This is a genomic window from Pseudomonas sp. NPDC088429, assembly GCF_044753305.1.
In the GTDB taxonomy this organism is placed as follows: domain Bacteria; phylum Pseudomonadota; class Gammaproteobacteria; order Pseudomonadales; family Pseudomonadaceae; genus Aquipseudomonas; species Aquipseudomonas rustica.
Genome location: NZ_JBIVMX010000023.1, coordinates 25,970 through 78,619, shown reverse-complemented (window position 1 = coordinate 78,619; position 52,650 = coordinate 25,970). Strand labels below are relative to the sequence as shown.

49 protein-coding genes and 1 pseudogene are annotated in these 52,650 nt (G+C 59.6%); 20 read left to right on the top strand and 30 right to left on the bottom strand.

Features of this window, described 5'->3' with window-relative positions:
* Positions 1-161 precede the first annotated feature (161 nt).
* Both ACIP66_RS14340 and ACIP66_RS14335 read right to left on the bottom strand, forming a co-directional pair.
* On the bottom strand, positions 162-764 hold the full coding sequence (locus ACIP66_RS14340) for a LysE/ArgO family amino acid transporter (RefSeq protein WP_158953292.1): 603 nt from the start codon (positions 762-764) through the stop codon (positions 162-164).
* A 5-nt stretch (positions 765-769) separates the two neighbouring features.
* Positions 770-1,171 (bottom strand): ACT domain-containing protein, encoded by a 402-nt coding sequence (locus tag ACIP66_RS14335; RefSeq protein ID WP_400648817.1) that lies wholly within the window; start codon positions 1,169-1,171, stop codon positions 770-772.
* Positions 1,172-1,267: 96 nt separating this feature from the next.
* Between ACIP66_RS14335 and ACIP66_RS14330 the strand changes: the two genes are divergently transcribed.
* From ACIP66_RS14330 to ACIP66_RS14315, 4 genes are all read left to right on the top strand, one after another.
* The gene (locus tag ACIP66_RS14330; protein ID WP_053123347.1) at positions 1,268-2,167 is read left to right on the top strand and encodes a LysR family transcriptional regulator ArgP; all 900 of its coding nucleotides are present in this window, start codon (positions 1,268-1,270) and stop codon (positions 2,165-2,167) included.
* A 97-nt stretch (positions 2,168-2,264) separates the two neighbouring features.
* Positions 2,265-3,257, top strand: coding sequence for an NAD(P)-dependent oxidoreductase (locus ACIP66_RS14325; RefSeq protein ID WP_053123345.1), 993 nt, complete (start codon positions 2,265-2,267; stop codon positions 3,255-3,257).
* Positions 3,258-3,373: 116 nt separating this feature from the next.
* A complete protein-coding gene (locus ACIP66_RS14320; RefSeq protein WP_400648815.1) occupies positions 3,374-4,228 on the top strand; it encodes an ATPase in 855 nt (284 codons plus the stop codon).
* 170 nt (positions 4,229-4,398) lie between these two features.
* Positions 4,399-5,247, top strand: coding sequence for a cache domain-containing protein (locus ACIP66_RS14315; protein ID WP_400648813.1), 849 nt, complete (start codon positions 4,399-4,401; stop codon positions 5,245-5,247).
* 84 nt (positions 5,248-5,331) lie between these two features.
* Here ACIP66_RS14315 and ACIP66_RS14310 read toward each other — a convergent pair whose 3' ends face one another.
* Positions 5,332-6,849: an MDR family MFS transporter gene (locus ACIP66_RS14310; RefSeq protein ID WP_400648812.1), complete on the bottom strand. Its 1,518-nt coding sequence runs from the start codon at positions 6,847-6,849 to the stop codon at positions 5,332-5,334.
* Between the two features lie 79 nt (positions 6,850-6,928).
* The gene (gene pobA, locus ACIP66_RS14305; RefSeq protein ID WP_400648810.1) at positions 6,929-8,122 is read right to left on the bottom strand and encodes a 4-hydroxybenzoate 3-monooxygenase; all 1,194 of its coding nucleotides are present in this window, start codon (positions 8,120-8,122) and stop codon (positions 6,929-6,931) included.
* A gap of 178 nt (positions 8,123-8,300) precedes the next feature.
* On the opposite strand from pobA, the gene ACIP66_RS14300 reads away from it, so the two are divergent.
* Complete coding sequence (locus ACIP66_RS14300; protein ID WP_400648809.1) at positions 8,301-9,185, top strand: helix-turn-helix domain-containing protein; 885 nt, start codon at positions 8,301-8,303, stop codon at positions 9,183-9,185.
* Positions 9,186-9,298: 113 nt separating this feature from the next.
* On the opposite strand, the gene ACIP66_RS14295 is transcribed toward ACIP66_RS14300, so the two are convergent.
* Positions 9,299-9,475, bottom strand: coding sequence for a hypothetical protein (locus ACIP66_RS14295; RefSeq protein WP_212543925.1), 177 nt, complete (start codon positions 9,473-9,475; stop codon positions 9,299-9,301).
* Between the two features lie 130 nt (positions 9,476-9,605).
* Positions 9,606-10,511, bottom strand: coding sequence for a LysR family transcriptional regulator (locus ACIP66_RS14290; protein ID WP_212543924.1), 906 nt, complete (start codon positions 10,509-10,511; stop codon positions 9,606-9,608).
* Positions 10,512-10,625: 114 nt separating this feature from the next.
* On the opposite strand from ACIP66_RS14290, the gene ACIP66_RS14285 reads away from it, so the two are divergent.
* Together ACIP66_RS14285 and ACIP66_RS14280 are read left to right on the top strand one after the other, a co-directional pair.
* A complete protein-coding gene (locus ACIP66_RS14285; RefSeq protein ID WP_400648808.1) occupies positions 10,626-11,504 on the top strand; it encodes an MBL fold metallo-hydrolase in 879 nt (292 codons plus the stop codon).
* Positions 11,505-11,729: 225 nt separating this feature from the next.
* Complete coding sequence (locus tag ACIP66_RS14280; RefSeq protein ID WP_400648807.1) at positions 11,730-12,344, top strand: NAD(P)-dependent oxidoreductase; 615 nt, start codon at positions 11,730-11,732, stop codon at positions 12,342-12,344.
* A 114-nt stretch (positions 12,345-12,458) separates the two neighbouring features.
* Here the strand turns inward: ACIP66_RS14280 and ACIP66_RS14275 are convergent, their stop codons facing one another.
* Entirely contained in the window at positions 12,459-13,340 is an 882-nt protein-coding gene (locus tag ACIP66_RS14275; RefSeq protein WP_400648806.1) for a LysR substrate-binding domain-containing protein, read from the bottom strand.
* 229 nt (positions 13,341-13,569) lie between these two features.
* On the opposite strand from ACIP66_RS14275, the gene ACIP66_RS14270 reads away from it, so the two are divergent.
* Positions 13,570-15,207 (top strand): 5-guanidino-2-oxopentanoate decarboxylase, encoded by a 1,638-nt coding sequence (locus ACIP66_RS14270; protein WP_400648805.1) that lies wholly within the window; start codon positions 13,570-13,572, stop codon positions 15,205-15,207.
* Positions 15,207-16,655: an aldehyde dehydrogenase family protein gene (locus tag ACIP66_RS14265; RefSeq protein ID WP_400648822.1), complete on the top strand. Its 1,449-nt coding sequence runs from the start codon at positions 15,207-15,209 to the stop codon at positions 16,653-16,655. Before ACIP66_RS14270 ends, ACIP66_RS14265 begins: the two co-directional genes overlap by 1 nt.
* Positions 16,656-16,784: 129 nt before the next feature.
* On the opposite strand, the gene ACIP66_RS14260 is transcribed toward ACIP66_RS14265, so the two are convergent.
* Positions 16,785-17,714 carry an AraC family transcriptional regulator gene (locus ACIP66_RS14260; protein ID WP_212543919.1) on the bottom strand — a complete coding sequence of 310 codons (930 nt, stop codon included), beginning with the start codon at positions 17,712-17,714 and terminating at the stop codon, positions 16,785-16,787.
* A gap of 370 nt (positions 17,715-18,084) precedes the next feature.
* Between ACIP66_RS14260 and ACIP66_RS14255 the strand changes: the two genes are divergently transcribed.
* Positions 18,085-18,438, top strand: coding sequence for an antibiotic biosynthesis monooxygenase family protein (locus ACIP66_RS14255; protein ID WP_159812559.1), 354 nt, complete (start codon positions 18,085-18,087; stop codon positions 18,436-18,438).
* Between the two features lie 43 nt (positions 18,439-18,481).
* Entirely contained in the window at positions 18,482-18,724 is a 243-nt protein-coding gene (locus ACIP66_RS14250; RefSeq protein ID WP_400648804.1) for a hypothetical protein, read from the top strand.
* 4 nt (positions 18,725-18,728) lie between these two features.
* Here the strand turns inward: ACIP66_RS14250 and ACIP66_RS14245 are convergent, their stop codons facing one another.
* The 6 genes from ACIP66_RS14245 to ACIP66_RS14220 all read right to left on the bottom strand — a co-directional run bounded on the left by ACIP66_RS14245 (position 18,729) and on the right by ACIP66_RS14220 (position 26,955).
* On the bottom strand, positions 18,729-19,358 hold the full coding sequence (locus ACIP66_RS14245; protein ID WP_400648803.1) for a flavin reductase family protein: 630 nt from the start codon (positions 19,356-19,358) through the stop codon (positions 18,729-18,731).
* A 229-nt stretch (positions 19,359-19,587) separates the two neighbouring features.
* Positions 19,588-19,842 carry a hypothetical protein gene (locus ACIP66_RS14240; protein WP_212548849.1) on the bottom strand — a complete coding sequence of 85 codons (255 nt, stop codon included), beginning with the start codon at positions 19,840-19,842 and terminating at the stop codon, positions 19,588-19,590.
* Between the two features lie 384 nt (positions 19,843-20,226).
* Entirely contained in the window at positions 20,227-21,546 is a 1,320-nt protein-coding gene (locus tag ACIP66_RS14235; RefSeq protein WP_159812555.1) for an MFS transporter, read from the bottom strand.
* 302 nt (positions 21,547-21,848) lie between these two features.
* Positions 21,849-23,171 carry a sigma-54 dependent transcriptional regulator gene (locus ACIP66_RS14230; RefSeq protein ID WP_159812554.1) on the bottom strand — a complete coding sequence of 441 codons (1,323 nt, stop codon included), beginning with the start codon at positions 23,169-23,171 and terminating at the stop codon, positions 21,849-21,851.
* Positions 23,171-24,931, bottom strand: a complete 1,761-nt coding sequence (locus ACIP66_RS14225; RefSeq protein WP_400648821.1) for an ATP-binding protein — start codon at positions 24,929-24,931, stop codon at positions 23,171-23,173. Before ACIP66_RS14225 ends, ACIP66_RS14230 begins: the two co-directional genes overlap by 1 nt.
* 500 nt (positions 24,932-25,431) lie before the next feature.
* Positions 25,432-26,955 carry a fumarate hydratase gene (locus tag ACIP66_RS14220; RefSeq protein ID WP_008080438.1) on the bottom strand — a complete coding sequence of 508 codons (1,524 nt, stop codon included), beginning with the start codon at positions 26,953-26,955 and terminating at the stop codon, positions 25,432-25,434.
* Positions 26,956-27,508: 553 nt separating this feature from the next.
* Here ACIP66_RS14220 and ACIP66_RS14215 point away from each other — a divergent pair.
* The 3 genes from ACIP66_RS14215 to ACIP66_RS14205 all read left to right on the top strand — a co-directional run bounded on the left by ACIP66_RS14215 (position 27,509) and on the right by ACIP66_RS14205 (position 30,606).
* Positions 27,509-28,615: a diguanylate cyclase domain-containing protein gene (locus ACIP66_RS14215; protein ID WP_400648802.1), complete on the top strand. Its 1,107-nt coding sequence runs from the start codon at positions 27,509-27,511 to the stop codon at positions 28,613-28,615.
* On the top strand, positions 28,608-29,543 hold the full coding sequence (locus ACIP66_RS14210; RefSeq protein WP_400648801.1) for an iron-sulfur-binding ferredoxin reductase: 936 nt from the start codon (positions 28,608-28,610) through the stop codon (positions 29,541-29,543). Before ACIP66_RS14215 ends, ACIP66_RS14210 begins: the two co-directional genes overlap by 8 nt.
* 313 nt (positions 29,544-29,856) lie before the next feature.
* Positions 29,857-30,606 carry an enoyl-CoA hydratase-related protein gene (locus ACIP66_RS14205; protein ID WP_212543909.1) on the top strand — a complete coding sequence of 250 codons (750 nt, stop codon included), beginning with the start codon at positions 29,857-29,859 and terminating at the stop codon, positions 30,604-30,606.
* A 121-nt stretch (positions 30,607-30,727) separates the two neighbouring features.
* Here ACIP66_RS14205 and pyk read toward each other — a convergent pair whose 3' ends face one another.
* Positions 30,728-32,179, bottom strand: a complete 1,452-nt coding sequence (gene pyk, locus ACIP66_RS14200) for a pyruvate kinase (protein ID WP_008080434.1) — start codon at positions 32,177-32,179, stop codon at positions 30,728-30,730.
* Positions 32,180-32,376: 197 nt separating this feature from the next.
* Between pyk and ACIP66_RS14195 the strand changes: the two genes are divergently transcribed.
* Both ACIP66_RS14195 and ACIP66_RS14190 read left to right on the top strand, forming a co-directional pair.
* Positions 32,377-32,763: a tol-pal system YbgF family protein gene (locus ACIP66_RS14195; protein WP_053123257.1), complete on the top strand. Its 387-nt coding sequence runs from the start codon at positions 32,377-32,379 to the stop codon at positions 32,761-32,763.
* Positions 32,764-32,993: 230 nt separating this feature from the next.
* A complete protein-coding gene (locus tag ACIP66_RS14190; protein ID WP_053123255.1) occupies positions 32,994-33,353 on the top strand; it encodes a PilZ domain-containing protein in 360 nt (119 codons plus the stop codon).
* Between the two features lie 70 nt (positions 33,354-33,423).
* On the opposite strand, the gene ACIP66_RS14185 is transcribed toward ACIP66_RS14190, so the two are convergent.
* The 8 genes from ACIP66_RS14185 to ACIP66_RS14150 form a co-directional block, all read right to left on the bottom strand.
* Positions 33,424-33,801: a DUF6124 family protein gene (locus ACIP66_RS14185; protein WP_053123253.1), complete on the bottom strand. Its 378-nt coding sequence runs from the start codon at positions 33,799-33,801 to the stop codon at positions 33,424-33,426.
* A gap of 496 nt (positions 33,802-34,297) precedes the next feature.
* A complete protein-coding gene (locus ACIP66_RS14180; protein WP_053123251.1) occupies positions 34,298-34,507 on the bottom strand; it encodes a hypothetical protein in 210 nt (69 codons plus the stop codon).
* A gap of 143 nt (positions 34,508-34,650) precedes the next feature.
* A complete protein-coding gene (locus ACIP66_RS14175; protein WP_400648799.1) occupies positions 34,651-35,982 on the bottom strand; it encodes a DUF58 domain-containing protein in 1,332 nt (443 codons plus the stop codon).
* A 109-nt stretch (positions 35,983-36,091) separates the two neighbouring features.
* Entirely contained in the window at positions 36,092-37,093 is a 1,002-nt protein-coding gene (locus ACIP66_RS14170; protein ID WP_053123333.1) for a MoxR family ATPase, read from the bottom strand.
* Complete coding sequence (locus tag ACIP66_RS14165; protein WP_400648797.1) at positions 37,090-38,253, bottom strand: DUF4350 domain-containing protein; 1,164 nt, start codon at positions 38,251-38,253, stop codon at positions 37,090-37,092. The genes ACIP66_RS14170 and ACIP66_RS14165 overlap by 4 nt, the downstream gene beginning before the upstream one ends.
* Positions 38,250-39,797, bottom strand: a complete 1,548-nt coding sequence (locus tag ACIP66_RS14160; RefSeq protein WP_400648796.1) for a DUF4129 domain-containing protein — start codon at positions 39,795-39,797, stop codon at positions 38,250-38,252. Before ACIP66_RS14160 ends, ACIP66_RS14165 begins: the two co-directional genes overlap by 4 nt.
* A complete protein-coding gene (locus ACIP66_RS14155; protein ID WP_400648795.1) occupies positions 39,784-40,761 on the bottom strand; it encodes a stage II sporulation protein M in 978 nt (325 codons plus the stop codon). The genes ACIP66_RS14160 and ACIP66_RS14155 overlap by 14 nt, the downstream gene beginning before the upstream one ends.
* The gene (locus tag ACIP66_RS14150; protein ID WP_212543904.1) at positions 40,758-41,483 is read right to left on the bottom strand and encodes an RDD family protein; all 726 of its coding nucleotides are present in this window, start codon (positions 41,481-41,483) and stop codon (positions 40,758-40,760) included. The genes ACIP66_RS14155 and ACIP66_RS14150 overlap by 4 nt, the downstream gene beginning before the upstream one ends.
* Before the next feature lie 180 nt (positions 41,484-41,663).
* Between ACIP66_RS14150 and sbcB the strand changes: the two genes are divergently transcribed.
* On the top strand, positions 41,664-43,094 hold the full coding sequence (gene sbcB / locus ACIP66_RS14145) for an exodeoxyribonuclease I (RefSeq protein ID WP_400648794.1): 1,431 nt from the start codon (positions 41,664-41,666) through the stop codon (positions 43,092-43,094).
* Between the two features lie 96 nt (positions 43,095-43,190).
* Here the strand turns inward: sbcB and mvaT are convergent, their stop codons facing one another.
* Entirely contained in the window at positions 43,191-43,568 is a 378-nt protein-coding gene (mvaT, locus tag ACIP66_RS14140; RefSeq protein ID WP_007933316.1) for a histone-like nucleoid-structuring protein MvaT, read from the bottom strand.
* A 337-nt stretch (positions 43,569-43,905) separates the two neighbouring features.
* Between mvaT and purU the strand changes: the two genes are divergently transcribed.
* Complete coding sequence (gene purU / locus ACIP66_RS14135) at positions 43,906-44,754, top strand: formyltetrahydrofolate deformylase (RefSeq protein WP_007912774.1); 849 nt, start codon at positions 43,906-43,908, stop codon at positions 44,752-44,754.
* 85 nt (positions 44,755-44,839) lie between these two features.
* Positions 44,840-45,013 carry a hypothetical protein gene (locus tag ACIP66_RS14130; RefSeq protein ID WP_400648792.1) on the top strand — a complete coding sequence of 58 codons (174 nt, stop codon included), beginning with the start codon at positions 44,840-44,842 and terminating at the stop codon, positions 45,011-45,013.
* 39 nt (positions 45,014-45,052) lie between these two features.
* On the opposite strand, the gene ACIP66_RS14125 is transcribed toward ACIP66_RS14130, so the two are convergent.
* The 5 genes and pseudogenes from ACIP66_RS14125 to ACIP66_RS14105 all read right to left on the bottom strand — a co-directional run.
* The gene (locus tag ACIP66_RS14125) at positions 45,053-46,048 is read right to left on the bottom strand and encodes a YbhN family protein (RefSeq protein WP_400648790.1); all 996 of its coding nucleotides are present in this window, start codon (positions 46,046-46,048) and stop codon (positions 45,053-45,055) included.
* Positions 46,045-46,821, bottom strand: coding sequence for a DUF2334 domain-containing protein (locus ACIP66_RS14120; RefSeq protein ID WP_400648789.1), 777 nt, complete (start codon positions 46,819-46,821; stop codon positions 46,045-46,047). Before ACIP66_RS14120 ends, ACIP66_RS14125 begins: the two co-directional genes overlap by 4 nt.
* Positions 46,814-47,905, bottom strand: a complete 1,092-nt coding sequence (locus tag ACIP66_RS14115) for a glycosyltransferase family 4 protein (protein WP_400648820.1) — start codon at positions 47,903-47,905, stop codon at positions 46,814-46,816. Before ACIP66_RS14115 ends, ACIP66_RS14120 begins: the two co-directional genes overlap by 8 nt.
* A 377-nt stretch (positions 47,906-48,282) precedes the next feature.
* On the bottom strand, positions 48,283-49,047 hold the full coding sequence (locus tag ACIP66_RS14110; RefSeq protein WP_371262383.1) for a methyl-accepting chemotaxis protein: 765 nt from the start codon (positions 49,045-49,047) through the stop codon (positions 48,283-48,285).
* A gap of 93 nt (positions 49,048-49,140) precedes the next feature.
* Positions 49,141-50,172, bottom strand: a pseudogene (locus tag ACIP66_RS14105) (cache domain-containing protein); the annotation flags it as partial.
* 186 nt (positions 50,173-50,358) lie between these two features.
* Between ACIP66_RS14105 and ACIP66_RS14100 the strand changes: the two are divergent.
* Positions 50,359-51,846 carry a helicase HerA-like domain-containing protein gene (locus ACIP66_RS14100; RefSeq protein ID WP_159812540.1) on the top strand — a complete coding sequence of 496 codons (1,488 nt, stop codon included), beginning with the start codon at positions 50,359-50,361 and terminating at the stop codon, positions 51,844-51,846.
* 90 nt (positions 51,847-51,936) lie between these two features.
* Here the strand turns inward: ACIP66_RS14100 and ACIP66_RS14095 are convergent, their stop codons facing one another.
* Positions 51,937-52,392: a DUF721 domain-containing protein gene (locus ACIP66_RS14095; protein ID WP_053123114.1), complete on the bottom strand. Its 456-nt coding sequence runs from the start codon at positions 52,390-52,392 to the stop codon at positions 51,937-51,939.
* Between the last annotated feature and the right edge of the window lie 258 nt (positions 52,393-52,650).

The window sequence follows — 52,650 nt, the reverse complement described above, 5'->3', positions numbered from 1 at the left end:
CAGGTCTGTTGCGGTGAGCGCAAGGCCGATCACGGGCGGCCAGAAATGCACCGGCGAGTTTTTACTCTTTGCGGCGCAGGGGTTGGATCATAGCACCGGGGTTGCGCCATAACCACGCAACAACTGTGTGGGATAGAGGTTCCAGAGCCTTTTGGAATAAATCAGCTGGCGATAATTAATTGCCCGGCCACGGTGAACATCATCAGCGCCACCACCAGATCGAGAATTCGCCACGTGCTCGGCCGTGCCAACCACGGTGCCAGCCATGCCGCGCCGAGCGCCAAGGTGAAAAACCACAACAGCGAAGCACTCGCAGCACCGACCACATAAGCGCCTGGCACCGATTGCTGCGCCCCCAGCGAACCGATCAATAAAACCGTATCCAGATAAACGTGCGGGTTGAGCAACGTCACCGCCAACGCGCTGAGCATCACCGCACGCAGCGAACGCACGGTCTGATTCTCGCCTTGATTCATGCTCTGTTTCGAGCACGCCCGGCGCAGCGCCTGGCTGCCGTACCAGATCAAAAACGTCGCGCCGCCCCAACGGGCAATCGCCAGCAGCGTCGGGTTCTGCGCCAGAATCGTCGCCAGCCCGAACACGCCGGCGGCGACCAGCAGCGCATCGCACACCACGCACAATGCGGCCACTGGCAAGTGATGCTCGCGCCGCAGGCTCTGCGCCAATACAAACGCGTTTTGCGTGCCGATCGCCATGATCAGCCCGAACGCCACCAGCAGGCCGTTCACATAGCTTTGCCACATAACAATTACTCCGCGTTGGCCGCCAGATCGCGCAGGACCTGCATCGCGCGTTCGGCGTCGGCCTGACCGACAAACAAATGATCGTGGTAGTAGCCGGCGATCACGTTGCAACTGATCCCGGCCTTGCCCAATGCCGTGGCGAACGCGGCGGTGAGTCCGACGGCTTCCAGCGCTGAATGCACGTTGAGGGTGATCCACGCGGCGACGTAGTCGAAGCTGAAACCAGCCTGTTCAGCGTGGGAACGTTCGAGAATCACCGTCAGACCTTCCTGCTCGCGGAAGCTGCCGATGGTCTCCAGACCTTCCGGCAATTGGCTGTCGCGCAGGGTGCAGAACACGTATTCGCCGGCGTTGAGTTGCGGGCTCATGCTGCGCAACAAGGTTGTGAGAGAGGTTTCGCCAGCCATTGCAGTGTTCCTTGATAAAGAGTGCTTGCTGGCTATTCTCCGGGCGAAACCTGTATAAGAAAAACCAATAGTGCTGATCGCTCATTAGGAAAACTGATGTTCGACTACAAATTGCTGTCTGCTCTGGCCGCTGTGGTTGAGCAAGCCGGATTCGAGCGCGCCGCGCAGATTCTCGGGTTGTCGCAATCGGCGATCTCGCAACGAATCAAACTGCTGGAGGCGCGGGTCGGCCAACCCGTGCTGGTGCGCGGCACGCCGCCGTCGCCCACGGAAATCGGCCGGCGTTTGCTCAACCATGTGCAGCAAGTGCGTTTGCTTGAGCGCGACCTGCAAACCCTCGTCCCAGCCTTGGACGAAGAGGGCTTGCCGGAGCGCCTGCGCATTGCGCTGAACGCCGACAGCCTCGCCACTTGGTGGGCGCAGGCAGTCGGCGATTTCTGCGCCGAGCAACATTTATTGCTGGATCTGATCGTCGAAGACCAGACCGTCGGCCTCAAACGCATGCGTGCCGGTGAAGTGGCCGCGTGCTTGTGCGCCAGCGAACGACCGGTGGCGGGTGCGCGTAGCGTGTTGCTCGGCGCGATGCGTTATCGCGCGCTGGCCAGCCCGGCGTTTATCGAGCGGCATTTCCCCGATGGCGTGCGCGCCGAGCAACTGCCGCGCACCCCGGCGCTGGTGTTCGGCCCGGATGATTTTCTTCAGCATCGCTATTTGGCGTCGCTGGGTGTCGACGGCGGATTCGAGCACCATTTGTGTCCGTCTTCGGAAGGTTTTATCCGTCTGACCGAAGCCGGTTTGGGTTGGGGACTGGTGCCGGAACTGCAAGTGCGCGAGCAACTGCAACGCGGCGAATTGCGCGAACTGTTGCCAGATAAACCGATCGACGTGCCGTTGTACTGGCATCATTGGCGCAATGGCGGTCAGTTGCTCGGCTTGCTGACCGAGCAATTGGTGCGCGCTTCAGCACAATGGCTAGTGCCTTGGAAACAGCTGTAAGCGTCAAGCTGCAAGCGGCAAGTTGTGGGCTTGCGCACCGTTTTTACTTGTAGCTCGAAGCTTGATGCTCGCAGCTGCTTTTCTGTTGGAGTTGTGCATGAAAATTCTGGTCACCGGCGCAAGCGGCTTCATTGGCGGACGCTTTGCGCGTTTCGCTCTGGAGCAGGGCCTGGACGTACGGGTCAACGGGCGCCGGGCCGAAAGCGTCGAGCATCTGGTACGCCGTGGCGCCGAGTTTGTGCCCGGCGATCTGAGCGATGCCGAGCTGGCGCGCGAACTCTGCAGCGATGTCGAAGCCGTGGTGCACTGCGCCGGGGCCGTCGGGCTGTGGGGGCGCTATCAGGACTTTCATCAGGGCAACGTGCAGGTCACAGAAAACATCGTCGAAGCCTGCCTGAAGCAGCGCGTCCGGCGTCTGGTGCACCTGTCGTCGCCGTCGATCTATTTCGACGGCCGCGACCACCTCAACCTGACCGAAGAGCAAGTGCCCAAGCGCTTCAAACATCATTACGCCGCGACCAAGTATCTGGCCGAACAAAAGGTTTTCGGCGCCCAGGAATTCGGTCTGGAAACCATCGCCCTGCGCCCGCGTTTCGTCACCGGCGCCGGCGACATGAGCATCTTCCCGCGCCTGCTGAATATGCAGCGCAAGGGCCGTCTGGCGATCATCGGCAACGGTCTGAATAAAGTCGATTTCACTAGTGTGCAGAACCTCAACGAAGCGATGCTCAGCAGTCTGCTCGCCGCCGGTTCGGCGCTGGGCAAGGCCTACAACATCAGCAACGGTGCGCCGGTGCCGTTGTGGGATGTGGTCAATTACGTGATGCGCAAAATGGAAGTCCCACAGGTCACCAAGTACCGTTCCTACGGGCTGGCCTACAGCGTCGCGGCGCTGAATGAAGGCGCGTGCAAACTCTGGCCGGGGCGTCCGGAGCCGACGCTGTCGCGGTTGGGCATGCAGGTGATGAAGAAAAATTTCACCCTCGACATCAGCCGCGCGCGGCATTATCTGGACTACGATCCGCAAGTCAGCCTGTGGACGGCGCTCGATGAGTTCTGCGGCTGGTGGAAAGCGCAGGACATTCGTTGAGTTCACTTGGTCGGCCAGCACTGAACCGCGCCCTCGGTCGAGGGTCAATGCCTGCGGCTGAGCGGGTTATACTTCGCAGCATTTAGCCATCACCGCGTTTTACAAAGGTTGCCTCAATGTCCATGCGTAATGATGCCCACGACGATTTCGATGATGTGCCGAGCCTGCGCGCCGACACCTTCGACGACGATGACATTCCGACCACCGCCCGCACCACCGTGCATTCGCGCACAGCGCCAGTGGTCAAGGTCAAAGCCGCCAGCACCGGGCCGCTCTGGGCTCTGGTCGGCGCGTTGTTTTTTGCTTTCATCGGCCTGGCCTGGTGGAGCTTTCAGCAGATTTCCTTGATGGAGCAGCAACTGGTCGCGACTCAGGAAAGCTTCGCGCGGATCAGTGAAGAAGCGGCGGGGCGCTTGCAGGATATTTCCGGCAAAGTCGTCGCCAGCCAGAGCAACGTCACCAGCGACAGCGAAGCCTTGAAGTTGCAGATCAAGCAGTTGGAAGAAAAACTGCTCGATCAGAACAAACAGCAGCAAGGCGTCGCGGGGCAGGCCAGTGATCTGGACAAGCGTCTGGCGCAGATGACCGCGCAGACCACCGAGCAGCAGACCGCCAATACCCAGTTGCAGGCGCAGGTCAAAGCCTTGAGCGCAGAACTGGCGACGCTGAAAAGCACCCCGGCGGACACCAGCAAGGTCGATACGCAGTTGAAGGCCTTCGATGCGCAGTTCAAGAGCCTCGGCGCTGATATTGCGGCGTTGAAGAAGCAAGGCAATCCGAGCGCGGCGATCGAGCGTCTGGAGCAGGACATCGTTGTGCTCAAAAGCGAGCAGGACAATCGCCCGGCAGCGCCACAGGGCGGCGGTAATACCGCCGAGTTCGACGCGTTCCGCGGGCAGATGACCCGCACCATCAACACCTTGCAGGCGCAGATCCAGAACTTGCAGCAGCAGATCAATTCCCGGCCATAACTCAGATCACTTAATGCGGGGGAGCCTTTGTGGTGAGGGGATGAATCCCCTCACCACAGAAATCTCCTTTGTCACAGGAAGATGCGGCAATCTCTCGATTCATCTTCAACCTCCGTCTAACGCCAACCCGTCTACGCTCTTGAAACACCAACAAGAACGAGGGATGCGTCATGGGGTTTGTGCAAAAATTCGCCTGGCTCTGTTTGCTGGTATTGGCCGGGTTCGGTCAGGCCAGCGCCGCGACCGCCGCAAAAGATGACAGCCAGGCGGCCATCGCCCTGCTGGAAAAAGCGCTCGCTTACTACCACGACAACGGCGACAAGGCTTTCGCGGCCTTCAGTCGTCAGGGCGAGTTTGTCGACAAGGATCGCTACGTGTTTGTGGTCGACACCAAAGGCGTGATGCTCGCCAGCGGTGGGCCGTCGTCAGCGCTGATTGGCCGCGATGTCAGCGAAGTGCTCGGGCCGGATTTGCAGAAAGCCTTCAAGCAGGCGTTGCTGGTGCCGGAAGGCAATGGCATTCAGCAAGCCGAATACCGCTGGCAGAATTGGTCTGACGGCAAGGTCGAGCGCAAACACGTGTTCTATCAGCGCATCGGTCAGCGGATTCTGGCGGTCGGTTATTACCTGCCACGCGCCTCCGCAGAGCAAGCCAAAGCCCTGCTGGATAAAGCTGCGACGGATCTGAGCAAAGACGAGAAGGGCACGCTGACGGCGATCAATTCGCTCAAGGGCGGGTATTTGCAGGATGACCTGTATGTGTTTGTGGTTGACCTGAATACCCAGCGCTATGTTGCCCACGGCACCAATCTGCGGCTGATCAATACCGACTTCGGCAAGGTCAAGGATCCGGAGGGCAAACCGGTGGGCGAGCCGATTCTGGCGCTGATCGGCAAGCAAGATGAAGGCGAGTATGAGTATCGCTGGAAAAACCCGGTGACCGGCAAGATCGAAGATAAGCATGCCTACCTGAAAAAGGTCGGGCATTTCCTCGTCGCGGTCGGTTACTACAGCCCTTGAAGATCAAAAGATCGCAGCCTGCGGCAGCTCCTACATGAGGCGCGTCACCTTGTACGAGCTGCCGAAGGCTGCGATCTTTTGCTGTTATTTTGCGCCGTGCTCACGCCCGCGCAGCAGGTTATTCGGCATGGCAATCGCCGCCGCCAACCCAAGCAACGACACCGCCGCACTCACCCACAACAAATGCCGGAACGTCACCAGCAACTCCGCGCGCAAGGCATTCTGCGCATCCCCCGGTGCCGCGTTAAGGCCGTCCAGCAAGACATTCCCGGAGTGCCCCTCACTCATCAGCGAACTGCTCGCCAAATGCGCAAAACTGGAATCCTGCAACAACGCCAGCAGCAGCGCCGACATCAACGCCACTCCTACCGCGCCGCCCAGCGAGCGGAACAGGTTGGTGGTGCTGGTGGCCACGCCGATGTCGCGCTGTTCCACCGAATTCTGCGTACCGACCAGCGAGGTCGGGAACTGCATGCCACTGGCAATCCCGCAGAGCAACATGAATAACCCACTGATCAATGTGGCTTCAGGCGGACTGACCGCCATGCCCAGCACGGCAATCGGCATCAGAATCGCGCCGGTCAGAATTTGCGGTTTGTAGCGCCCGGTCACCGATGTGCGGCGACCGGCGAAGTACGCACCGATCGGCAGACCCATCGCCAGCGGCAGCAAGTGCAACGCCGCACTGTCCGCGCCGGCGCCGGTGACGCTTTGAAAGCGCAACGGCATCAGCACGATCAAGGAAATCGCCTGGAAACTGGTGAAGAAAATCGTGCACCAGCACAGCAGCGCATTACGGTTGGCGAACAGGTGCATCGGCAGCAACGGCTCCCGCGCCCGACGTTCGTGCCAGACGAAAATCGCCAGCACCACTACCGCGCAGGCAAACAACCCGAGCACTTCAGCGCTGCGCCACGCATGACCCTGACCCACCTGAGTGATGCCCAACAGCAGCGCGGTCAGGCCAATGATCATCAGCACGGTGCCGACATAATCGATGATCGGTTTGCGTTGCGGAATCGGCAGCCCGCGCAAGTTGCGGTGCGCGACCCAGTAAGCGCCAAGCCCCAACGGCAGGTTGATCAGAAACACCCAACGCCACGACAGGTATTCGGTCATGTAGCCGCCAAGCACCGGCCCGGCAACGCTGGCTACCGCGTACATGCTGCTGAAATAACCCTGATAACGCCCGCGTTCACGCGGCGGCACGATGTCGCCGATGATCGCCTGACTCACCGAAATCATCCCGCCGGCGCCGATGCCCTGAAGGATCCGCGCCAGCACCAGTTGCTCCATGCTTTGCGCCATGCCGCAGAACAGCGAGGCCAGGGTGAACAGGCCCATGCCGAACAGCATCAGCTTGCGTCGCCCGTACAGATCGCCGAGCTTGCCGTAGATCGGCACCGCCACAGTCATCGCCACCATGTACCCGGAAATCACCCAGGCCAGCAGGCTGACGTCTTTGAATTGGGCGGAGATGGCCGGCATCGACACGGCGACGATGGTCTGATCCAGCGCACCGAGAAAGATCGCCATCATCAGCGCCACCAGCACGCTGCGAATGGCCGGTTTGGGCGTTTCGGGGTGATTGAGATTGGTCACGGGCAAAACCTGCGGGCAGTGAGAGTCCCGCAGTTCGTCAGGCGAGCGGGGATGCTCGCCAGTGTAAGTCGGTAGCAGGCTATTCGATAGCCTCATAAGGAAGTCCGGCGTAATTTTCTGCAATAGTTTTTCGGCCCGCTTCTGAACTGACAAAGTAGTCCAGTTCCGAGGCACTGATGCGCTGACTGAACGCATCGTGATCATCAAAACGGTGCAGCATCGAAGTCATCCACCAGGAAAACCGCTCGGCTTTCCACACGCGGCGCAGGCAAATCTCCGAGTATTTCTCCAGCAGGTCGATACGCCCCTCGCGGTAAACCTTCATCAGAATATTGAACAGCGTGCTGACATCGCTTGCCGCCAGATTCAGACCTTTGGCGCCGGTGGGCGGGACGATGTGCGCGGCGTCGCCGACCAGAAACATCCGCCCGTACTGCATCGGTTCGACGACAAAACTGCGCAGCGGCGCGATGCTTTTTTCGATCGAAGGGCCGGTGACCAGTTTCTCGGCCAGTGCAACTGGCAGGCGGTTTTTCAGTTCATCCCAGAAGCGCTGGTCGCTCCAGTCCGCGACGTTTTCTTCCGCCGGCACCTGCAAGTAGTACCGCGTGCGCGTCGCCGAACGCATGCTGCACAAGGCGAAACCGCGTTCGTGGCGGGCGTAGACCAACTCGTCATGCACCGGCGGCGTGTCGGCGAGAATGCCCAGCCAGCCAAACGGATAAACCCGTTCGAACACCTTCAGACAATCCTCAGGAATCGACTGCCGCGCCACACCATGGAAGCCATCGCAGCCGGCGATGTAATCGCAATCGACGCGCCAGGTTTCACCGTCCTTTTCGAAGGTGACAAAAGCCTCGTCGCTTTTCATGCCGTGGGGAACGACATTGCTCGCGGAATAAATCGTCTGCGCGCCAGCGTCCCGACGAGCGGCCATCAGGTCGCGAGTGACTTCGGTCTGGCCGTAGATCATTACGGTCTTGCCGCCGGTCAACGCGTGCAGATCGATGTGCACCTGACGCCCGTCGAGCGCCAGTTCGAAGCCGCCGTGAATCAGTCCTTCAGCGTCCATGCGCTGACTCACCCCGGCCTGACGCAACAGCTCTACCATGCCTTGTTCAAGCACGCCGGCGCGGATGCGGCTGAGCACATAATCGGGTGTCTGACGTTCGAGGATGAGGGTGTCGATGCCGGCGTTGTGCAGCAACTGGCCGAGGAGCAAACCGGACGGGCCGGCGCCGATGATGGCAACTTGGGTTTTCAGCGTTTTCATTGTTTTTATGACTCGCAAGCTTCGCGCGACAATCGCCGCTGATTTATTTTTATGGATCGAGTGCTTGCATTTTTCCCTTGCGGGTCTGTCAATTGAAGGTGAAAACTGAGCCGATACCTGTACATTCTGCCAATCGGTGCGATTATCGCCCGCAAACCTCGAGGCCTGGATTGAAGTGATGAACAAGCCTGACCTGCCTTCGATTCCAGTGTTCAAGCTCTACGGTGAAAGCCTGGATTGGCCGACCCCTGACTTGCTGCACTGTGAAACCATTTCCTCCCGCAGCCGCGAACATCAATGGGAAATCAAACCCCACCGCCACGCCGATTTGTGCCAGTTACTCTTCGTTTTCAAAGGTCAGGCAGAGCTTGAAATCGAAGGCCATCGCACGCAGTTGCAGACCCCGGCAATCCAGGTTATGCCGCCGTTATCGGTGCATGGCTTTCGTTTTTCCGAGGACGTTGAAGGCTTTATCGTCACCCTCGCCACACCGCTGATCAACCATTTGCAGGCGCAACTGGGCGACTCGGTGCACGCTTTGGCGCAGACCGAGAATTATCCGGCGGGCCAGGACGGCGACTACCTCAACAGTTTGTTCACCGCGTTGCAGGCCGAGTACAACGGCCATCAACCGGCGCGGGAAATGCTCATGCATTCGCTGGTCAGCGTGATCATGGTCTGGGTCAGTCGCCAGGCAATCGTGCGGCATAACGCCAGTCAAAGGCCGCAGCGTCAACGCGAATACCTGAACGGGTTTATTCAGTTGGTGGAAGAGACTTACCGTCAGCACGTGAAGGTCGAGGATCTGGCGCATCGGCTGGGGATCTCGGTGTCGCACCTTAATGGCACGTGCCGTGAATTGGCGGGGCAACCGGCGTTGCAGATCATGCACGAACGTCAGTTACTGGAAGCCAAGCGTTTGCTGACGTACACCAGCATGACCATTTACGAGATGTCGGAGTTGTTGGGGTTCTCTGATCCGACCAACTTCACGCGCCTGTTCCGGCGCCGAGTGGGGATATCGCCAAAGGCCTTCCGCGATCGCTTGAAGACCGAACAGTAAACCGAAATCACCACAACCCCCTGTAGGAGTGAGCCTGCTCGCGATAGCGGTGTTTCAGTCAAAATTTATCTGAATGACACACCGCTATCGCGAGCAGGCTCACTCCTACAAAGTCAGCGCAGTGCGTTCAGCGACGCATTGTGCGGAATGCAGCGCTCGAAATTGCAGCTCGCGTATTCACGCGGCAGCTGTCGCAACTGCTCGACCCGCCAGGCCGCGGTGCCGTACAGCGCCAGCGTGGCAGCGCAGGTGATGAAAATCGCGGCGTACCTTCTTGTTTTGATGTTCATGGCGTTCACCTCTGAACGAAATACCCTGCGGTATTACTTTCAGCATAGAACAAGATCAAAAGATCGCAGCCTGCGGCAGCTCCTACATGGATCCGTGTAGGAGCTGCCGCAGGCTGCGATCTTTTGACTTTTAAAATCCCACGTCCCAAGCAGGGTTCTCGGGGAATCGCTGCACCAGGAAATCCAGCATGCTGCGCAGCGCCGCCGGCATGTGTTTGCGCGAGGCGTACACCGCGTAGATGTTCATCTGGCGTGGTTCGGCGTGGGGCAGCAGGCGTACCAGTTCGCCGCTGTGAACATGCATCCCGGCCTGATACGTCGGCAGCATCGCCACCCCGGCGCCGGCCAGCGTTGCGCGCAATAATGTGCTGGCCTCGTTGGCGCTGATATTGCCCTGCACCGGCACCGACACCGGTTCGCCATCCTCTTCGAAATGCCACAGGCTCTTGCCGAAATACGAGTGCGTCAGGCAGTTGTGGCGGCTCAGGTCTTCCACCCGTAAAGGCATCGGCTGTTCTTGCAGATAAGCAGGCGCCGCGCACACCACCGAACGGCACACAGTCAGGCGTCGGGCGATCAGGTTGGGATCGAGATCGTTGCTGGTGCGAATCGCCAAGTCGATGCGTTCATCCACCAGGTTCACCGTGCGATCAAGCATCTGCAAATCGATGCTCACCCCCGGATAACGTTTGACGTACGCGGCCATCGCATCGGCCAGTTGCGCCTGACCGAACGAGGTGCTGACGCTGATCCGCAGCAATCCGCGCGGCGCGTCATGGGGTTCGCTGACGGCCGCCTGCATGTCGCTCGACAGTTCGATCATCTGTCGGCAACGCGGGAGGATTTCACTGCCGGCCGCGGTCAGGCTCAACTTGCGCGTGGTGCGATGCATCAGGCGCGCGCCGACCCAATCTTCCAGCTCCGCCAGGTAGCGTGAAACCACCGGCCGCGAGAGATCCAGATGATCCGCAGCGGCCGACTGGCTACCGAGATCCACCACCGTGACGAACACCCGCATTGCCTGGAGACGATCCATGATTTGCCCGCTTTCAGAAACAAACTATGTCCCAGCATCGCATTTTTTGTACTGAGTCTGGCAACTAAGCTCTGTTCCATCGCCAAGCAAGGCATTCGAACACCGGAGCAACAGATGATCGGCTTCACCACCCTCAAACGCGTTCTACTCGCCACCGCCTCGCTGGGTTTCGATGCGCATGCCGCGGCTGCCAACCTGACGCTGGATGTTTACAACCCCGGCGCCAATGCGATTTTCCCGGTGACCTCGGTGCTGGTCAGCGGCGAGAAAGACGCGATCCTCGTCGACGCACAGTTCGGCAAATCCCAGGCCGAACAAGTGGTAGAAAAGATCCGCGCCAGCGGCAAACAACTGACCACCATCTACATCAGCCACGGCGACCCGGATTACTACTTCGGCCTCGACACCCTGACCAAGGCGTTCCCGAATGCCAAGGTGCTGGCCTCGCAACCGACCGTCGATCACATCAATAAAACCGTCGCCGGCAAACTCGCGTTCTGGGGGCCGAAAATGGGCGCCGATGTGCCAGCGAAAACCATCGTGCCGGGTGTGCTCAAGGGCGACAGCCTGATGCTTGAAGGGCAGAAATTGCAGGTGGTCGGGCTCGACGGCAAGCAACCGGATCGCAGTTTCGTGTGGATTCCGTCGCTCAAGGCAGTGGTCGGTGGCGTCGTGGTGGCCGAGCACATCCATGTGTGGATGGCGGATACGCAGACCGCGCAATCTCATGCGGATTGGCTGGAAACGCTGCAGTCGATTGAAACGCTGAAGCCGACAACCGTGGTGCCGGGTCACTATTTGGGTGAGAGCAGCCGCTCGCAGGCCAGCGTGAAATTTACTGCCGACTACATTAAAGCTTTCGATGAAGAAACGGCGAAGGCCAAGGATGCTGCTGCGCTGATCGCCGCGATGAAAAAGCGCTACCCGACGCTGGGCGAAGAGAGCTCGCTGGAGCTGAGCGCGAAAGTCGCGAAGGGCGAGATGAAGTGGTAATGCGCTCCATCTGAATACTGAGGTCTCAAGGATTGCTGATTGTTTTTGTGGCGAGGGAGCTTGCTCCCGCTGGAGGGCGAAGCACTCCCCGCATTTAGCCAGACACACCCGGATGGCAGGGCTTGCGACTGCTGCGCAGCCGAGCGGGAGCAAGCTCCCTCGCCACAGGGAATGCATTTTCACAGAAGTTCAATGCACATACACCCAAGCCAACTGGAGAACGTCATGAGCAAGATCGCAATCATTGGTGCCACCGGCCGTGCCGGTAGCCAACTGCTGGAAGAAGCCCTGCGTCGCGGTCATAGCGTCACCGCCATCGCCCGCGATACGTCGAAGATCGGCGCGCGCGCCGGTGTCGTCAGCAAGAATGTCGATGTGCTGGATTCGGCGGCGCTGCAAGACGCGGTGGCCGGCAACGATGTGGTGATCACCGCCGCACATTTCGCCACGGTGCCGGCATCGGCGATTGTCGGGCCGGTTAAGCAGGCGGGTGTGAAGCGGTTGTTGGTGGTGGGTGGTGCCGGTTCGCTGTTGCTGCCGGACGATACACGCGTGATCGACAGCGCGGGTTTCCCGGCCGAATACAAGGCCGAGGCCAGTGCGGGGGCTGCGTTTTTGGATGCGCTACGTCAGGAGAAGGAACTGGACTGGACGTTTCTGTCGCCATCGGCGGAGTTTGTGGAAGGTGAGCGCAGTGGCAAATTTCGTGTTGGCCAGGATCACTTGCTGGTGAGCGCCGAGGGCCGTAGCTGGATCACCTTTGCCGACTATGCGATTGCACTGATCGACGAAGTGGAAACACCAAAGCACTCCCGCCAACGCTACACCGTCGGCTACTAGTACACCCCCCTGTAGGAGCTGCCGAAGGCTGCGATCTTTTGATCTTGTTTTTGATTTTAAAAAACCAGGATCAAAAGATCGCAGCCTTCGGCAGCTCCTACAGGGGATTTGTGTTTAGCGGGTGTGGGCTTGTTCTGTCAGCCAGATCATTAGTTCTTCGAGCGGTGGCGACGGCTCGGTTCCTGGTGGCAACACCACGTAGTACGCCAATCCTGTTTTCACTTTCAAAGCAAACGGCATCACCAGCCTTCCTGCGCGCAAGTCATCGCCGATCAACGACCAATCCCCGATCGCCACCCCCGTGCCATGCGACGCCATCGACATCGCCTGATCAAGCGTTTCGAAATGCTGGCCGCTGCTGACGTTGTTCAAATTCAGTTGCGCGGCGTTCAGCCATACCGACCAATCCTGAATATCGTGCGTCGGGTGCAGCAGCAGATGCTGTTGCAAATCCGCCGGAGTATTCAGTGCCGGCGAACCCTTGAGCAACAGCGGCGAACACACCGGCGTCAGTTGCTCATCGAACAGGTGCAGAGCGCCCGGCGAGTTATCCGGTGGCGGCCCGTAGATCACCGCCGCATCAAATTGCTCACGCTGAAAATCCACCCCGTGCTGCAACGACGCGGTGAGTTTCACCGGCACATCCGGGCGTTCTTTCTGCCATTGCAGCAAACGCGGCAGCAGCCAGCGCATCACGCAACTCGGCGCCTTGAGTTGCAGGGTTTCACGCTGCAGACCGATCTGCTCGGTGGCTTCGCTGATCAGGCCGAAGACTTTTTCCACGCGCGGTAGCCATTCGCGTCCCTCGGCGGTCAGCGCCAAACCTCGGGCCAGACGGATGAACAGCGGATAACCGAGATGCTCCTCCAGCCCGGCGATCTGCCGGCTCACCGCGCCTTGGGTGATGTGCAACTGCTCGGCGGCGCGGGTGAAATTGCAGCACTGCGCGGTGATCAAAAACGTGTGCAGGGCGGGCAGGGGAGGCATGCGTTTCATGTGGATCCAAGGTATGACGTGAGGACATGGCTAGTATGACTTTTAATCGATTGTTGCGGCTACCTGCCAACCGTTCAATGAAGCCATGAAGGGCTTTTATGTAGGAGTGAGCCTGCTCGCGATAGCGGTAGATCAGTCACTGCGATGTTGGATGTGATGACGCTATCGCGAGCAGGCTCACTCCTACAGAAAAGCCTTGTGTTTTCAGCGAACAAGAAGGGCAATCGACATGGCGACGTGTGGCGAAGTACTGGTCAAGTTACTCGAAGGTTATGGGGTCGAGCAGGTGTTCGGCATTCCCGGGGTGCACACCGTGGAGCTGTATCGCGGGCTGGCGCGTTCGAGTATTCGTCACGTCACCCCTCGCCATGAGCAGGGCGCCGGTTTCATGGCTGACGGCTACGCGCGCACCGCTGGCAAACCGGGTGTGTGCTTTATCATCACCGGCCCGGGCATGACTAACATCACCACCGCCATGGGCCAGGCCTACGCCGATTCGATCCCGATGCTGGTGATTTCCAGCGTGCAATCGCGCAGCCAATTGGGCGGCGGGCGCGGCAAGCTGCATGAGCTGCCGAACCAGAGTGCATTGGTCTCGGGAGTTGCGGCGTTCTCGCACACGTTGATGTCCGCCGCTGAATTGCCGGTGGTGCTGGCGCGTGCGTTTGCCTTGTTCCAGGCCGGTCGTCCACGTCCGGTGCACATCGAAATTCCGTTGGACGTGCTGGTCGAAAACGCCGATGACTTGCTCGCCAGTGTGCCGGTCAATATCGACCGTGCCGGGGCTGCGCCCGCTGCCGTTAAACGCATGAGCGAGCTGTTGGCCGAAGCCAAACGTCCATTGATTCTCGCTGGTGGCGGTGCCATCGACGCGGCGCCGGAACTGACCAAGCTTGCCGAGTTGCTCGACGCTCCAGTGGCGCTGACCATCAACGCCAAAGGCATGCTGCCGGGCAACCATCCGCTGCTGATCGGTTCGACCCAAACGCTGGTCGCCACCCGCGCGCTGGTCGCTGATGCTGATGTGGTGTTGGCCATCGGCACTGAATTGGCCGAGACCGATTACGACGTGACCTTCGCCGGCGGTTTCGAGATTCCCGGCAAACTGCTGCGCATCGATATCGACGCCGACCAGACCGTGCGCAACTACCCGCCGCACCTGGCGCTGGTGGCCGACGCACGCAACGCTGCACAAGCGCTGCTGAACAATCTGTCGCAAGAAAAACTCGCCGAGCGCAGCAGCGACTGGGGTCAGGCCCGCGCCGGCAAACTGCGCGCCGAACTGGCCGCGAGCTGGGATGCGCCGACCCTCGCGCAAACCCGTTTCCTCGACACCGTGCTCGATGAATTGCCGAACGCGGTGTTCGTCGGCGACTCGACGCAACCGGTGTACACCGGCAACTTGACGTTCAACCCCGATCACCCGCGCCGCTGGTTCAACGCCTCGACCGGTTACGGCACTCTTGGCTACGCCTTGCCGGCCGCGATTGGTGCGTGGCTCGGCGGCCAACTCGACAAAGGTGCGCGCCCTCCGGTGGTGTGCCTGATCGGCGACGGCGGCTTGCAATTCACCCTGCCGGAACTGGCCAGCGCGGTCGAAGCGCGGGTGCCGGTGATCGTCCTCCTGTGGAATAACCAGGGCTACGAAGAGATCAAGAAATATATGCTCAACCGCGCCATCGAACCGGTCGGCGTGGACATCTACACCCCGGATTTTGTCGCGGTGGCCAAAGGTCTCGGTTGCGCCGCTGAAGCCATCAGCAGCATCGAACAACTGCGCAGCGCGTTGCGTTGTGCAAGCGATCGTCAGGGCCCGACCCTGATTGAAATCGACCAGAGCCAATGGATGCAGGCGGTGGCGCAATGATCAGTTTCCCAACCACACTCGATGGCCTCTACATCAACGGCCAATGGTCGGCGGGTGGCGAACATCTGCGCGTGATCAACCCGGCCACCGAAGCGCTGCTGACCACGGTCAATGGCGGTGACGAGCACGCGGTCGATCAAGCCGTCGCCGCTGCCAGCGAAGCGTTCAAGAGCTGGTCGCAAACCACTGGCGTCGAGCGCGGTGCGATCCTGCGCAACATCGCCAACGGCGTGCGCAATGGTCGCGAGCATTTGATGAAGTTGCAATCGAGCAACAACGGCAAACCGCAATTCGAAGCGGCCATCGACGTCGATGACGTGATCGCCACCTTCGAGTATTACGCCGAACTCGCTGAAGGCCTCGACGCGAAGCAGGACAGCAACGTGCCGCTGCCGAGCGATGATTTCAGCGCACGTTTGCGCCGCGAACCGTGCGGCGTGGTCGGGCTGATCGTGCCGTGGAATTTCCCGATGGTCACCACGGCATGGAAGCTTGCACCGGCGTTGGCGGCCGGTTGCTGCGTGGTGCTGAAACCGTCGGAAGTGACGCCGCTGCCGGAGCTGGAACTGGCGGCGATCATTGCTGAATCTGGCCTGCCGAATGGCGTGTTCAATCTGGTTTGCGGGACTGGATTGGCGGTCGGTGCGCCGTTGTCGGCAGATCCGCGTATCGCCAAGATTTCCTTTACCGGCAGCAACGCGGTCGGCGTGCAGGTCATGCAGCGCGCGGCGGAAACGGTGAAGGGCGTCAGCCTGGAATTGGGCGGTAAATCTTCGCTTCTCGTGTTGGCGGATGCTGACCTCGATCTGGCGGTTGAGCTGACCTGTGGCGGTGCGTTTTTCAATGCCGGGCAGATGTGTTCGGCCACCAGTCGGGTGTTGGTGGCTGAGGAGCTGGAAGAGGAATTTCTGCGCCGGCTACAGAAGCGTGCGCAGGCGATTCGTGTGGCGGATCCGTTTGATCCTGAAGTGGAAATGGGCGCGCTGGTCAATCAGGCGCAGTACCAGCGCGTGCTCGGGCACATCGATCGTGGGCTGAGCGCGGGTGCGCGATTGGTCTGCGGCGGTAATCGTCCGGCGGATCTGCCGCGTGGCTATTTCCTGCAGCCGACGGTGTTTACCAACGTGCCGCTGGACAGCGCATTGTGGTGTGAAGAGATTTTCGGGCCGGTGGTTTGCGTGCGCAGTTTCAATAGAGAAGCCGAGGCGATTGCGCTGGCCAATGACACGCCGTTTGGCTTGGTGGCGAGTGTGGTGACGGCGGATGCTGTAGCGGCGGATCGTGTGGCCAATGCGTTGCAGGCGGGGATGGTGTGGATCAATGCACCGCAAGTGATCTTCCCGCAGGCGGCGTGGGGCGGGTACAAGCAGAGCAGTATTGGCCGCGAGTTAGGGCCTTGGGGATTGGCGGCGTTTCAAGAGATCAAGCATGTGATTCGTGCGATCTGATCCAGAGGTTTTTTCGTCTGAACTGGCCTCATCGCGAGCAGGCTCACTCCTACATTGGGCGGGTGTACACCTGACCCTGTAGGAGTGAGCCTGCTCGCGATAGGGTTGTAAGCCCAATGACATTCCGGATCAGACCGACAGCCGCAACCGCGCCAAATCCCTCAGCGGCGGCGCCCCAAACAACCGACTGTACTCGCGGCTAAATTGCGACGGACTCTCATACCCCACCCGATACCCCGCCGCCGAAGCTTCCAGCCCCTCCGCCAGCATCAACCGTCGCGCCTCCTGCAAGCGCAGCTGCTTTTGATACTGCAGCGGACTCATCGCCGTCATCGCCTTGAAGCGGTGATGCAAGGTCGACACGCTCAGGTTCACTTCCTTGGCCAAATCATCAATGCGCAGCGGCTGCTCAAAGTTGCCGTTGAGCCATTTGATCGCCTGGCTGATGCGATGGCTCTGGCTGTTGGCAATCGCGATCTCATACAGCCGATGGCCCTGCGGACTGCGCAACAGGCGATACAAAATCTCCCGGCGAATCAGCGGCGCGAGCATGGCGATGTCTTTTGGTGCGTCGAGCAAACGCGCCAGACGCAGCACCGCGTCGAGCATCGAACTGTCGATTTTTTCCACGTACAAGCCACGTCCGGTCGGTCGAGTCGGTACGCCCATCGGCCCGGCGTCGGCGATCAGTGCGGTGATTTCCGCCGGGTCGATATCCAGGCGCACAGCGAGGATCGGTTCCTCCGGCGACACGTTAACCACGCGCCCGCTCAGCGGCATCGAAACCGACACCACCAGATAATTCAGCGGGTCGTAATTGAAGTACTCGTCGGCCAGCCGCACCTCTTTGCGGCCCTGCGCCATGATGCACAGCGCCGGTTGCGCGAGCACTGGGGCGAAGTCGTGGGATTTGGTGTGGCGTGACATAAACAGCGAACCGATGGCGGTCTCGTAGCTGCCATCGTCCGTGGTGTTGCGGCGGATGATCGCCGCCAGTTCCGCGCGCTGTTTTTCCATGTCAGCGCTGGGTTCGGCTTGAAAACGATCGAATGACGTCATGCACGGCATCCTCGGCAAGGGAGGTGGAATGGAGCAGAGCATATGTTTGTGCAATCGCGAGCGGTAGACACATCCTGCGAAATGCTTGCCTGATTCTGCACCGCGATATTCATCAACCATGACGCGACGCCGGACTGTAGGAGCTGCCGAAGGCTGCGATCTTTTGATTGTTGTCTTTAAGGTCAAAAGATCGCAGCCTGTGGCAGCTCCTACAGGGGAGCGGGCATCTGCGATGCTTTGGGCAAGTCTCGCAGGATTGTGCAACGCGGCGGCAGGAATCGACTAACGGCACTCAGCGCCTGGCCCTTAACCTTTGATCCTGTCGCAGCCCGTCCCCCGGCTGCCACGCGACTCCCTGGGAGGGTTGAACATGTCCAAGCAGATTCCCGTCAGTCATATGGCCTTCGTCCGGGCGCGCGCCGGGCGTTCGGCGGAACTCGGTGTACGCCTGAGCGCGTTGATCGAGCCGTCCCGCGCCGCCCCCGGTTGCCTGAGCTTTGCCTTGCAGCATTCGCAGTGTGATCCCGAGTTGTGGCTGGTCTCCGGGTTCTGGAGTAATCAGCAAATGATGACCGCATATTTCAACAGCCCGTCGATGGGTATCTTCGCCGAGCTGGTGCAGGAACTGGTGGTCAACAGTCTGGATTTCCACACCTTCAAAGACGTCTCGGCGGCACAAGCGCTCGGCCAATCTCCGGCAGCGGTACACAAACTCGTCGGTTGAGGGTTTAATGTCCGGCTTAATTGACTGAGCCAGGACTTGCGACATGGCACGTAAAGAGTTCGAACACTTCGAAGCAGTATCCGCAGTCGTCCCCGTCGAACTGGGTGGCAACAAGGGCTATTACGCGGCAATCGCGGTCAAGGCCCTGGTCGATGGCGGTGCACCACGCTTTCACAAAATGCTGAATGACCAGATCTTCCCCGGCGCCATCGCCGCCGATGAGGCTGCCATCAATGAGCTGGATAACCTCAAAGGCGTCACCGAAGAAGCCGAGTTGATCTGGTAACGCGTTACTTGTTTGCGCCCGGACGCCACATCTTGAACAGGGCCTCAGGCCCCAACTGGAAGTAATCCGCCGGCCCGCCGCCGCGCAGAATCGGTTCTGCTGCGGCGGTGTCGTAGATGCCGTCCTTCAATAGCCACTTGGCGATATGCACGGCGACCACTTCGCCGAGGATCAGCCAGCTCGGCACCGTTTCGCCATCAGCACGCTGCAACTGAATGATCTGCGTAACCTTGCACTCGAAGGACACCGGGCTTTCGGCCACACGCGGCACCGAAATCACCTTCGACGCAACAGCCGTCAGTCCCGCCAATTCAAACTCGTTGACCTCAGGCGCGACCATCGCGCAGCTCTGGTTCATCTGCTCGGCCAATGGGCGCGTGGCAAGGTTCCAGACGAATTCGCCGGTCTGCTCGATGTTGTTCAGGCTGTCTTTGCGCCCGACGCTGGAGAAGCCAATGATCGGCGGAATGTAGTTGAACGCGTTGAAGAAGCTGTACGGCGCCAGATTGAGTTGGCCGTTGGCATCCTGCGAGGAAATCCAGCCGATCGGGCGTGGGCCGACGATGGCGTTGAACGGATCGTGCGGCAGGCCGTGGCCGTTGGCGGGTTCGTAGAAATGGATGTCATCGGGCATGGCGGAGGATCCTGAGGCTAGGTTTTGAATGAGCCCATAGTGCAAGGCAGCCCCACATATTTCCAGCCAAACAAAAATCCCATGTAGGAGCTGCCGAAGGCTGCGATCTTTTGATTTTGCTTCTGAAAGTCAAAAGATCGCAGCCTTCGGCAGCTCCTACAGAAAATTTGTCAGCCCCCAGAAATAACTAAGCCCGGCCGAAGCCGGGCTGTGCGCTGTGCAGCAGCGGTTAGCTGATGGACGCGGATTGGGTGCGGTCATAACCGTCGGCTGCGAAAGTCGCGGAGCCGGTGCGGTCGTAGCCATCTTCAGCAACAGTCGCCGAACCGGTGCGGTCGTAACCATCAGCTGCTACGGTGGCAGAACCCGTGCGGTCATAACCATCAGCAGCCACAGCAGAACCGGTGCGGTCGTAACCGTCGGCGGCGAAGGTGTTGGCAGCCAGTACAGACAGGGCGAAAGCGAGGATCAGTTTGGTTTTCATGGTCGTGTACTCCGAATGCGTTGGGGGTGTGTGTTTTGCTTGGGTTTAATGCTACGCCGATCAATTCGATTAAAAAGCGCAAAATAATGCTAAAAACTATCGATTAACCTGATGTTAAGGGCGGCGCATTTAAATCGCTTACGTCGTCGAAGCGAACGTCGCGCAGGTCATCGATCAGGTAGGGGCAGGATGTCGCGCCAGCATTAATTAGCGATTAATGGCGAGTGGGGGCGGGTGACAGATTTTTCATACAGGGCTGGAGAGCGTGTCGACTCCAATCGCGAGCAGGCTCACTCCTACAGGGGAACGCATTCCAAATGTAGGAGTGAGCCTGCTCGCGATAGAGCCATCACAGCCACCATTGCAGTGGCTGTGAAAACCCAATCAGTCAGTCACGATACGCGAATGTTTCTGGGTGTCTTTCATGGTCACGTACACCAGCAGCGACACGGCAATGCACGCCGTCACGTACCAGTAGTAACCGGTTTCCATACCAATGCTCTTGAACCACAGCGCGATGTATTCAGCGGTGCCGCCGAAGATCGACACGGTCAGTGCGTACGGCAGGCCGACGCCCAGCGCGCGGATTTCAGTCGGGAACAGTTCGGCCTTCACCACCGCGTTGATCGAGGTGTAGCCGCTGACGATGATCAGCGCCGCCATGATCAGGAAGAATGCGCCCCACCAGGTTTGAATGGTGTGCAGGGTCATCAGGATCGGCACGGTGAAGATCGTGCCCAGCACGCCGAAAGCGATCAGGATCGGACGACGACCGATCTTGTCCGAGAGGCCACCGATGATCGGTTGCAGGCACATGAACAGGAACAGCGTGGCTGCGGAAATAGTGGTCGAGTCGGAGATGCTCATGCCGACGGTGTTCACCAGATATTTCTGCATGTAGGTGGTGTAGGTGTAGAACGCCAGCGTACCGCCCATGGTCAGGCCGACCACGGTCATCAATTCCTTTGGATGACGCATCAAGGTGCGCATCGCGCTTTCCTTGGACTTCTCTTTCTTGGTGAACGACTCGGTTTCTTCCATGCCGCGACGCAGGTACAGCGCAACGACTGCGCACAGTGCACCGATGGCGAACGGAATACGCCAGCCCCACGCGTACAGCTGTTCAGTGGTCAGCACGTTTTGCAGGACGATCAATACACCGAGCGCGATGAGCTGGCCGGAGATCAGGGTCACGTACTGGAAGCTGGAGAAGAAGCCGCGACGTTGCTTGGTCGCCATCTCGGACAGGTATGTCGCGGAGGTGCCGTACTCGCCACCCACCGACAGGCCTTGCAGCAGACGGGCGAAGATCAGCAGGATCGGCGCGCCGATGCCGATGGTTTCGTAGTTCGGGCTGAGCGCGATCAGCAGCGAGCCGAAGCACATCAGGTAGACCGAGGCCATCAGCGCTTTCTTGCGCCCGACCTTGTCAGCGTAGAGGCCCATCAGCCAGCCACCGATCGGACGCATGAGGAAGCCCACGGCGAAGATCGCAGCGGTGTTCATCAGTTGTGCGGTGGAGGAGCCGGCAGGGAAGAAGGATTTGGCGAAGTACAGCGAGAAGGCGGCATACACATACCAGTCGTACCACTCGACCATGTTGCCGACGGAACCGCTGAAGATCGATTTGATCCGGCTGGCGGTGGTTCTTTCTTTGGCGGGCACGGCAGCCGACCCAAGTGGCAGGGCGTTGGAGTTATCCATTGAAGGATCCTTCGTTTAATTGTTTTTGTGGAGCGCGTTAAAACGCAGCCTGCGTGGGCTATAGCAGGAGGTGTGCCAACGGGGGGAGGGGCGGTTTAGAGGGGTTGACGTGATCGGGTGAGCGAAAATCCGCTTATTGTTGGAATGGGATGAGCGGAAAAACGCTTATGCAGGATGGGGTTTGTGGTGTCGGGTCGGGCCTCTTCGCGAGCAAGCCCGCTCCCACAGTTGACCGTATTTCTCCTGATGAAATGCGGTCAACTGTGGGAGCGGGCTTGCTCGCGAAGGCGCCAGTACATGCGCTACAGAAACATCTCCCGACTCAACCCATGCCGCTGCATCTTTTCATTAAACGTCCGTCTTGGCAGTTGCAGCTCTTCAAGCACCGCTTTCACATCACCCTTGTGCCGTGTCAGTGCCGCGCGCAAACACTGCGCTTCAAACGCTTCCTGCTGCGCCGCCAGCGATTGCCCCGGATCAATCCCCGGCGCCGGTTCATCCAGCCCGAGCACTTGCCGTTCGGCAACGTTCGCCAGTTCCCGCACGTTGCCCGGCCAGTCGTGGCTGAGCAGATGACTCAACTGCGCACCGCTCAATGGCGGAAAAGTCCGCCCCAAACGTTCGGCCGCACTCTGCGCAAAGGTTTCAAACAGCAAAGGAATGTCTTCACGACGGTCACGCAGCGGCGGCAAACGCAGCTCCGCGACGTTCAAGCGATACGCCAGATCCTCACGAAAACGCCCGGCGCGAGCCTCGTCGAGCAAATCCGGTTTGGTCGCCGCAACAATGCGCAGATCTACGCGAATACTCTGATTCGAACCCAAGCGCTCGAGCTTCTGTTCCTGCAATACCCGCAGCAATTTCACTTGCTGGGCCAACGGCATGCTTTCGATTTCATCGAGAAACAGCGTGCCGCCCGATGCATATTCCAGCTTGCCGATGCGCTTGCCCGAGGCACCGGTAAACGCGCCGCTCTCATGCCCGAACAACTCCGCTTCAAACAACTGCTCGGGGATCGCCGCGCAGTTCAGCGCCACAAACGGCTTGTCCGCACGCGGGCCGAAATCATGCAGGCAACGCGCAACCAATTCCTTGCCACTGCCGGTTTCACCGCGGATCAACACGTTGACCGGCAGCGCCGCCAGATCGAGCACTTGCCGACGCAATGTTTGCAAACCACGCGACACCCCGAGCAACGTCGTATCGAGTTTGGCGCGGTTGTCGGCCTGCTCGTGCAGCGCGCGGTTTTCCAGCACCAGGCGGCGTTTATCCAGCGCGCGGCGCAAGCTGCCCAACAGCGTTTCCGGGCTGAACGGTTTTTCCAGAAAGTCGTACGCACCATCGCGCATCGCTTCGACCGCCATCGGCACATCGCCGTGGCCGGTGAGCAAAATTACCGGCAAATCAGCATCGCGCTTTTGCACTTCCGCCAACAACGCCAAGCCACCGATGCCCGGCATGCGCACGTCGCTGAGGATCACCCCGGGGAAATGCGCGGGCAGGGCGGCGAGGCATTCTTCGGCGCGGCTGAACAACTGCACCTCGAACCCCGACAGGCTCAGCCACTGCTCGACTGCGTTGCGAATACTGCTTTCGTCATCGACCACCATCACCGAATTGAGCATCAGATATGCGCCTCCAGATCGATTGGCAACGTCAGGCTGAACACCGCGCCGCTCTCGCCATTGTCGGCGCTCAGGCGACCGCCGGATTCATGCACGATGGCGAAGGAAACCGCCAACCCCAGACCCAAACCGTCGCCTACCGGTTTGGTGGTGAAGAACGGATCGAACACCTGGCTCAGATGCTCTTCGGCAATGCCGCCGCCATTGTCGATGACGCTCAGGCGCCACAATTGTTCGTCGACTTCCAGACGAATTTCCAGACGCTTGCAGGTTTTGCCTTGCATCGCATCAAGGGCGTTGCGCAGCAGATTGATCAGCACTTGTTCGAGACGGATCGCATCGCCGCGCACCCACGCCGGCCGCGTCAGGTGCAGCACCAGACTGACCTGTTCGTCACGCAGACGCGCATCGAGCAATTGCAGCGCCTGATCGACCACCGTGGCCAGATCCAGACGCTCGCGCAAACCACTCGGGCTCTTGCGTGCAAACGTCTTCAGATGGCCCGTGAGCGCCGCCATGCGCGTGAGCATCTCGTCCACCGGTTTCAACGCTTTGTACGCGTCGTCGACGCGGCCATGGTCGAGCAGCAGCCGCAGAGTCGCCAGTTGCATGCGCTGAGCGGTCAGCGGTTGATTGATTTCGTGGGCCAGCGCCGCCGACATCTGCCCCAGCGCCGCGAGTTTGGCCGACTGCACCAGACCGTCCTGCGCCGTGCGCAAATCGCGGGTGCGTTCTTCGACCAATTGTTCGAGTTCTTCGCGGCTGCGCTGACGCATCTTCGCCAGACGCCAGCGCTGATTGAGGAACAACAGCAAAAACACCAGCGCCAGCCACACCCCGGCAGCGGCGAGCCCGGCGTTGCGCAAATCTTCGAAGGCCACCTGCGGGTGACGCAGCAGATGCAACGTCCAGCCTTCGGCGGCCAGCGGCAACGATTCCCACAGATAATCCGCCGTGCCTTGCGGGCCTTCAACGCGACGTAGATCGCTGTTGTCGTCAAAACTGCGCAGTGCCAGATGCGTCAGCGGCACCAGCGCTTGCTTGTCGTACTGGCGGGTGGCTTTGATCTCGGCCATGTCGCTGGAACTCAGCGGTCGCAGCGCGCGATAGCGCCAGCCTGGCTGATTGGCGATGAAGATGATCCCGCGCGCATCGCTGACCAGCAGCGTGTCGCTGCCCTGGCTCCATTCACGTTCCAGTTCGGGGAATTCCAGCTTGACCACCATCGCCCCGAGAAACTCGTCCTTGTTGCCCAGCACCGCGCTGGACAGGAAGTAACCGGGAATGCCGCTGGTCACGCCCACCGCGTAAAAACGCCCGGTGCCCTGTGTGCGGGTCTGACTGAAATAAGGACGGAAGCCGTAGTTGTGGCCGACGTAACTGCTCGGCAACCGCCAGTTGCTCGCCGCCACGGCAAGGCCCGTGTGGTCGAGCAATTCAAGGGTCGAGGACTGCGCCGCACCGTTGATCTTTTCCAGCTTCAGATTCAGCGTCGCCTGCTCTTCGGCATCCACTGAACCTGCCAGCGCCGAGCGCAATTGCGGATCCAGCGCCAGCACGGCGGGCAGGGCGCGATAGCGGTCGATCAGGGTGTGCAACGAGTTGGCATACAACGCCAGTTGCTGATTGGCACGCGCCGCATCTTCCTCCAGCGCCTGACGTTCGGCGTGGCGGATGGCAAGGGTCGCGGCAACGGCCGCCCCGGCGACGATCAGCAGGGAATACAACGACAGACGCAAGGTACGGGAAGTCGGCAGCATGCTGGGCAGATGGGTGGCAGGTCGGGCGGGAAAGATAGCATGGGCGGGCATGGCGGCCCATGAGTGCGCAGGTAATCGTACGGTGACCTCGGATTTCTTCGGTTACGCAAAGGAATCCATTGGGATTGGGTTCGGGGTCTTGTCTCTTTTGAAGAAGCCTTTGAATTGTGTCCACCAGGAGTTATCTGCTTGAACGCTATCACCGGCTGCGGATGCGAAGTCGTTCAGCGAGCCACTGATCGAGGATCTGGCTCCCAGACTTTCATTATTCACAGGTTCGACCACGTCAGCAGTTGCGCTGAGCATGGTTTTTTCAAGTCTACGAACCGTTCGAGAAACTCTCTCACCGATTCACCTACCGGCGTCCCGGTGGTGATGCGTAGTTGGACTGACAGGTGCGCAAGATCAATTTATATGCTTGCACAAGATTTTTATCACGAAATGCAAAAGGCCGGTTCATCCTCGCAGATGAACCGGCCTTTTCAGTGCTGCAAAAAAACTTACTGCACTTCTACCGCCAGGCTTTCGCTAATCTTCTGTTGCCAGATCGCAGGGCCGGTGATGTGTACCGACTCACCTTTACTGTCTACCGCAACGGTGACCGGCATGTCTTTGACTTCGAACTCGTAGATCGCTTCCATGCCCAGTTCGGCAAACGCCAGTACTTGCGACTTCTTGATCGCCTGAGCCACCAGGTAAGCAGCGCCGCCAACGGCCATCAGGTACACCGCTTTGTTGTCCTTGATCGCTTCGATTGCGGTAGGGCCGCGCTCGGATTTGCCGATCATGCCCAACAGGCCGGTTTGCTCAAGGATCTGACGGGTGAACTTGTCCATCCGCGTCGCGGTGGTCGGGCCAGCCGGGCCAACCACTTCGTCACCGACCGGATCAACCGGGCCAACGTAGTAGATGAAGCGACCTTTGAGGTCGACCGGCAGTGTTTCACCCTTGTTGAGCATCTCGACCATGCGCTTGTGCGCGGCGTCGCGCCCGGTGAGCATTTTGCCGTTGAGCAGGACGGTTTCGCCCGGCTTCCAGCTCTGCACGTCTTCCGGGGTCAGGGTGTCGAGGTTGACGCGACGGGCCGACGGGCCGGCTTCCCAGACGATTTCCGGGTAGGCGTCCAGCGGTGGCGCTTCCAGCGAGGCTGGACCTGTACCGTCGAGCACGAAGTGCGCGTGACGGGTGGCGGCGCAGTTCGGGATCATGCACACCGGCAGCGAGGCTGCGTGGGTCGGGTAGTCCATGATTTTCACGTCGAGCACGGTGGTCAGGCCACCGAGGCCCTGGGCGCCGATGCCCAACTGGTTGACCTTCTCGAACAGCTCCAGACGCATTTCTTCGATGCGGTTCTGTGGGCCACGGGCTTTCAGCTCGTGGATGTCGATGGATTCCATCAACACTTCTTTGGCCATCACCGCAGCTTTCTCGGCGGTGCCGCCGATGCCAATACCGAGCATGCCCGGTGGGCACCAGCCGGCGCCCATGGTCGGAACGGTCTTGAGCACCCAGTCAACGATCGAGTCGGACGGGTTGAGCATGGCCATTTTCGACTTGTTCTCGGAACCGCCGCCCTTGGCCGCCACGTCCACTTCCACGGTGTTGCCCGGGACGATGGAGTAGTGAATCACGGCCGGGGTGTTGTCCTTGGTGTTTTTACGAGCGCCCGCCGGGTCGGCGAGGATCGAGGCACGCAGGACGTTTTCCGGCAGGTTGTAGGCGCGACGCACGCCTTCGTTGATCATGTCGTCCAGGCCCATGGTGGCGCCATCCCAACGCACGTCCATGCCGACGCGCACGAACACGGTGACGATACCGGTGTCCTGGCAGATCGGGCGGTGGCCGGTGGCGCACATGCGCGAGTTGATCAGGATCTGCGCCATCGAGTCACGGGCCGCTGGCGATTCTTCGCGCAGGTAGGCTTCGTGCATCGCCTGGATGAAATCCACGGGGTGGTAGTAGGAAATGAACTGCAGGGCGTCGGCAACGCTCTGAATCAGGTCGTCTTGCTTGATCACGGTCATGAGTCGCGCTCCTCTAAAAGACGGGAACATTCTATGGGGCAGCTACAAGCTTCAAGCTATCAGCGGCAAGTTGGAGCAGTACGCGGACTGCTTGAGCTTGCGGCTTGAAGCTTGCAACTTGAAGCTGGCCCTTGGGGCTGGGCACGCCGGGGCTGCTGGCGCGACGCTAAAAAGGCGCGGCAGTATACCGCGCATCAAAGGGGCATACACGCGCCGGCAGTCATTCGTTGGTCGCATACCGCACACTGACTGCCACCACCATACCCCTGTGGCGAGGGGATTTATCCCCGCTCGGCTGCGCAGCAGTCGCTAAACCTGAACACTTGATTTAACTGGAACACCGCAGGGGGCCGCTTCGCAGCCCAACGGGGATAAATCCCCTCGCCACAGGGGGGCTCGCCGTGACGTAGATGCGAGGCAGGCAGGTCAGGCATTTGACGTCAATTTTCGGGCCCGAAAATCGGTGGTCATTTATCGACTACGCCTCTAAAGTGGCAGCCGGTCTGTAGAGTAGGACACTCAGTCAGCCTCCTATCGCACGGTGAGTCAACGATTGACCCATAACGCCATACAACGTCTTTTGCTCAAACGTTTTGCCCTTGCTGCAGCCACCTATGGATTGGCTCTGCTGCTACTGTGGCTGGCGTTTTTTACCGGGCATTACCAACAATCCCTCAATACTGTGGCCGTCGGCAGCGCCCTCGTGGTGATCAGTCAGGCAACCCTGTTCGTGTTGTTCTTGACCGGGCGCAACCAGCGCTTCGACGATCCGAGCATGACCGAAGTGCAGGTGCTGCTCGGCCTCGGCTGGCAAACCTGGCTGATCGCCCATCTGGATGAGGCGCGTGGCGCCTTTCTGGTTTTTTACGTGCTGATCCTGCTGTTCGGGCTGTTCCATCTCAGTCGACGCGCGTTCATTCGAACGGCGCTGCTGGTGTTCTTCAGTTTCTGCGCCATCACCTTGTGGGACGGTTACAACTTCCGCTTGGCCGAGCCCGCACTGGCCGCGTTGCAAGTGTGCATTCTGGCGATGGTGCTGGCGTGGCTGGTGCTCTACGCACGCTTCGTTCAGGTTTCGCGACAACGCCAGCGTCAGCGCCGGTTTGCCTTGCAGGCGCACCAGGACACCCTGCGCGGGATGATGCGGCAACTGGAAGATCTGGTCGCCACCGATGAGCTGACCGGGTTGTTCAACCGTCGTCACTTCCTGCGTCTGGCCTCGCGCGAGCTCAATGAAATGGACGAAGACGTGGCGCACGGCCTGGCGCTGATCGACCTCGATCACTTCAAACGCATCAACGACATGCACGGCCATGCCGCCGGCGATCAAGTGTTGCAGGCGTTCGCCGGCGTTGCTCAAGCGTGCTTGCGCGACGGTGATGTGCTGGCGCGCTACGGGGGTGAAGAGTTCGTGGTGTTGCTGCCCAACTGCGATGCCGAACAGTTGACCGCGTGCTGCGAGCGTCTGCGCGTTGCGTTCGCCGATGTCGAACTGGTGGGCCTGAATGTGCGCAACCTGAGTCTTTCGGTCGGTATGACTTTGTTGGAAATGGGCGATGATCTGGACGACGCGTTACATCGCGCCGATCAGGCGCTCTATCGGGCCAAGCGCGACGGGCGTAATCGCTGTGCGGCGGCGTGGGAGAACGTCGATGCCTGAACTTCGCGTCGGTGAACGGCAGTGGTCGGTGGCGTCGGGCACTAATCTGCTCGACGCTCTCAACCAGAATGGCGTTGCCGTGCCGTACAGCTGCCGCGCCGGCAGTTGCCATGCGTGTCTGGTGCAATGCGTGCAAGGTTTGCCTGCCGACAGTCGCCCGGATGCCTTGAGTGCCGAACAACGGCAAGAGGGCTGGCGACTGGCCTGCCAATGTCAGGTGACTGAAGACTTGCAGGTACACACCTTTGACCCGATTGTCGACGGTCGCCCGGCGGTGGTCGAAGCGCTGGATTGGCTCAGCGACAGCGTGCTGCGCCTGCGCCTGACCCCGCAACGTCCATTGCGCTACAGCGCCGGGCAACATCTGGTGCTGTGGATCAATCACATCGCCCGGCCGTATTCGCTGGCGAGCCTGCCGGAAGAAGATCGTTTTCTCGAATTCCACCTTGATTGCCGCCAGCCCGGCGAATTCAGCGACGCCGCCCGGCGTTTGCAGATCGGCGATGCGATCCGCCTCGGCGAACTGCGCGGCGGCGCCTTGCATTACGACCCCGACTGGCATGACCGGCCGCTGTGGCTGCTCGCGGCAGGCACTGGTTTAGGCCCGCTGTTCGGGGTGCTGCGTGAAGCGTTGCGCCAGGATCACCAAGGCGCAATCCGTGTCATTCACCTGGCCCATGACGATCGCGAACACTATCTGGCCAAACCCCTTGCGGCGCTTGCTGCCCAGCGTGAAAACCTTAGTGTCGAACTGTGGACGGCGGCCGAGTCAGCCGCCGCTTTGGCGCAACTGCGCCTTGTCTCCAGACAAACCCTGGCTTTAGTCTGCGGCTCGACGGCCAGTGTCGACGCCTTCGCCCGGCGCCTGTACCTGGCCGGACTGCCGCGCAATCAACTGCTGGCCGATGTGTTCCTGTCCCGCGGTTGAGCGCTAATGCTTATCGGGTTTCATAGGTTCTTTGTGGCCAAGTCTTTATGGTCAGAGGATTTTTTGTGGCAAGGGGATTTATGTGGCAAGGAGATTTTGTGGCCTGGGGATTATGTGGCGAGGGGATTTATCCCCGTTTGAGTGCGCAGCGCTCACAAGATTTTGGGGCCGCTGCGCAGCCCAGCGGGGATAAATCCCCTCGCCACAAAAATCCCCTCACCACAAAAGCCCCCTGGCCACAGAAAGTCCCCTAGCCACAGAAAGCACTATCCCCACTTGAACTTCGTGAGCCCGACTATCGCCGAGACCCACCATGACCGAAGCCATCCTGCTGGAACGTGAACGCGGTTTGCTCACCCTGCGCCTCAACCGCCCGGACAAAAAAAACGCCCTCACTCGCGCCATGTACAGCCGCCTCGCCGAGGCCCTGAAGCGTGCCGACAGCGACCCCGAAATCAACGCCGTGCTGATCACCGGCAGCGCCGAGTGCTTCACCGCCGGCAACGACATCGCCGACTTCATCCAGCAACCACCCAGCGACCTCGACAGCCCGGTGTTTCACTTCATGCTCAACCTGCTCGAATGCCACAAACCGGTCATCGCCGCAGTGGCCGGCGCGGCGGTGGGCATCGGCACCACGTTATTGCTGCATTGCGATCTGGTTTACGTGGCCCGCGATGCACGGTTGCGCATGCCGTTCGTTAACCTCGGTTTGTGCCCAGAATTCGGCTCCAGCCTGATCCTCCCGCGCTTGCTCGGCCAAGCCAAAGCGTCGGAGTTGCTGTTGCTGGGCGAAGGCTTTACCGGTGAACAAGCGGCGCAATGGGGCATTGCCACTGAAGCTTTGGACAATGGCGATGCTGCGTTGAGCAAGGCGCGGGAAATGGCGCTACGTTTCGATGATTTGCCGGCAGATGCGGTACGCATCAGCAAGCAACTGATGAAGGCGCCGGACCGTGAGTTGATCCGCAAAGTGATCGAAGAGGAGGGCGTGTTGTTCACCCAGCGCCTGAAGTCGCCAGAGGCATTGGCGGCGTTGACAGGGTTTATCAAACGGCATTGAAATTGTCGGTGACCTGGCTTGCCAGCGATGAGGACCGAATAGGCACCACATCTTCAGGAGCAGAAAACAAAAAGCTCCGCCATTCACATGGCGGAGCTTTCGCTTTTCAACAACCGATCAATCAGACCTGTGGGTCGCCCACGTGCAGGATCTTCATGCCGTTGGTGCCGCCGGTGGTGTGGTAGCTGTCGCCCTTGGTCAGGATGACCCAGTCGCCTTTTTCCACAACGCCGCGTTTAACCAGCTCGTCGATCGCCTTCTGGCTGACTTCGTGCGGTTCCAGCGAAGCCGGATCGAACGGTACGGTGTACACGCCACGGAACATGGCTGCACGCGCCTGAGTTTCACGGTGCGGCGAGAACGCGTAGATCGGCACCGAGGAACGGATGCGCGACATGATCAGCGGGGTGTAGCCACTTTCGGTCAGCGCGATGATCGCTTTAACGCCCGGGAAGTGGTTGGCGGTGTACATGGTCGCCAGTGCGATGCTTTCGTCGCAACGGGTGAATTCCTTGCCGATACGGTGGCTGGAAGTCTTGCCGGTCGGGTGCTTTTCAGCGCCGACGCAGATGCGCGCCATCGCTTGAACCGCTTCCAGCGGATACAGACCTGCAGCGGATTCAGCAGACAACATCACGGCGTCGGTGTAGTCGAGCACGGCGTTGGCCACGTCGGACACTTCGGCGCGAGTCGGCATCGGGTTCTGGATCATCGACTCCATCATCTGGGTCGCGACGATCACAGCCTTGTTGTGGCGGCGTGCGTGCAGAATGATTTTCTTCTGAATGCCCACCAGCTCGGCGTCGCCGATTTCCACACCGAGGTCACCGCGGGCAACCATCACCGCATCGGAAGCCTTGATCAGGCCGTCGAGGGTTTCGTCGTCTGCGACGGCTTCAGCACGTTCGATCTTCGCCACCAGCCAAGCGGTGCCGCCGGCTTCGTCGCGCAGTTGACGGGCGTATTCCATGTCGGCAGCGTCACGCGGGAAGGATACCGCGAGGTAGTCGACTTCCATTTCAGCGGCGAGCTTGATGTCGGCCTTGTCTTTTTCAGTCAGGGCCGGAGCGGTCAGGCCGCCACCGCGACGGTTGATGCCTTTGTGGTCGGACAGCGGGCCGCCGATGGTCACGGTGCAATGCAATGCGTCGTCAGTTTGGGTATCAACGCGCATGACCACACGACCGTCGTCGAGCAGCAGCTCGTCGCCTACGCCGCAGTCTTTAACCAGATCCGGGTAGTCGATGCCGACCACTTGCTGGTTGCCTTCGGTCAGAGGATGGCTGGTGGAGAAGGTGAACTTGTCACCGATCTTCAGCTCGATCTTCTTGTTGGCGAATTTGGCGATACGGATTTTCGGGCCTTGCAGGTCACCCAGCAGGGCGACGAAGCGGCCGTGCTTGGCGGCAATGTCACGCACCAGTTTCGCGCGAGCCTTGTGCTCGTCGGGGGTGCCGTGGGAGAAGTTCAGACGGGCAACGTCCAGGCCAGCCAGAATCAGCTGTTCGAGAACTTCCGGCGAGTTACTGGCCGGGCCAAGGGTAGCGACGATTTTGGTACGACGGACGGACATGCAAAGACTCCTGAGTTCAAGCGCAAGCGAAGGCTACTATGCTCTTGGGGTGTAGTCATTGTTCGAATGCACTACTTTTTGTGAAGGGCTTTGTTAATAGTTTCTTTATTGAACGCCATGAACGCGACAATCGGCACAAACCGTTCTGAAGATTTTCGACGCAAGGTCGATACAGAGCACAAGACAGGAGAACCCCCATGCGATTGTTGCCCATTGCCGCCCTTGCCCTCAGCGTCCTCGCCGTCACGGGCTGCACCCGTTGGTCGATGAACCACCATTTAAACAACGCCTACAGCGCCTACGATCGTGGCAATTGCGAGCAGGTCATGCTCGAACTGTCCAAGGTCGAACGCGCCAGCCGTGCCCGCCCGTACGTGTGGCCGGAAGTGTCGATGATGCGCGGTCAGTGCCTGGAACGGCAAAGTATGTTTGTCGATGCCGCGCAGACCTATCAGTTCATCATCGCCTCGTACCCCAACAGCGAATACGCCTACCGTGCCCGCGCCCGTTTGGAGACCCTACAAAGCCTGGGTCATTACCCAACGCGCAGCGCCGCAGCCGTGGTACGTCCAACGCGTTTCTGATGACAGTTGTCATACAAAATCTGGCCGTGCGCACAGGCTGAGCTATAGTCGAATGATCCGGATTTAGAGCGCTGTCTCTGATCCGGGGCAACACCTGCGACTGGCAAGTGGTCAAGTGACGGCGACGTAGCGACCGTCACACCGGAAGCGGGGAGAGCGGGCCTGCCGAACAGGTTCGTTCCGAAGCAAAGGTGCGGCTCTGTGACGGAGCCCTGCATGGCGAACTGCGCATGTTTACCGACCGCCGGATTGAACGGCACCAACTGCCGTACTTCTTGAGAGTGTTCAACAGCGTCACCGACAAACCGATTGGCTTTCTCGGCAACGTTTCAGAAGACGGGCTGATGCTTATCAGCCAGTTACCGATGATGATCGGAGTTGATTTCGCGCTACGTCTGAAAATCCCCATGGGTGATGGTTGCCACCAGGTCATCGACTTTTCGGCGTGCTGTTTGTGGTGTCACGAGGATGCAACCCCGCAACATTACGATGCTGGTTTCAGTTTGCACCGACCGCCTGCCGAGTATGGGCAACTGGTGCGAGCGTTGAAGCAGTACTTCAGTTTTCAGCCGTTGCCGGCGTCTGCCTGATAATGGGGAAATTCAGCCTGCGGTAGCTCAGGGCAGTGCGCATAAATGTGGCTGCCGCAGACTGCAAATTCTAAGTTTTATTAGCAATCGCTCGTTCACTATCCAATGTTTTTTCAGCTAGCAACAATCCCATCTCGCTCAATTGATATATTGCCATTGCCAAATGGCGGGGCTTATCTTCCAAACTGTCCGCTAGATCCAGCAAAAGAATACTCACAGACGAAAACGTTTCATAGGTCTGGATAGCGATAGCTTCGGAATTGATTTCTGGAGAAACCATAAACATTTGCATACCTCGGTCTACGGAGTTACGGGAAGGTATATCAGGTTTTAAATAGTGGTCTAAAGCGCGTTCAGCTGCTTCGTGGAGTTTTCTTGAGTCTTGTGAAGCATACGGGGAAGTATCAGTAGGATCTATTTCAGGTGGATTTGGTGTAATTTTAAACATTGCCTTGTTTCCTTGTTTGATGACACCACACGCTTCGCGACTAAGGGAAGGGTGGCGGCTATGCGCAGGTTAGTCGACCGGTGGAAACAAGGCTTTGCCGGCGCGCCCTAGGGCGCCCTGCACATAGCCACCATCAAGTGCGGGTATGAAAACCCTACGAGATGATGTGATGCACCTTGTTAATCCACCGGGCGACTAAACCCGATCGCTGGTCGTCAGCGACATGCATCAATTTAATGGGCGGCACCTAGCGTGTAAGTCAGTCAGTTCTGATGGGAGTGTAGGGAACGGCGCCAAGCGTTGTAGTCCGAATCCCCCGGCAAGACATGCTCCGAATCATGGAGAGCTATGCTTTTTTAAATCAGTTCGAAAGTTTTAGGGAGGGTGCCAAGTAGCTGTATAGCTACTTGGTATTAAATTATTAGTGGCAGGTCTTGTTTGGGTGTGACTTGAGTGATTTTAAAAACCTTTCATGCTTCTGTTGCAATAAGCGTTGTCATTTTTTTACTCTGAGTTTGGCGAAGCCCTGTTTAATGTAGCCGGCATTTTCACCAATTATACTCAGTGCACCTCGGATGTTTTCACCAACCTCATTTAAACCCTCCTTCTCTGCGTGCAGCGTCAATTCCATGATGGCGGCCTCTAGACCCAATTGATTCTGATACATCCTTTCCAATAAATCAGACAGCGAATATTCATCTGGCATTGGTTCGACTCCGTTCGAGAAAAGACAAGCATAGCAACGGTTTTCGGGTGCAGCGCTTTGAAAATTGTTTACGTCTTTCTATTGAACAGGCTGTAGATCGGATCAGTAGTCCGTTGAAAATGCTGCGTGGGAATAAACCACCTTCAAAACGTACCAGCCTTCTTCCAGCTCAAGTAACGCGTCACCAACTCAGTCCCTAACGACTGTGGCCGCACATCCAGCGTATGAACGCCATGTGCGGTCAACCTTTCATGGCATTCATTGCGCGCATTCAGATAGTCCACGGTGCCGCAATAGGTCAACGCTTCATCCAGTGTCTGAACGGTGCTCTGCGGCACTTGATCAAGTACGCCTTCACGCAGGCTCGCCACCAACACTCGATGCTGCTGGCTCAAGCGTTTGACGGCGGTGAGCAGTTCCTCGTCGTCGTCATCGCGCAGGTTGGTGACCAGTATCACCAGCGCCCGACGCTTTTGCCGCGACAGCAGTTGGCTGACGGCCGCTTGATAGTCCGCCGTGCGCTGAGTGCTTTGCAGGTCGTAGACACTGTTGAGAACGATATTGAGCTGACCCGCACCTTTAACCGGTGCGAGGTAATGCGGGTGGGCATTGGCCAAGGTACACAAACCCACCGCATCGCCCTGACGCAGGGCCACGTAGCTGAGCAGTAAACAAGCATTCAGCGCATGGTCGAAGTGCGAGAGTTCGTCGTCCTGGCTACGCATGCGGCGGCCACAATCGAGCATGAAGATGATCTGCTGATCGCGTTCGTCCTGATATTCACGGGCAATCGGTGTGCGCTGGCGGGCGGTGGCTTTCCAGTCGATCTGGCGCAGGCTGTCGCCTTCACGAAATTCGCGCAGTTGATGAAATTCAAGACCCTGACCACGGCGCTGCTTTTGCCGCACGCCGAGCTGACTGAGCCAGTTGTCCACGGCCAGCAGTTCACCGCCGTAGAGGCGGGCGAAGTCCGGGTAAACGCGGGTGTGATCGGTGACGTCGAGCAGGCGTTTGCCTGTCCATAAACCCAGCGGGCTGGGCAGGTTGATTTCGCAGTGTTCAAAGCTGAAATGACCGCGCTGGAGCGGGCGCAGGCGGTAGCCGACATGGCTGATTTTGCCGGGCTGCAGTTCGACGCTGAGCGGCAGGTTTTCGAAGCTCAGGCCTTCCGGGACATGATCGAAGATGTGCAGGTGCAGTGGCTCGCTGAAGGGGTGTTCAACGTCCAGGCGGATTTCGCTCCAGCGACCAAGTGCGAGGCTGCCGGGCATGTGCCGTTTGACGCGGATGGCGGGCAGGCGTTTGAGGCGCAGGGCATCGATGGCGGCCAGAGCCAGCAGGGCGAGGAGCAAGCCCCAATTGATCGCCGGCAGGCTAGGTGGGAGAGCGATTTGCAGTGCCTGCAAGGTGCCCAGGGCGATGCCGATGGCCATGAGCAGTGTTAGCCAGATTAGTAAGAGTTTTGATGGTTTCATGGCTTGGCACCGGGCTGTCTGTTGAAAAGATCGCAGCCTTCGGCAGCTCCTGCATGAGTGATGTGTAGGAGCTGCCGGAGGCTGCGATCTTTTCTGCCCAAAACGAATTTCACAGGCGCGGCGCCGGGATCTGGTCGAGCAGTTGCTGCAATACCTGATCGACTTGCAGGCCTTCGATGTCCAGTTCCGGGGCGATGCGTACGCGGTGGCGCAGCACGGCCAGCGCGCAGCCTTTGATGTCGTCGGGGATGACGAATTCGCCGCCGCGTAACAGGGCGCGGGCGCGGGCGCAGCGCACCAGGGCAATCGAGGCGCGAGGCCCGGCGCCGAGGGTCAGCCCCGGCCAACTGCGCGTGCTGCGCGCCAGTCGTACGGCGTAATCGAGGACTTGATCGTCCAGCGGCAAATCACTGGCAATGCGTTGCAGCGCTTGCACGTCCTTGGCTTGCAGCACGGTGCGCAACGGTTGCACATCAAGCATGTCGGCGCGGGTCGAGCGACTGACCTGACGCACCATGTTCAACTCCTGATCGGCGTCGGGGTAATCCATGCGCACCTTGAGCATGAAGCGGTCGAGTTCGGCTTCGGGCAGCGGGTAAGTGCCTTCCTGTTCAATCGGGTTTTGCGTGGCCAGCACCATGAACGGCTGAGCGATGGGCAGGGCGCGGCCTTCGAGGGTGACTTGCCTTTCTTGCATCGCTTCGAGCAGCGCCGCCTGGGTTTTCGCCGGGGCGCGGTTGATCTCGTCGGCCAGCAGCAAATTGGTGAACAGCGGGCCTTTGCGCAATTTGAACTGCTCGGTTTGCAGGTCATAGACCGCATGACCGGTGACGTCGCTGGGCATCAGATCCGGGGTGAACTGGATACGCGCGAACTCGCCACCGAAGCAGCGCGCCAATGCACGCACCAGCAAGGTTTTACCCAGCCCCGGCACACCTTCGAGCAGCACGTGGCCACCGGCGATCAGCGCGGTCAGCACGTCGTCGATTACCTGATTCTGGCCAATCAAAGCTTTCTGCAATTCGCTGCGAACCGCTTGCGCCAGTTGGCTGGCGCGCTGGCGTTGCTGGGCGGCGTGGCTGGCGCTGCCGGGCTCGGTCTGTTCACTCATAGCGTGTTCCTCAAGGTTTGCAGGTGGGCGACCTGACGGCAGAACTCGGCGCTGGACAAACGCTGGTTCGGAACCGGGCTCAGGGCCTGGCTGATGGCGCGGGTGGGCTGGCGGGTCAGGCGTGACAGTGCCAGCCATTGTTCGGCAACGTTCAATCGATCAAAACCGGGATGGCGACGGCGCGCGCGACGCAACACGTCTTGTTGCAAGGCTTGCAGCAGCGCTTGCTGACCGTTGTGGCGCAGCAGGAAATCCGCGCTGGCACGCAGGTGTTCCTGCAATTGTCGACGGCCGCTCGGCGCCGGTGCCTGAAGCGGGCCGTGGCGCACACCGACATGCCACAACCACAGGCCGATCAAGGCGAGCAGGGCGACGATGGCCTGCGGGAAGTAGCGCCAGAGCAAGGTCAGCAAGCCGTCGTGTTCGGTGTTGTAGATCAGCGTGACGTCGGTGTCGGCGCTCAGGTACCAGAGCAGCCAGGCATTGTCGTATTGAGCGATGGTCTGGCTTTTCCACAGCTCGGCGTCAGTGACCACGGTGATCGAGCCGAGGCTGTAAGGCAGTTGCATCATGTGCGTGGCTTTGCCGCTGTTGGCCCAGGCTTGCGCGAGGTTTTTCGGGTCGTCGAGGTGGAAGTCCGTGTCGAACCCGGCATAGGCCGGCGCGTCTTCATCCTCCACATACAGCTTGGTCAATTTCGGGAAGGGGTCTTGCTCAAGGTCTTTGGGCGGATCCTTGAGATCCTTGCTCAAGGATTGATGCAGTTGCACGCGATCGAGCAGCAGGTCGTTGCTCTGTTTGGTCTGCTCATCCCACAGCGATTCAGCGACAAACACCAGTCGCCCGCCGGCCCGCGTCCAGTTCAACACTTGCTCGACCTGACGTGGGGTCATGCGTGAACGGTCGTTGAACAGCAGCAGCGTGTGTCGACGTGGGTCGATATCCGGCAGCACGGAAAGGCTTTCGGCGTGACTGACTTTGAGGCCGCGCTCACGCAAAAACATTTCCGCCGCCAGATACGGATTGGCCTGCGCTTCAGGGGAAGGACCGTGATCGACTTCTTCCTGATACGGCTTGGCCTGGAGAACCAGAAACACGCTCAATGCGATCAGCAGTGCGACGAGCACTGCGCCGACCCACCACAGGGTACGGCGATTCAACGGGCAGCTCCGTGGCCAAACAAGGCGCGCCAGCCGTCGCACAATTCCTTTTGCAGATGCGCCGCCGGGACTCGATGCCCGTAGGCCATGTTCTGCCAGTGCATAGTGAGGTTGCGACTGAAGGCGAGCAACTCCGGTCGCTGCAATTGTTCTACGCGCGCCAGCACCTGATTTTCGGTGTCGGCAGGTTTCAGCGTCAGATCGAAGTCATGCAGCAGATGGCTGAGCAGACCGCGATAGAGCAGGCTCAACGCCGCGCGCGGTTGGCTGAGCCAGAGTTGTTCGGCGCTGGCGGCGATGTCGTCGGGCAAGGTGTCGCGGTTCAAATCCAGACCGAACGCTTGCTGCGGCACCGCTCGTTTTGGCAGCGCTGGCAGTTTCGGCCGGCGACTGACGAAGGCCCGGAGAAACTCGCGGTAGCGCCAGATCAGCCAACCGATCAAGGCAATCAGCACACCCCACAACAGCACCTCGATCAGCTTGGCCAGCCCATTGAAGTGTCGACCGTCGAGCCAGCCCAACAGGGTTTTCAACCATTGCGGTGCGTCGCCGGGTTTTGCGTCTTTGGCCGGCGCTGCCGGGTCATCGCCAAAACGGTAGCGGGTGACCGATTCCTTGTTCTTGAACGGCGGTTGTTCGAGCAAGGCCTTGATGCTGTCGTGGGAGGCCTGACTGGTCAGCGGCTGATTTAACAAGCGCGGTGCATCCGGACGGGTGTCGGGTTCAGCCGCCCAGACCGAGGGCACATTCGGCAGCACCAGACAGATCGCCAGCAACAGACCGAGCACGCCGTTGTTCAGGCGCTGGCGCAAACGCCGGAACACCAGTTCGATGTCCCACGCTTCCAGTTGCGTGCGGCGGTTCAGATACAGGCTGAATCCGCAGGCGACGTAGATCGGTTCCCACACCACCAGCACCAGCGCATAAAAAGCGTTGGTCAGGTGTTCTAGCCAGCGCCATTCGTGATCGGCCGAGAGAATCAGCGACTGCCAGTCCCAATCGGTTTCCACTTGCTGCGGCAGCAACAGATAGAACAGCACCATCAAACCGATCCACAGCGCAGTTTCCAGATGCACGCCAATAATGGTCAGCCATTGCGCCGCGCCGGCGTTGCGCTGCAACAGCACTTGCAGGCGTTGTTGGCGAGCGTTGCCGTCGAGGCCTTCGAGTTGTGCCACCGGCAGCAGAAAGCTGCGGCTGAAGCTCAAGCGACGCCAGGTCAGGCTGGCCAGCAGTTGCGGTTTGAGCAGGCGCGGCCATTCGCGCAGCGCTTGTTTGAGGGTGGGCGTTTCGCCGAACAGCGCTTTGGACAGGATGTACAACGGCAGGCGTTCGTACGCCGGTTTCAGCCACCAGAATATAAACACGGCCAGCGTCGGCGAATCCCAAAACACCAGGCTGAGCAGGGCGAACAGCGGCAAGGTGACAATCGCCCAACTGGTCATCAGCAAGCGTCGATGTTGCTGACACATGAGCACGCCCAGATCCATGGCTTCCCAGGTCGTGCGCGGGCGGATCACCACGGTGGCGTCACTCAGGCGCATGGCGTGTCCTTCCGGCGAACAGCAGGTAGCACGCGACCAACGTCCAGAGTCCGGCGCCGACCAGATATTTAGTCAGCGGCGCGACACTGGTTTTCGACGACCAATAGGCTTCGATGAACGCCGCGATCAGCAGGAACAACATCACCCCGCAGACCAGCAACACGCTTTTGCGCGCCGCGCGTTTCAAGGCCTCGGCGCGGGTCAGGCGCCCGGGCGCGATCAACGCCCAGCCGAGTTCCAGACCGGCCGCGCCGGCGAGAGCAATCGCCGTCAGTTCGAAAGCGCCATGGGCGATGACGAACGACCAGAAGGTCTCGCCGAAACCGATCTCGGTCAGATGCCCGGCCACCGCGCCGATGACCAGACCGTTGTAGAACAGAAAAAATGCGCTGCCCACGCCCATCAACAATCCGCTGGCGAAGGTCTGAAAGGCGATGCCGATGTTGTGCATCACGTAGTAGCCGAACATCACCCAGTCTTCACTGGCCGCGCGTTCGGCGGGGCGCCCGAGGTGGCCGGCGACCGGGTCATACATGCCTTGCATCTCGCGCACTTGATCGGCGGGAATCAGGTTGTAAACGAGGTCGGGAAACACATAGACCAACACCCCGACGCCGATCAGGCTGCCGAAAAAAAGCAGCGCGGCGACCAGCACAAACGGCCATTCGGCGCGCACCAGTCGCGGGAAATCGGCGAGGATAAAACTGAGCAGGTTGGCGCCAAGGCGACTGCGATGGCGGTACAGCTGTTGATGGCCGCGCAGCACGTGTTGCTGCAACGAGTCGATGAGGAAACTGCTGTAGCCGCGTTCCAGCGCCAACGCCAGATGTTGGCAAAGACGTCGATAGCTTCTCGGGAATCCGGCGACTTGCGAGGTGTCCTTGCCGCGTTCAAGGCGTTCGAGGGCCAGCGCAAAACGCTCCCATTCGGCCTTGTGGCGACTTTCAAAAAGGCTCTGCTTCATGTCGGGCCCAATAAACCGCGCGCGATGCCATTGAGTTCGGCAACGGCTTTGGGCGCGGAGATATGCAGCGGCTGGGCGAGCAGGGCGGCCAGTTCATTGACCCGCGCCGGTGACAGTTCGCCCTGACGTTCGGCAAAACCGAGCACTGCACGTTGTTCGCTGAGCGTCAGCGGCACGGGCGAGCGCCGGGGTTCGGCGTCAGGCAATTGCGGACGCGTCAGCGGGCGTTCGCTGTAAACCACCAGCGTGCCGGCGGCGATGTCGCCGAGGCGTTTGAAGGTCGGGTGTTGCAGGCAACTGAGGCTGCCGAGGAAGTAGCCGAACGGCAGCAGATCAACGAAGCGCAGCAGATTGCGCAACAACGAGGCCGACCAGCCAACCGGCGTGCCGTCATCGTGTACCACGCGCAGGCCCATCCACTGTTTGCCCGGCGAGCGTCCCTGCCGCAGCACCTCGAACAGCACCATGTACCACCAACTGATCGCAAACAGCAGCAGCGAACCGAGGCCCATGCCGAGCTTGCCGAGGAACGCCAACGCGATAAACAGCACGCCCATGATCACACCGCGAATGCCCAGATCGATGGCGAACGCCACGGCCCGCACCATCAACCCGGCAGGGCGCAGGGGCAGGTCGATGCCTTCCGGCGTTTCGACCTGATGCCGCGTATCCAGCGGCGGGGCCAGCGGTGCTTTCCTTGGCGGTGCTGTGGGCTCGAGCATGGGCTACCTGATGTCGCCTGTTCTGAGTGCAAGTGCGTCCGATGCTAGCAGCCTCTCGGGGGGAAACGACATAACTATGTATGGCACAGCATGTGTCGCCAGGTGTTTGAATGTTTCAAGACTGGCCGCGACAAGGGTTGAGCGCCTAGACTTTGCCGATCTTCAGTTCAGGATCCGCCCGTGACTTCAATCTTCTGGTACGACTACGAAACCACTGGCATCAATCCGCGTAACGACCGCCCGCTGCAGGTCGCCGGGATTCGCACCGACCACGAGCTCAACGAAATCGACGAGCCGGTCAACCTTTACTGTCAGCCCAGCGAAGACATCCTGCCGCACCCGGCGGCATGCGCGATCACCGGCATCACCCCCAGTCAGCTCGCCGAAAAAGGTTTGAGCGAAGCCGATTTCATGACCCGGGTTCACGCGCAATTGGCCGCTCCCGGTACGTGCGGTGCGGGTTACAACTCCTTGCGTTTCGACGACGAGATGACCCGTTACAGCCTGTATCGCAATTTCTTCGATCCCTACGCCCGTGAATGGCAGGGCGGCAACAGTCGCTGGGATTTGATCGATGTAGTGCGCGCTGCTTACGCCTTGCGCCCGGACGGGCTGGTCTGGCCGACCGATGACGAGGGCCGCGTGACCCTCAAGCTCGAACGCCTGACCGCCGCCAATAACATCGATCACGGCCATGCCCACGAAGCGTTGTCGGACGTGCGCGCGACCATTGCGCTGGCGAAACTGATCCGCGAGAAACAGCCTAAGCTCTATGACTGGCTGTTCCAGTTGCGCAGCAAACAGAAGGTGATGGATCAGATTCGCCTGTTGCAGCCGCTGGTGCACATCTCCGGACGCTTCTCGGCAGCGCGCAGTTATGTCGGTGTGGTCATGCCGCTGGCCTGGCACCCGAAAAACCGTAATGCGCTGATTGTTTGCGACTTGCACCTCGATCCACAGGGCTTGCTCGATCTGGATTCACAAACCCTGCGCCAGCGTCTGTACACGCGCCGTGACGATTTGCTTGAGGGCGAATTGCCGGTGCCGCTGAAGATTATTCACATCAATCGCTGCCCGGTCGTCGCGCCGTTATCGGTGTTACGCGCCGACGATCAGCAACGATTGGGTCTGGACATGGCGCTTTATCAGGAACGCGCGCTGCGGCTAACTGACGCACAACAAGTTTGGAAAGATAAAATTGCGGCTATTTATGCCAGCGAAGATTTCACCCCGAGTGAAGATCCGGAACAACAGTTGTACGACGGATTTATCGGTGATCGTGATCGGCGTCTGTGTGAGCAAGTGAGAAACGCTGACCCGGCACATTTGGCACAAGAGCAATGGCCGTTCGATGATGAACGTTTGCCTGAATTACTCTTTCGATATCGCGCACGTAACTTTGCCGATACGTTGAATTCTGAAGAACAGGCGCGCTGGAAATTATTGTGTCAGCAACGTTTGTCGGCCCCGGAATTCGGCGCGCCGAATACCTTGAAATCTTTTAGCGAGGCCGCCGAGCAATGGTTGCTTAGTGCTACGCCAGAGCAGAGCGCAGTGCTCAATGAATGGCAGAGTTATGTCCAGGCATTGCGCAAACGTTTGGGTCTTTGAAATCGAACATGTTTGTTACTAAACGTCAGGCATAAAAAACGCCAGCATTCGCTGGCGTTTCTTTTTTCGCAGATCACTCTGCGAAGGCGTTGCGGCTTAGCCCAGCAGGGTAGCCCAGCCTTCAACCACGTCGCCGCCCCACTTGGCTTTCCACTCTTTCAGAGTTTTGTGGTTGCCACCTTTGGTTTCGATGACTTCGCCGTTGTGCGGGTTTTTGTATTGTTTAACTTTGCGAGCACGCTTGGTGCCGGTAGTTTTTACTGCGCCGCCGCGTGGTGCTTTGGTTTTCGACTCTGGGTCCAGCAGCGCGATGATGTCACGCAGCGACTTGGAGTATTCGCCCATCAGGGTGCGCAGTTTGCCTTCGAATTCCAGCTCGGTTTGCAGTTTGTCGTCTTGCGACAGGTTCTTCAAACGGGCTTGCAGCTCTTTGATAGCTTCTTCGGTGGCGCGATATTCGTTGATCAAGGACATGATTACTACCTTAGTAGAATGCTGAATGACAGGGGACAGTGGCGCAATAATAGTCAGGCTGTTTCATCAAGTAAACATTTAACCGGGGTTTTTATTTAAATTAGTTACGAGAAATAGCCGCAAATTGATTGTTCAGTTAAATAGTGTGAAGCCGTCAGCACAGATATTCACAAATGTCTGTTTAACAATGCCAGCAAAGCGCCATCCCTCTGGCGTTTGTTTCCGTCAAAAAAGTGTGGGTATCAGGCCCCGGCCACGCCAGCGCTCATCAATACTGCAGTTTTCCCGCGCAGTCGCTAGAATGGCGGCCTTTGCGAAGTTCTGGAGTCTTCCCCTCATGCGCACTTTTCGTCTGGTGATTTCTTGCCCGGACCGCGTTGGCATCGTTGCCAAAGTCAGTAATTTTCTGGCAGCCCACAATGGCTGGATCACCGAAGCGAGCCACCACTCGGATAATCAGGTGGGTTGGTTCTTCATGCGTCACGAAATTCGTGCCGATTCGCTGCCATTCGGTATTGAAGTATTGCGCGAGAAGTTTGCGCCGATCGCCGAAGAGTTCTCGATGGACTGGCGCATCACCGACACCGAGCAGAAGAAGCGCGTAGTGCTGATGGCCAGCCGCGAATCGCACTGCCTGGCGGACTTGTTGCACCGCTGGCACAGCGATGAGCTGGATTGCGAAATCTCCTGCGTGATTTCCAACCATGACGACCTGCGCAGCATGGTCGAGTGGCACGGCATCCCGTATTACCACGTCCCGGTCAATCCGCAGGACAAGCAACCGGCCTTCGACGAAGTGTCGCGTCTGGTCAAACAGCACGACGCTGAAGTAGTGGTGCTGGCGCGTTACATGCAAATCCTGCCGCCGGACATGTGCCGCGAATACGCGCACAAGGTGATCAACATTCACCACAGCTTCCTGCCGTCGTTCGTCGGTGCCAAGCCGTACCACCAGGCGTCGCTGCGCGGCGTGAAACTGATTGGCGCGACCTGCCACTACGTGACCGAAGAGCTGGACGCCGGCCCGATCATCGAGCAGGACGTGGTGCGCGTGAGCCACAGCGACAGCATCGAAGACATGGTGCGTTTCGGCCGTGACGTCGAGAAGATGGTGCTGGCTCGCGGCCTGCGTTATCACCTCGAAGATCGCGTGCTGGTGCACGGCAACAAGACTGTGGTGTTCTGATCGAACACACGCAGGCTTGAAAAACCAAGGGTCTGGGCGTTCAATCGCTCAGACCCTTTGTCGTTTAAGCCCCGAGGAAACTTACATGAGTGATCCACTGGACAAAGCCACGTCCAAAGCGCCGGCGACATTGGGCGAAGGTTGTTTGAGTCGCTACGACCCCGAGGACATGACCCCGGAGGATGGCACCGAGTTTCCCGGTGCGGCCGAGTTGTGGGAACAGTTGCAAGAGTCCGACGATAAACAAAACGAAGTGTGAAACGCGATCCCTGTAGGAGCTGCCGCAGGCTGCGATCTTTTACGCCTGCGGCACTTTCATCAATTTGCGCAACAACGGCCGCCCCAACATCATCAAAAACACCGGCCCCCCAACCAACAGATAAAAGTAATACGTCACCACCCGCCAAATCAGAATCGCCGCCGCTGCCGTCGATTTCCCCACCATCGGCGCCAACAGTGCCGCCGAAGTCAATTCCGCCGCCCCCGCGCCCCCCGGCAATAAACTGAATTGCCCGGCCCCCAGCGACAGCATCTGCACCAGAAAACTCCAGGCCCACTGCAAGTCTGCGCCCAACCCGCGCAACGCCAGATACAACACGCTGTAACGCAATAACCAATGCACACACGTCAGCGCGAACACCTTGATCAGGGTTTGCCAGGGCAACTTCAACGTGTCGGTAAACGCCGCGAGAAAGTGCAGCAACTTGCGCGCCCAGCGGCGGCGAGTGCCCGGTTTAACGTTCATCCTCACCAATAAGCGGCCACTCAAGCGAATCAACGCGCGGTGATAACGCGCAATCAACACGCAACTGAACAAGCCGCCAAACAACGAAATCGCGCTGACTGTCAGCAACCATTCCAGGCGATCGCTCAGATGTTGAAACAACGCATAAATCAGAATGCCGCTGAGGGCGCAGAGAAAGAACAGCAAATCGCTGAGTTGATCCATGGCAAACACCGCGCTGCCACGGGCCGGACGCACACCGCAGCGGGCGAGCAACGCCATGATGGTCAACGGCCCACCGCTGCCACCGGGCGTGGCGCAATAAGCGAACTCGGCGGCCATCACCACGCCGAGGCTTTTCAGCGGCGTGACGCGGTCGCGCTGATCGCCGAGCAACAAGCGCAGACGCAGGGTATTGATGCCCCAGCAGAGCAGGATCATGCCGAACATGATCAACAGCCATAACAGCGGAAAACTTTGCAGGCGCGCCCAGGTTTCGCCGCCACCGAGCACCACCGGGATCAACACCGCCGCGAGCAGGCCGATCAACAACAGAATGCCGCGACTCATGCAGCGGATCCCGATTGACCGCGCTGTTGGGCGAGCCAGTGGATTTTGGTCATCGGTACGCGTCCTTCATTCAGTAGTCGCTGCAAGGTGTGCAGCCAGTAATCGCGGGAAAAATCGTGGCGCATGTCCACAGGGTGCAAGCCTAGCCGAATCACCGACGCCTGGCGCCAACGCTGTTGCCGCTGCTCACTGACAATTTTCGATAAACCGCGACGCCAGGCGCTGCGGGCACTCCAGACCAGACCCGGCGCGTCGATGGCGGAGAAATCCGGCAATCGATAAAGATGCTGTGGATCACTGGTGTAGCTCAGCTGTAATTCACGCAGGGCTTGGCGGGTGCCGTCGCTCATCAACCACGCCGGGGCGACGAAACCGTGCAACGGCCAGTCGTGGCGCTGGAAGACTTCGATGCCATCGCGCAGACGGGCGAGGGCGGTTTCGCGGGATAAACGATAGAACTCGCCTTCGTGGGTGTAAACGCGGCGCATGAACCAGTCGCGCGGACTGGTTGGGCCGGGTTCCTGATCGTCATGGAAAAAACCGTGCAAGGCCAACTCATCGCCGCGGGCAACACGCTCATCGAGCAATCGACAAAACGCCGGATGTTCGTTGAGGGCGTTGCGCCGATGGAAATCGGGGACGACCAGCCAGGTCATCGGCACGCTGCCCAGTGCGTCGACGGCTTCGACAAACGGTTGGTAATCCGCCCACGTCGACGGTGCCACGTCATGCAGCACCAACAACACGGCGGGGCGACTCAGCGCTTCAGCCATTGGCAACCTTAGGCAGCGCGTGGCCGAGGACGGCGTGATAGTGGCCGAGCAGACTGTCGACCACCGTGTCCCACGCGTAATGCTGTTCAACGTGCTGTCGCGCTTGCTCGCCCAGTTTCACAGTGCCGCGACTGAACACTTCGCGCACGGCATTGGCCATCGCCTGTGGATTATTCGGTGTACAGAGCAAACCGCAGGATTCGTTGACGATTTCTTCAAACGCCCCGGCCGCCACCGCCACCACCGGAATGCCGCAGGCCATGGCTTCGAGAATCACCAGGCCGAAGGTTTCCTGATCGCCGGCATGGATCAGCGCATCGGCGCTGGCCATCAATTGCGCGACGCGCGGTGCCGGGCAGAATTGATTAATCACGCTGACATTGTCCGGCACCACGGCGGGCATCGACGAGCCGACCAGCAGCAAGTGATAGCGCGGGCCGAGGCGTTGCATGCATTTGAGCAGCACTGGCAGGTTTTTCTCTTTTGAACCGCGCCCGGCGTAGATCAGCAGCCGGGTGTCGTCGGCGATGCCCAGTTGTGCGCGCAGATTCGGGTCGCGGGCCTCGGGGTGAAAGGTTTGCAGATCGACGCCCAGCGGCTGCACGAAGACATTGCGCACGCCGAGGCCGGTGAGCTTGTCGGCCATTACCTGACTTGGCGCGAGCACGCGGTCGAAGTTGCCGTAAAGTTTGGTGACATACGCTTCGACATTCGGCGTAACCCAATGGCCCATGCGATTGCCGACCAGCAGCGGCAGATCCGAGTGATAAAAGCCGATCACCGGCACATCCAGTTGCCGTCGGGCATCCAGTGCGGCCCATGCGGTGAGGTAGGGGTCGCCGACTTCAATGAGATCGGGCTGCAAATCCTGCAGGACGTTTCGCCACGGCGCGAGGCGCAGCGGGAAGCGATAGCCTTTGCCGAAGGGCAGGGCGGGGGCGGGAACCGTGTAAACGCCGTCGTGTTCGCCGAAGCGGGCGCCGGGGATCAGCAGGCTGTGGCGAATGCCGGGTTTGAAGCCCAAACGACGATGTTTGGCATCCAGATACGTGCGCACGCCACCGCTGGCCGGGGCGTAAAACATGGTGATGTCGGCGATGTGCACGGTGAACAACCCTCCGCTGCGTGGTACTCCCTTGGTTGACCTTTGTCTGGAATGGATGGTTCGGTCGGAATCCGCGCTGAAGCGGCCCCTCACCCTAACCCTCTCCCGAGGGAGAGGGGACTGACCGAGGTGGATGCTGGAGGTACGCCGACTTGAGAGACCTGAGGTGAACTCAGGTTTTGAAGAGTCCCTCACCCCTCCCGGAGGGAGAGGGGACTGACCGAGGTGGATGTTGGAGGTACGCCGACTTGAGAGACCTGAGTCGAGCTCAGGTTTTGAAAGGCTTGAAGATCTGCTCCCTTTCCCCCTCGCCCCCCTGGGGGAGAGGGCTGGGGTGAGGGGGTAAGCTCTTGATCTTAAATCCTGAAACTACCCACCAACTGCTTCAACCGCGAAGCCTGCTGTTCCAGATCCGAGCACGCCCGCAACGTCGCCTGCAGGTTTTCGACCCCTTCCTGGTTCAGCGTATTGATCTCGGTAATATCAACATTGATCGACTCAACCACCGCCGTTTGCTCTTCCGTCGCCGTCGCCACCGACTGGTTCATCCCGTCAATCTCGCCAATCCGCAGGGTCACGCTGTTCAAACGTTCGCCGGCAAGGTTGGCAATCTCGACGCTGTCCTGGCTGTGACGCTGGCTTTCACTCATGGTGCTCACCGACTCCCGGGCGCCGACTTGCAACTCTTCGATCATCGTCTGCACCTGCTGCGCCGATTCCTGCGTGCGATGCGCGAGGTTGCGCACTTCATCCGCCACCACCGCAAAGCCGCGCCCGGCCTCACCGGCACGCGCCGCTTCGATCGCGGCGTTGAGCGCCAGCAGGTTGGTTTGCTGGGAGATGCTGGTGATCACTTCAAGAATCTGGCCGATGTTCACGGTTTTGCTGTTCAGCGATTCGATATTGCTGCTCGACGCACTGAGCATGCTCGACAACTGATTCATCGCCTTGATGCTGCGATCCACCACTTGCTGGCCGTCTTCGGCGAGGCCACGCGCATCGCTGGCCTGGTTCGACGCCTGCGCGGCATTGCGGGCGATTTCCTGAGCGGCAGCACCCAGTTGATTGATCGCCGCGGCGACGCTGCTGGTGCGCGAGGCTTGTTGATCCGAGTTGTACATCGACGAGTTCGACGCAGCGACCACACGCAACGCAACTTCATTGACTTGCCCGGTGGCTGACGACACTTCGCGGATCGAGCCATGAATGCGCTCGACGAAACGGTTGAACGCGGTGCCCAACACACCAAACTCATCGTTATTGACGATGGTCAGGCGCTTGGTCAGGTCGCCTTCGCCGTCGGCGATGTCTTCCATGGCGCGGGTCATCACGTGCAGCGGCTGGATCAGAATGCGGATCAGCATGCCGAGCAGCGCGAGGATGATTGCCACCGCGATCACCGTCGCAATCACCGCCGAGGTGCGGAATTCGCTGAGCATGGCGAACGCCTGATCTTTATCTACCGACAGGCCGATGTACCAGTTCACCGATGGCAAACCTTTGATCGGCGCGAAAGTGACGATGCGGGTTTTGCCATCGACGGTGACTTCGCTGAAGTCGCCGCTGATGCGCGGGGTGTCCTGCGGGAAGGCGTCTTTCAGTGATTTCATCACCAAGGCCTTGTCCGGGTGCACGAGGATTTTGCCGTCGGCGCTGACCAGGAACACATACCCCATGCCGTCGAAATCTCGGGCGGCGAGGGTGTCGATGAGCGATTGCAGGCTCAGATCGCCGCCGACCACGCCGACGCTTTGGCCGGCCTTTTTCGAGGCGGTGGCGATGGAGATGATCAACTGCCCGGTGGCCGCATCGATGTACGGTTCGGTCAGGGTCGACGTGCTGCTGCCTTCGGCACCTTTATACCAAGGGCGCACCCGTGGATCGAAACCCTCTGGCATCTTCGTGTCCGGGCGGATGGTGAAGTGGCCGGTGGCGTCGCCGAGGTAGGTGGCCATGAACGTCGAGGTCAGGGTTTTCTGTTCCAGCAGGCTGGCGACGTTGGCGGGCTCGGGGTTGATCGAGATGTTCTGGGCGGCGTTCTCGATCAGCAAAATGCGACCGTTGAGCCAGGTTTGAATGTTTCCGGCAGTGACTTCGCCCATCTCGTTGAGATAGTTGTTCAGGTCATCGCGGATCGCGTTGCGCTGCAACCAGTCGTTGTACAGCGTAAACGAGGCGAAAGCGGCGATGACGATGAGGGCGGCGGCAAGCAAAATTTTATGGCTGAAGCGCAGATTTTTGTTCATGGCTTGGGGTTCCGCTAAGGTCTTAATGTCCTGGGCGTGCTTTTATAAAGGCGCGCACTATGGGCAAGGGTGAGTACACGTGAATATTTCCGTCTCTCCTTAGGGAAATGTCCTACCGACTTTTCAGCCAGGTTCACGTTTTATCTATCGGCCAAAGCGAATCAAAGATTAACCATGGGTGACAAAATGCCTGACTCATCGCAACTCGTAATCGGCGCCGATCTCACGGGGCAACCGATTGGCCAGGCCATGCGCCTGGCGAACCGTCACGGGCTGATCGCCGGCGCGACCGGTACCGGTAAAACCGTGACCTTGCAGCGTCTGGCTGAAGCGTTCAGTGATGCTGGCGTGGCGGTGTTCGCCGCTGACATCAAGGGCGATTTGTGCGGCCTCGGTGCCGCCGCCAACCCGCAGGGCAAGATCGCCGAACGCATCGCCGGCATGCCGTGGCTCAACTACACGCCGCAGGCTTACCCGGTGACCTTGTGGGATATCCACGGTGAATCCGGTCATCCACTGCGCACCACGCTGAGTGAAATGGGCCCGCTGCTGATCGGCAGCCTGCTGGAACTCACCGACAGTCAGCAGTCGGCGCTGTATGCCGCGTTCAAGGTCGCTGATCGCGAAGGGTTGTTGTTGCTGGATCTGAAAGATCTGAAAGCGCTGCTAAATCACCTCAAGGAAAATCCGCAGCTGTTGGGCGAAGACGCCGCGCTGATGACCACCGGTTCCAGTCAGGCGCTGTTGCGCCGTTTGGCGACCCTCGAGCAGCAGGGCGCGGAAGCTTTGTTCGGCGAGCCGGCGCTGCAACTCGAAGACATCCTGCAACCGGCCGCCGATGGCCGAGGGCGTATTCATTTGCTCGACGCCAGTCGTCTGGTGCATGAAGCGCCGAAGGTTTACGCGACGTTCCTGCTGTGGCTGTTGGCCGAACTGTTCGAGCAGTTGCCAGAGCGCGGCGACGCCGACAAACCGCTGCTGGCGCTGTTTTTCGATGAGGCGCATTTATTGTTTGGCGATACGCCGAAGGCTCTGCAGGAGCGACTCGAGCAGGTGGTGCGCTTGATCCGTTCGAAAGGCGTTGGCGTGTATTTCGTCACGCAGTCGCCGGCGGATTTGCCCGATGACGTCTTGGCGCAGCTCGGTTTGCGCATCCAGCACGGTCTGCGCGCGTTCACTGCCAAGGAACAGAAATCCCTACGCGCGGTGGCGGACGGCTTCCGGCCGAATCCGGCGTTCGATACGTTGTCGGTGCTGACGGAGCTGGGGATCGGCGAGGCGCTGGTCGGCACGCTGGCGGAGAAGGGCACGCCGGAAATGGTGCAGCGCGTGCTGGTGGCGCCGCCGCAATCGCGGATCGGGCCGTTGACTGAGACCGAACGCACCACGCTGATCGCCGGCTCGCCGTTCAAGGGACGGTATGACAAGCCGATTGATCGCGAGTCGGCGTATGAAATCCTCATGGGTCGCAAAGGCCTGGCGCCGGAGGCTGAGACACCTGCCGGAAAACCTGCGGCTGAAGAGCCAAGCCTCGCCGACAGAGCCGGAGAATTCCTCGGCACCGCCGCCGGGCAGGCACTGAAATCCGCCATGCGCCAAGCCGCGAACAACCTCGGCAAACAATTGGTACGCGGCCTGATGGGCTCTTTATTAGGCGGCAGCAAACGCCGCTGAAAGCAAAGATCGCAGCCTTCGGCAGCTCCTACAGATGGATGCATTTCCAATTGTAGGAGCTGCCGCAGGCTGCGATCTTTTGATCTTGCTTCAGGACTTGTCTTTCGCGTGCGCCGCCAAACGCTCCAGTGCCGCACGCAACCCCGGATCACTGATCCCGTCCGCCGTCGCCTGAATCGTCGCCGCAGCATCCGTCGACAAATCCATGGTATTGCCCACCACCGCCCGCTGAATCGTCGGCGGCTGCACCTTGAACAGAATCCGCGTCAAACTGGCGAACTCATCAAACATCTGCAACTGGCGCTGCAAACGCTTTTGCTGGTAACGCAGACGCGTGGCCCAATGACCATCGGTGACAATCAGCAACAGACTGCCCTCACGCCACGACGCCACATGGCAATGCTCGCGGGCGGCGGGTTGCAGTTGGCTTTCGAGCAGGCGTTGCAAATGCCCCAGTCGTTGGGCATGGCCGAGGATGGCCTTGAGCGGTTTGGCTTCGCGAAGCAGAACGGCGGGTGCTCTGGCCGTAAGAGGGCGAAATGCCATGATCGAACACCTGAAGTAACAGAAACGCCATGGTAGCAGAAAGCGGACTTTTCACTCGCCCATTGCAATTGCCCCTGCTTTACCCATTAAATCAACGACTAACTTCTTTTCCGTACGACTTGAAGTTGAGCAAAACGCCCCTATTTTAAGTGAGCCCCGTCAAAGCGCAGTGCCAGCATCGTGGAACATCGCCACTTTCCTCACCACCGTTTCCGGGTAGAATGCTCGTTCGCATGCGGCCATGAGGGCTGCTCGGGC

Excerpts from the sequence above, each read along its gene's own strand:
- ACIP66_RS14340 (WP_158953292.1), bottom strand. The coding sequence starts at position 764 with ATGTGGCAAAGCTATGTGAACGGCCTGCTGGTGGCGTTCGGGCTGATC.
- ACIP66_RS14335 (WP_400648817.1), bottom strand. The coding sequence starts at position 1,171 with ATGGCTGGCGAAACCTCTCTCACAACCTTGTTGCGCAGCATGAGCCCG.
- ACIP66_RS14330 (WP_053123347.1), top strand. The coding sequence starts at position 1,268 with ATGTTCGACTACAAATTGCTGTCTGCTCTGGCCGCTGTGGTTGAGCAA.
- ACIP66_RS14325 (WP_053123345.1), top strand. The coding sequence starts at position 2,265 with ATGAAAATTCTGGTCACCGGCGCAAGCGGCTTCATTGGCGGACGCTTT.
- ACIP66_RS14320 (WP_400648815.1), top strand. The coding sequence starts at position 3,374 with ATGTCCATGCGTAATGATGCCCACGACGATTTCGATGATGTGCCGAGC.
- ACIP66_RS14315 (WP_400648813.1), top strand. The coding sequence starts at position 4,399 with ATGGGGTTTGTGCAAAAATTCGCCTGGCTCTGTTTGCTGGTATTGGCC.
- pobA (WP_400648810.1), bottom strand. The coding sequence starts at position 8,122 with ATGAAAACGCTGAAAACCCAAGTTGCCATCATCGGCGCCGGCCCGTCC.
- ACIP66_RS14300 (WP_400648809.1), top strand. The coding sequence starts at position 8,301 with ATGAACAAGCCTGACCTGCCTTCGATTCCAGTGTTCAAGCTCTACGGT.
- ACIP66_RS14295 (WP_212543925.1), bottom strand. The coding sequence starts at position 9,475 with ATGAACATCAAAACAAGAAGGTACGCCGCGATTTTCATCACCTGCGCT.
- ACIP66_RS14290 (WP_212543924.1), bottom strand. The coding sequence starts at position 10,511 with ATGGATCGTCTCCAGGCAATGCGGGTGTTCGTCACGGTGGTGGATCTC.
- ACIP66_RS14285 (WP_400648808.1), top strand. The coding sequence starts at position 10,626 with ATGATCGGCTTCACCACCCTCAAACGCGTTCTACTCGCCACCGCCTCG.
- ACIP66_RS14280 (WP_400648807.1), top strand. The coding sequence starts at position 11,730 with ATGAGCAAGATCGCAATCATTGGTGCCACCGGCCGTGCCGGTAGCCAA.
- ACIP66_RS14275 (WP_400648806.1), bottom strand. The coding sequence starts at position 13,340 with ATGAAACGCATGCCTCCCCTGCCCGCCCTGCACACGTTTTTGATCACC.
- ACIP66_RS14270 (WP_400648805.1), top strand. The coding sequence starts at position 13,570 with ATGGCGACGTGTGGCGAAGTACTGGTCAAGTTACTCGAAGGTTATGGG.
- ACIP66_RS14260 (WP_212543919.1), bottom strand. The coding sequence starts at position 17,714 with ATGACGTCATTCGATCGTTTTCAAGCCGAACCCAGCGCTGACATGGAA.
- ACIP66_RS14255 (WP_159812559.1), top strand. The coding sequence starts at position 18,085 with ATGTCCAAGCAGATTCCCGTCAGTCATATGGCCTTCGTCCGGGCGCGC.
- ACIP66_RS14250 (WP_400648804.1), top strand. The coding sequence starts at position 18,482 with ATGGCACGTAAAGAGTTCGAACACTTCGAAGCAGTATCCGCAGTCGTC.
- ACIP66_RS14245 (WP_400648803.1), bottom strand. The coding sequence starts at position 19,358 with ATGCCCGATGACATCCATTTCTACGAACCCGCCAACGGCCACGGCCTG.
- ACIP66_RS14240 (WP_212548849.1), bottom strand. The coding sequence starts at position 19,842 with ATGAAAACCAAACTGATCCTCGCTTTCGCCCTGTCTGTACTGGCTGCC.
- ACIP66_RS14235 (WP_159812555.1), bottom strand. The coding sequence starts at position 21,546 with ATGGATAACTCCAACGCCCTGCCACTTGGGTCGGCTGCCGTGCCCGCC.
- ACIP66_RS14230 (WP_159812554.1), bottom strand. The coding sequence starts at position 23,171 with ATGCTCAATTCGGTGATGGTGGTCGATGACGAAAGCAGTATTCGCAAC.
- ACIP66_RS14225 (WP_400648821.1), bottom strand. The coding sequence starts at position 24,931 with ATGCTGCCGACTTCCCGTACCTTGCGTCTGTCGTTGTATTCCCTGCTG.
- ACIP66_RS14220 (WP_008080438.1), bottom strand. The coding sequence starts at position 26,955 with ATGACCGTGATCAAGCAAGACGACCTGATTCAGAGCGTTGCCGACGCC.
- ACIP66_RS14210 (WP_400648801.1), top strand. The coding sequence starts at position 28,608 with ATGCCTGAACTTCGCGTCGGTGAACGGCAGTGGTCGGTGGCGTCGGGC.
- ACIP66_RS14205 (WP_212543909.1), top strand. The coding sequence starts at position 29,857 with ATGACCGAAGCCATCCTGCTGGAACGTGAACGCGGTTTGCTCACCCTG.
- pyk (WP_008080434.1), bottom strand. The coding sequence starts at position 32,179 with ATGTCCGTCCGTCGTACCAAAATCGTCGCTACCCTTGGCCCGGCCAGT.
- ACIP66_RS14195 (WP_053123257.1), top strand. The coding sequence starts at position 32,377 with ATGCGATTGTTGCCCATTGCCGCCCTTGCCCTCAGCGTCCTCGCCGTC.
- ACIP66_RS14190 (WP_053123255.1), top strand. The coding sequence starts at position 32,994 with ATGTTTACCGACCGCCGGATTGAACGGCACCAACTGCCGTACTTCTTG.
- ACIP66_RS14185 (WP_053123253.1), bottom strand. The coding sequence starts at position 33,801 with ATGTTTAAAATTACACCAAATCCACCTGAAATAGATCCTACTGATACT.
- ACIP66_RS14180 (WP_053123251.1), bottom strand. The coding sequence starts at position 34,507 with ATGCCAGATGAATATTCGCTGTCTGATTTATTGGAAAGGATGTATCAG.
- ACIP66_RS14175 (WP_400648799.1), bottom strand. The coding sequence starts at position 35,982 with ATGAAACCATCAAAACTCTTACTAATCTGGCTAACACTGCTCATGGCC.
- ACIP66_RS14170 (WP_053123333.1), bottom strand. The coding sequence starts at position 37,093 with ATGAGTGAACAGACCGAGCCCGGCAGCGCCAGCCACGCCGCCCAGCAA.
- ACIP66_RS14160 (WP_400648796.1), bottom strand. The coding sequence starts at position 39,797 with ATGCGCCTGAGTGACGCCACCGTGGTGATCCGCCCGCGCACGACCTGG.
- ACIP66_RS14155 (WP_400648795.1), bottom strand. The coding sequence starts at position 40,761 with ATGAAGCAGAGCCTTTTTGAAAGTCGCCACAAGGCCGAATGGGAGCGT.
- ACIP66_RS14150 (WP_212543904.1), bottom strand. The coding sequence starts at position 41,483 with ATGCTCGAGCCCACAGCACCGCCAAGGAAAGCACCGCTGGCCCCGCCG.
- mvaT (WP_007933316.1), bottom strand. The coding sequence starts at position 43,568 with ATGTCCTTGATCAACGAATATCGCGCCACCGAAGAAGCTATCAAAGAG.
- purU (WP_007912774.1), top strand. The coding sequence starts at position 43,906 with ATGCGCACTTTTCGTCTGGTGATTTCTTGCCCGGACCGCGTTGGCATC.
- ACIP66_RS14130 (WP_400648792.1), top strand. The coding sequence starts at position 44,840 with ATGAGTGATCCACTGGACAAAGCCACGTCCAAAGCGCCGGCGACATTG.
- ACIP66_RS14125 (WP_400648790.1), bottom strand. The coding sequence starts at position 46,048 with ATGAGTCGCGGCATTCTGTTGTTGATCGGCCTGCTCGCGGCGGTGTTG.
- ACIP66_RS14120 (WP_400648789.1), bottom strand. The coding sequence starts at position 46,821 with ATGGCTGAAGCGCTGAGTCGCCCCGCCGTGTTGTTGGTGCTGCATGAC.
- ACIP66_RS14115 (WP_400648820.1), bottom strand. The coding sequence starts at position 47,905 with ATGTTTTACGCCCCGGCCAGCGGTGGCGTGCGCACGTATCTGGATGCC.
- ACIP66_RS14110 (WP_371262383.1), bottom strand. The coding sequence starts at position 49,047 with ATGTACAACTCGGATCAACAAGCCTCGCGCACCAGCAGCGTCGCCGCG.
- ACIP66_RS14100 (WP_159812540.1), top strand. The coding sequence starts at position 50,359 with ATGCCTGACTCATCGCAACTCGTAATCGGCGCCGATCTCACGGGGCAA.
- ACIP66_RS14095 (WP_053123114.1), bottom strand. The coding sequence starts at position 52,392 with ATGGCATTTCGCCCTCTTACGGCCAGAGCACCCGCCGTTCTGCTTCGC.